The sequence below is a fragment of the Rummeliibacillus sp. TYF005 genome (genome assembly GCF_003844195.1).
Classification (GTDB): domain Bacteria; phylum Bacillota; class Bacilli; order Bacillales_A; family Planococcaceae; genus Rummeliibacillus.
In genome coordinates, this window is record NZ_ML122562.1 from 1 (window position 1) to 56789 (window position 56789).

A 56789-nucleotide genomic window follows, 5' to 3' on the forward strand; every position below is an offset into this window, starting at 1 on the left:
CATCCGCACTTTTTCCTTTAAAAGCATCTTCAAGGGCTAGTATTCCTTGCACCGCGGTTTCGATTGCGTCTATTTCCTTTTGTTTATTTTTTAAAGATTTGAGCGTTTTTTCAATTCCATTCTGTATACCGGCAACATCTAATACCTTAGTAATAATAACCACCTCACTATACATTCAGAAAGATTAGCTTCGTTTGACTTTTCAATCCTTATTTCAACACTTTATAATCTCCTAGTTGATCATCCAATTCGATCATACTTTGTACCACTTGTTGACTAGCTTCCTCATTTTGTATTAATAAAGTTTTATAGGACTCTAACATTTTTTCATATTCTTGATGGAGGACTTTCCACTTTTGTACAGCAGTTAGTACATTATCTTCCCCTACTGCAGAAGGAAGCGAAGTATGAAGCGCATTTGTAGAGGATTTCATCTTCGAAAGTGCTTGGTCAATTACATTTTGCTTGATTTTAATTTCTGTACTCATCAAATAGCGTCTCCTTTTAAGTAAAATTTGTTATTTAGATTTCGCCCTTTCTGCAGCACGAGCCGCTTCAAGACTTCTAATAATCTCTTTTATCGCACTAATTTCACTCTGTAGACTACTCATTTTTTCTGCTATCACCGTGTAAACAGAATTGAATTGTTGTCCATCCAATTCACGGTATTTAGTAAGCATCTGCTCATGACGAGTTTGATCAAACTTAGTAGCTAACACTCCTTGCCAAGTCTTACTAGATAGCGTAGGTTGTGTGATATTACTTTCATACTCGATAAATTCTTGTTGGTGTAAGTGTAGCTGGTTACTACAAGCCTGAAGCCTTCGAAGTTGTTCTTGCTTTTCACGCAAAAGTGCATAGTAATACGCTAAAGACATATGTTCATCACCCCTTTTATAAAAAACAGAAGTCACCCTAAATACAGCGACTTTTACGCATACAAATATGTTAACTTTTAGAAATTATACCATGTAAAAAATATACTATTGAGATTATTTATTCCTAATTATCTTGATGAATAATAGTAGATAAAACCCAAATTTCTTTACTCCAAAGGGACTATAAATGCACATAATTTTGTCGAGATACCTGATTGCTTCTCCTTTTACGCGGCCTAGTTGCTTAGTCAATCTAGTAATCTTGCCGCGGATAATAGGAGTATTTTTCGCTGCCTGAGTACGCTGAAGAGATGACTTAAATCGCTGAGAGAGCGAATACAATTTGTTTTGGAGCGAATAAACAGTCGCCAAGAGCGAATACATTGTTGCTGCACTTATTACTCCTCCTTTTACGTGGCCAGTTGCTTGGTCAATCTAGTAATCTTGCCGCGGATAATAGGAGTATTTTTCGCTGCCTGAGTACACTGGAGAGATGACTTAAATTGCTGAGAGAGCGAATACAATTTGTTTTGGAGCGAATAAATGGCCGGAGAGAGCGAATAAATCAATCGTGGGAGCGAATAAACAGTCGCCAAGAGCGAATACATTGTTGCTGCACCTATTACTCCTCCTTTTACGCGGCCCAGTTGCTTGGTCAATCTAGTAATCTTGCCGCGGATAAATAAGAGTATTTTTCGCTACCTGAGTACGCTGGATAAATGACTTAAATTGCCGAGAGAGCGAATACAATTTGTTTTGGAGCGAATAAACGGCCGGAGAGAGCGAATAAATCTCTCGTGGGAGCGAATAAACAGGGTCTAAGAGCGAATAATCAGCATTTCTTATGTTTCCTAGGGAAATAATTGTTATGAATCCAGGTACTCCATCTTTATCCTTGCAATTAAATACCATTGAACTACAATTATCTTTACAAACAACTAAGGAATTCCTGAGTTCGAGAGGAGTAAGAAATGAATGACTAAGCAAACAAATATACCTGATCATACTGCGGTGCGAGTTGCTTTATGGAGAGCTTTGCACCTACAAATAGATGAACAACCACATGTGCTTGAAGACGAGGTAGGACTCAAACTCATTGCACCTGAAGATGATTGGCGCAAGCGACCAGATATGGATCCGAAGTTTACAAGTGGCTTCCGAGCATCCATTGTTGCGCGGGCTCGGTTTATAGAGGATTTAGTTACAGATAAACTTGAACAAGGTATCAAGCAGTACGTTATACTAGGCGCTGGCCTTGACACCTTTGCAGAACGCAGTCCGGAAATCGCATCTCAGATGAATATCTTCGAGGTCGATCAGCCCGAAACACAGAATTGGAAAAGAAAACGTCTGATTGAGACCGGCTTTGGTATTCCTGAATGGTTAAAACTCGTGCCAGTTGATTTTGAAGCAGGTTCATCTTGGTGGCATCAACTGAAAAATACTGGATTCGATGCAAGTCGTCCTGCGGTAGTGGCATCAACCGGTGTCACTCAATACCTTACAAAAGAAGCGATTTTTGCTACACTCCGCCAAGTTGCAACACTTGCTCCTGGCACTACGTTAGCGATGACATTCTTATTACCATTTGATCAAACTGAACCCGACATTAAAAAAGATGCTGAAGAAGCAAAAAAAGGAGCCAAATCGAGTGGCACACCTTTCATTAGCTTTTTCACACCACAAGAAATGATTGATCTTGCTCTCAAAGCCGGTTTCCGAGAAGCAAAACACGTATCGTCTGCTGACCTGAACGAACGCTACTTCGCAGGACGAACAGATAGCCTTTCATTGCCAAGCGGCGAAGAATTCTTACTAGCAACTACTTAGAAAATAATTTATGTATACAAAAACATCAGTAGCATTTGAGCTACTGATGTTTTAATCTTCCGTGAGAAACAATCTCCCCTATTCAGGAAATAAATCCCTTCGTTTTAGAAATAAACATACCTTTTTCGGAAATAAACTGTCCTAATTTGGTAATAAACACCCTGATTTTAGAAATAAATCTCCCTCAGCTTTTACTAAACATACGTGAGAAATCAAATCCCCTATTACGTATAAACCCCTTCACATGTGTCAGGTGCTGGCTCATAGAAACAATGGTTTTTAAATTGCCCCGTAAATGGTTGGCCGTACCATGTATCTGGGCATGGCGCATATGGATTAAAATACCACAGGGCATACTTTGCTGGGTGTTGTCTCCAATAATTTAGCGTTTGTCGTGCTAAATTTTGCTCGTTTGGTCTCGCTCTTTGATAAAATGTATTCCCCTTTTGAACGGCTTCAAAAGAGTAATTTCCGCCTTGTACTTGAAAAATAACATCTTCAATTGTTCTTAAATCTTGAAAGTCTAAACAATTTGATACAAGACGATTCACAATAACATTTCCGACAAATAGCATACCTAAGTTTCCTTCACCTTCAGCTTCTGCCCTCATCATCCTTGCCATTAAATCAACATCTGCATCTCGGTATTTCACTCTCGGCATTTTTTCACCCCAATAGTATAGTATGAAAAAAGCCTAAAATGTTGTCATTGTTTGTATAACTATAATCTTTCGTTCTAATTATTACGTTTTGTTACCGTATTTCAAATATCATCCTTCCGATAACCTATAATATTTCCTTTCCTCTCCCTTATATTGAACGATCAACACGTCGTCTCTTTCATTCGTTGAATATATCTTCGTGCCAATAGGGAGTTTGGTGGCCATTTTATTTTTAAATGGCTCTTTTGCTTCAATTGAATAGTTACTTTTAATTTCACCGACTATATCTTTTTTGGTTAGCTTTAATTGATCTACCCATTCAATATTTGTTTCGTAAACGGAATCTTCTAACATAAAAAGATCCGAATCTGCATTTTGTTTTAGTACTTCTTCTGCTGTTGGTGCATGAGAGATATGCACAGTCGTTTGCTGCTTGTTTTCACGGCTGAATAAAAAGATACCTGCAACAATTAGAAAGATAGATACTAGAAGGCCAAAAATGGTGATTTTATTTATTTTCATCATTTACATTCCCCTCGTATAAAAGTGGACGTCCATTCAGTTAGTACCGGACAAAATCAAAATTCTTATTATTCTAAATATTCCTTTGACAACTTCTCACTTTGATAGATTGCCATTCCCGTTTTCAGCTTTTTAAACCCAAATTTTTTGTAAAACGTATCGTTTCCGGTTGTTGCAATTAATTGCACACATGAAATATGCTCTAATTGTCGAAGTAAATCTTTTAGTGCCATTCTTGCAACACCTTTATTTTGATACTCCTTATGTACAACCACATCATAAATCGTCGCGTTAAATACTCCATCTGATAAAGCTCGCGCAAAACCTATCACTTTATCGCCTTCCATCACAAACACCTTGTGAGTACTTGCTTCAAACACTTTTTGAATGATGGCTTCATCATGTTTCTTCCAACCGACTGATTGATAAATATTTTTTAATATAGGATAATCACTAGGTTCTAATTCATGCTTTAGTGTATACATTCAATCTACCGCCTTATCCCAATATTCCTCCATCAATGAAATAGACCAGTCAGGTTGTCTAACTTCTCCCTTTGGCAAAAATTCTTTCATCACTGGTTTTATATCAATAATCGGAGTTCCATCAATCGCATCCAGACCTTTTACAATTATTTTATCTTCCTTAACTTGTAAAAGCTCAACAATTGTAACACCTAATCGATTTGGTCTATTCTTTCCTCTTTGCGCAAAGATGCCTACTTCAGGGAATGCCTTATTGTTTCGTGGGTGCCTTGCTTCAAATTGGATTTGATCATCAGAAACTTTATCGAAATAAAATATAATCTCGAGATGAGAAAAATCATCTAATCCTTTAAGAGCTGCTGGACTTATACTTGAATCAAGTCTGATCGTTGAAATAACAGATCCCCAATCATCATCTTCTATAGCGATTCTAGAATTATGAACAACTGCTATAGGACGAATTGTAAATTGCATGATGTCCCTCTCCTTTGTAGTAGAATTTATTTCTATATTCCAATGAGCATATTTTAAAAATTTTCCACTCCCCTAACACAAATAGACAAGTAAGATTCATATGCTGTAATATAGTATATAATATTTAGTTAAAAATGACAAAAAAAGGATGAATACTATGGAAAATCATATCTGCCCAAAATGTAATAGCGCAGACATTAAAAAAGGATTGATGGGAGCTACTGTTGGACAAGTTTATCTATATCCTGAAAACAATTTAAGGAAGAAACCATCTTCTATTTCAGCTGAATATTGTAAAGACTGCGGGTACATTTTATCCTTTTATGTAGACACCCCTTAAGATAGTAACGTGAAAAGGCTTAGAGTGAAGGTTCTCTACTCTAAGCCTAATAAACTCGAATCTATCTATAATTTCCTCATTTTCTTACCTGATTTCATGATAATCTTCACACCCATAGCACTGCCACCAGATATGTGTTCCTTTAACTTTGAAACATCTATATTCGACTCAATTTTTTCTGCCTTTCTTTGATTTCCTTTTAACTTCACTTCATACGGACCATTGTTATTCATAATCGTTACAAATTGAAAATCATCATCATATTCTTCATAAAATTCAATACTGAACTTCACATCATTACTACTATAGTTTTTAAACGGAAGCATACACTCCCCGTGTAACGTTTTCTTATCAATCATATCAAAATTGCAACTACTCATATCTCTATCATAGGAAACTGCATAAATATCAGTTGCAAACGTTTTTTGATATAAACTAACAAAACTTGAAGGTCCAAAAATAGCAATCAAAACAGCTATTAAGATCGCTCGAATATTATATTTATCAATCGAATTGTTCAAGAGAAATAAGCTTGCAAACAATATAAAAAAGAAGCAAAGCCCTATGTATGAGAATCCACTCTCAGAACGCACTGGAATATTCAAATCTGTTGCAATTGTCTCACCTAAATAGCCATCGTTTGGAAAAGGCAAACTCAATATAAGCAATGTAACAAAAAGAATAATTGCTGTATAGAACATTTTTTTGTTTGTTATCATATGCAGCACATCCCTTATAACATACATATTCTCCTAGCACTACGTTTGTAATAAATGTAAAATTAACCAATATACATTACAATATTCATAAATACCTATAGTTATTACTATTAATAAAACAACAGTCTTCCTAAAGAATAGAGGTGATTTAGCTGCTAATTATAAAAATACTGTTTTCAGCATTGATATTGATTGCTGCAACATACAGTTTAATAACAAAAGACTATACCTATACGCCAATTTCATCCTTATTACTAGGGATTTATTTTGCCGTATTAGCTTTTGAAGAATATAAAACGAAAGGTAAAAATGGTTGGGGCCTATTTTATTTACTCGTTTCAGTACTTATTATTGTCATGGCACTATTTAGCTTCTTCTAAGTTGGGAGTAATCATAAAAAGATTACTCTTTTTTAGTTTTTATATAAAAACTAACATCTAAAATAAAACTAATCGTAAAAAACAACACGCCAATAAAGATTGAGTACTTAAAAAATAAGTTAGTAAAGATATCTGCTATATAAAATCCATACAAACCAAAAAATACTAATCCTATTAAATCTATGATTTTAGTTATAGACATATCTATTCTCCTATTTCATTTATAAATTAACAACGGATACATTTCTGGTCCCTTGCAAACACTACTGATAAGTTAGATGGAACAATCCATTTTCTCTTTAAAATATGGTATGCTGAAAAAAACATAAAAGAAGGTCTAAATATGTTAGAAAAAGTAAATCGTTTTCTGCAAAAATACATAGCGATCTTGACACCACTTAGTTTAGTTGTAGGTGTTTTGTTAGAAAATGTGGGGCATCATTTCGTATTTCTTGTTGCTTGGTTATTTGCGTTTATGACGTTTACAAGTAGTTTAAAAATGAAATTTAAAGATGTAAATGTCTTTCGGAAGCATCCTTTATTTATTTTATTTGCAATCATATTTTTACATGTTTTAATGCCTTTATGGGCGTTTTTCTTATCTACTGTCATATTCGATGACCATTTGTTAACAGTTGGATTTGTTATATCCGTTGCTGTGCCAACAGGTATCACGAGTGTCATTTGGATAAGTATATGTAAAGGAAATTTACCTCTAGGGTTATCGGTCATTTTAATCGATACGCTACTTTCACCATTCATCATGCCTTTATTGTTGTATGTGGTTTCAGGTGAAAAGATTCAATTAGATGTATCTGAACTTATATTAGATTTGGTCGTCATGATTGTGTTACCAACCATTTTAGGTATACTCGTCAATGAATTATCAAAAGGTGAAATCCCTAAAAAGATTGGCAAAAAATTAGCGCCGTTTTCAAAAATTGCATTGTTGAGCATTATCATGATTAACAGCAGTGCCATTGCGCCTTTTATAAAAGATTTGAATCTTCACTTAGTAGGCGTTATTCTCTTAGTATTCGCCATCTCTGTATCAGGATATAGCTTCGCTTTACTCATTGGTCGTTTTATTATAAAAAACCATCAACAAACCACAGCTTTGGTATTTACAGGTGGAATGCGTAACATTGCTATTGGAGTTATTGTAGCAACAACATATTTTCCAAGTAAAGTAGCCATGCCCGTCGTATTCGGAATGCTGTTCCAACAAGTGTTAGCATCGCTATTTAGTAAAATTGTTATGAGAAATGCTAGTGATAAAACAGAACAATTGCAATGATTTGCAATCATGAATGCTTCACATGAATATAACTTGTAAACATGTCAATCCCTACGTATACTAGAATTATAAAAAATACCGCCAATGTTGTCGCATCGAACGGTCAAATCGATAGTTGATTCCTTTAAGGGGATTGGCTCTGAAATGGTAAAATAACCCATTCGAGGTCCTAACTCAAGGATGGGTTATTTTTTGTGATTAATGATTCACTTACGTTACGTTCTGAGTTAAGCAAATCATTCCTAGAAACTATCTACCAACTCACAACTTTCTACTTTTCTCCCCCGACCTAATGATAATCGGTACGCTGCCTGTCATTGCTCCACCATCGCTGTGTTTTTTAATCTTTGATACATCAATATCCGCCTCAATTTGTACTACTTTACTCTCTTTTCCTTTGAGTCTTACTTTATATGGACCTTTTTTATTCATTAGTGAAACCTTTGGACCATACTTAGACGGGGATGATTCATAAAATTCAATAGAAAATTGGACATCATTTTTACTGTAATTTTTAAGCGGAAGATCACACTCTCCATGTAAGGTCTCTTCATTTATCATGTCAAAATTGCAACGACTTTCACTATCCTTATAAGAAATCGAATAGATTCCTGTTGCAAATGTTTTTTGATACAAATTTATAACGATTGAAGGGAGAAAACTTGCAACGATAATAGTAATTACTACAAATCGAACATAATATTTATTCAGTGATTTTACTAAAAAATATAGACTAGCAATTAGTAAAAGGAACGAAGTAATCCCCACATAATTTAATCCATTTAATGTTTTAATAGGTATGTTCAACAAAATAACTGTTTCACGATAAAGAGTTTTATTTGGAAAAGGGATATTTAGTGCAATAGATGCAAAGAAAAATATGATAAACAAATATAAGAACGTTTTATTTTTAAACAATATAAGCTGCCTCCTCCTTTCATAGCTTATTAAGATTTTATTAGCATATAAAATATTTGCACCAATTAATTTTAAAATTGGTATATTTACCTAATAAATTAAACTACTTCAAGTTAGCATACTTCTTCAAAAATTTCAATATTTCATTCCACAAACTATTCTTTTAATAAAATAACTTCCAAGCCACCAACACTTTAAATACTTTCAAATCTCAAACTCAATATCCTCACGATCCGTACCACGAAATTCCACATAAAAAGGATGTTTTCTTTCATCTAGACAATACTCAATCCTCTTTCTGAAATTTTTCCAGGTGACCATTTCTAATGCTTTTGGGATTGGGAAGAAACCGACTTCTAGACTTTCCGAGCTGGTAGTTGGCGTACCGCCTATTGCTTTCCCTCTAAATAATGTATTACAGATAGAGCGATCTACATTCTGAAAGACACCGCAAAATTTTGTAATCTCGATATCAATTCCTGATTCTTCTTTTGTTTCTCGTATTGCCGCATCTTTTAGCGACTCCCCTTCTTCCACTTGTCCACCAGGCATTTCCCATCCTCTACGTGGGCCTTTTATCAATAACATTTCACCTTGATCGTTCAATACAATTGTTGCTGCAGAAATAATATGCTTAGGTGTACTCATAAACATTGCCTCCGTTAGCTCAAACTTTTTACTTCTCATATTAACAATTTTCGACATGTTGTTTTATTATTCCTTCTTAAAGAAAATGTTCCAAATGTTGTTGCTCTTAAACATACAAAAACCTCAGTAGATTGGTAAAATTCCACTAAGGTTTTCTAATATCGAAATTCATATTTATATTTATATTTAGCACCGAAAGCATGCCCAAGAGACTTTACATTCTCCCCATACTTCACTTTTATTTTGTCACTTCAATTTTACCGTTATTCGATTCTAGATTAACTACATTTTCTCCCTTTCCAATAACTGTATTCCCCTCATATTTATCGAGGATATTAATCTTCCCATTGTGGGTAGATACTTTAAAGGTGGTATTAGTTGGTTCCTTATCTGTTTTAATGATGATTTTGCCATTGTTGCTCTCTAATTGAATGTTCCGATCTAAGTCCTTTGTAGCAAGCAATATTTTACCATTATTTGAGGAGCCCTTAAGATTTCCTTCCACATCATTAAACTCTAACTTGCCATTTGCACTTTTTACGTTTACGTTTTCTGCTACAATCTTATCTAATGCAATACGACCATTATCCGTTTGCACTTTTAGATTCTTTATATTCAGCTCTGACACTTTTACTTTCCCATTATCATTATCGACCACAAAGGAATCATACTGCTTTTGCGGGATATATACGTGTAAATGAGATGATCGAAAGTCAAAACCAATGAAGAAGGTATTCCCTTCTTTTAATCTAATGGTAAGTTTCTTTCCTTCCACTTCGGTAGTAAAATCCAACTTAGAAACATCTACACCTTTTGTGACAAGCTCTACTTTAGTCTTCGTATCCGATGTCAGAAGAACATCTACAGTTGTATTGTCCGTTAAAATCTGGACCTCCGTCACCTTATCAGAACTTACCGTTTTCTCTGTCGTGATTTCTTTCTGTTTCGTTTGGGAAAATGTAAAGAAACTGCCTATACCACCAATTAGTACTAGAAGCAACGCAACAATTGATAATTTTTTAACCATGCTTCAACCCACCCTTTACAAACGTAATGTTAAATTTCAAATAGCCAATAAATCCTTTAGTTAGATATTTTGTTACGTAAAACATCCCCATGGCTACGAATATGCCAATCCCACAAAGACCAAGTGACAAAAACAAATCAGTTATTCTAAATTGACCGATAAACAGATTAACAAGGATACCGAGTGGTGATAAAATGAACGCCACAGACGCTAACCATCCGGAAAATACAAAGCCAACCAATGCACAAAAAGGTGCAAGGACAATAAGGACATTAAAGAACCCCAACCCAATCACAGCCCAAACCGCACGTAAAATGTTACTGGCAGAAGTCGTTTGTTCAACCACATCAAGATGGTATGAAGCCAGCAGCTCCTTGGCAATTTGTTTTGGGTTTCCAAGGGATGCTGCGATTTCTTCCTCAGACTTTTCACTTTCTAATCCTATCGCGAAGTACTCTTCATAATCTTGCAGAATATCTTTTCTTTCCTCTATAGAAAGACTTTTTAGAGAACCTTCCAGCTGCTTCAAAAATTGCTCTTTATTCATTGGCGTACACCTTCCTTGATTAATTGATTGACTCCACTAGAAAATTCCGTCCACTCTGTCAGCAATTCGTGAAGGTATTCCCGTCCTTTATCCGTCAACTTATAATACTTACGTGGTGGACCTTCTGTTGATTCTTGTAAATATGTCGTAAAGTACTCTTCCTTTGTCAATCTTCGTAATAGTGGATAAACAGAACCTTCCGATATTTCGATTTGGTCTGAAATTTTCTGAACAAGCTCGTAGCCATATCGATCTTGTTTATCAAGTAACACAAGCACACATAGCTCCAAGACGCCTTTTTTAAATTGTACATTCAATGCACCATCACTCCTTTCTGATATTCTTCAGGTACTGTATATTGTACAGTACCGAACATCAATCAATACACCTTATTCAATAATTTACCATACACTATTATTTATTGCAAGGTACTACATTATATTCTATGTATGCATTTTTGTTAATGATTTACGGGTGCATTCTTGACAAATTCTATTTAATACATATTAATTAATTTTCAGATTGTAATCTGTGTCAGTCTATGTATTTAATTTGTAAGCGAAAAGGGATTCTTTACACACCTTATCTCTCTAAATATGTCTAACTTAGAAGCTAAATGCATATATTTTCGAATAGCCATCACATAAAGAAGAAAAAGGAGTAGATGACTTGACTACTTTTAAACCAGAGAAACTTTCTGTGGAATATATGCATGGTGTCACCTCTACAGAACCAGTAATTCCAAGGCGGTACACACTAACTCACTCTGATGAAACTGGCAATCTCTTTTTAAATATCGGCATTCGTTACGCCTGGGAAAAAACGAATCCTTCTATGAGAGACGAAGTTTTAGGAGAATGGATAACGCATGAAAATCTCTTTTACTATTTCGTTTATGTATACATAGACCTGGGGCCATCTAATAATTTTGTTCCATCAAAACGCGATGAAATCTTTAGACGTGAGTTACCATTAGCGTTAACCGCTATGAGATATGGCGATCGAGCGTTTTTCAATGCACATCCCCCTTTAAAAAATGCGCCCGTCATGGTTAACTTTATATCCGCTTATCCAGAGTATACAAAGCAGGAAAATTGGGGAACGTTCCAAAAGTTTTCTATCTAACAATAACAACCCAAATCGTTATCTCCAATCTGTTTAAAAACGTTCCATGAACCTAACAATCAAATTTTCTTAAGACAGGCGTGTATAGCATAATTATTGAATAGGTTTACCTATGTATTTTTCAAAGCCTTTATATGCATTCTTTTTGTGACCACGCTTCACAAGCCATGCGAATAGCTTGCGCTGCAACCAAAATGGAATACCCGCAACTAATGTATTTTGCATAGATAAAATTAACGCCGTATGTACCATATTTTTCGGATTACCTTTTGCATCTACAAGCCCATCATCAATTAAGCCATAGTGAATGCGCACTGATTGCTCAAATTGGCTTGGGGGTGTTAAACGCACTCGAAAAACAACCATCTCATCATGATTATTTGTAAATGTATGTGTCGTCTTTAATGTAACGAGTCGTTTATCTCCCGGTTGTAATACATGTTGTTCTTTCCCCAGAGTAACTGTTAGCTGACCTGAAATAACTTCAAATTCCTCTTCAAATTCATCATGACTATGTAATGGTGGTCCATCTCCTTGTGGTGGCAAAACAACTTCAATATAGAGATACTTTCCTTGCGTTTCCTCTGTTGTTTCTAAAAATGTAATTTGTTCACCAGTAATTTGGTGTTTAACAGTACGATTCATGTCATTTATCCCCTATTATAATTTTTATAAAAACGCCCCTTCGATAATAACATAAATATCCACCAAATCCACTTATTATAAAAATTAACCCCGTTTTTTTATAGCTATTTTTCACTTCACAATTTATAAATCCCTAGGGGTCAGAGAAGCACAAACTCTGTGAAAAAGTTTTGATAAATAAGATTAAATAATCAATAAAGTGAAAAGGCTACCGATTTGGTAGTCTTTTTTCTACTTTTATTGATCAAACGATTTATTTGGTACTATCGAAGAAGAATCTACAACAATAGTACCCAATATCATTGAATTGCTGGAATAAGTACTTCCCAAGCCTCTCCATTCAGTAATCCCTTGAAGCGGTAAACGGGCTGATAATATCCTTTTGAATCGTAAATATAATCTAGTTCATATTCGTTTATATCTAGTTGATCTCCATCCACTAGGTCATTATAAATAGCAAAGTTTCCTTTAAGAATATCTTTATAGGCTTGAGCCGGACTGATAATATCAACCTTGCGTACATATTTATTTTCATTCATATCGTAATCTAAATCTAGAGGGATTTGGTGTTTCTGAGATGGTATAAGCATGATAAAGCCCTCTGTAAAATCAGAATCTCCATGAATAATATCTGTCATGTTTTGTTCAATATCCCACCGAAGCGTATTCTCATCTTGTGTACTAAAAACGGCATCTGGAGGCAATACATCTGTTGAAACCAACTTTTTTCCATAATATTGTCCGTACTTTTCTAGCCTATCTGGTTTCATAGGGTCATTATTATCCCCTTCATGGTATAACCCCCATCCGCCTCTCTGCAACGAGTAGGTAAATGTAAATTCCTTTCCGTCCTTGTCAATATACGTCCAAATGCGATTAAAACCTTCAATTCGCATTCTACCCTTCTGCTGCAAATTAAAAGATTTTTCCATCCGTGCAGCTATTTCTTTCCCATATTTCAGATTATGAATTTGCTTGTTGCGATAAAGAGAAACCGACTCGGTATCTGTTGGCAAATCTATTTTAAGCTTGACGTCCACTTGCTTCATATTTTGAGGAACTGCCGGACGAATCGAAAGGTTGCCAAGCTCTTTCGTATGATAAACAATTAGTGCACAAGAAAAAAGTAGTACAAAGAACATTGGAATGTAAAGTGCCTTCAATACAGATTTAACAATGATTTTTCGACGTGTAACACAATCAAGGATTGCACTCATTAAGAGATATCCCGCAACACTTCCAAGTACGTTATGTAAAATATCATTCAATTCAAATATCCCTCTATGGGTAACCATTTGTATGAATTCAATTCCTAATGTAACAAAAATAGACACACCCAACACAATACCAAAGTGGCGTAATTTTTTGCTGAGAAGTGGTAGTAGGAATCCTAACGGTGCAAACATTAACATATTAAAAATGATCAGTTGCAATTCACTCAACGACCATTGATGCCATGTATTAACATAGTCACTGAAAAGTCGGAAATTGACCAAACCTTCAAACATTTCTCCCCTGCTAAAGGTTGTTAACACCATAACTACAACAAACCATCCTAGCAGTAGGAATATCGAGACAAACTGAGTAATAGTTACTTTTAGTTTTCCACCTCTTTTTTTATAAAAGACGTAAGATACGAAAGAAATTCCAATTATAAAGAATGCCGTAATAAGAGCAACCGGTAAAATTGGCAATAATTTATTGATAATGCTTATGATATCCATATATGAAGTCCTCCCAGTTTATTGATATCCATTTATTTAGATTTTTCAAATACAACGCTTTTTTCTCTAAATTGTTTCACTAATTCTCGAATAAGCACAAAGACAGCATCTCTCAAAAATTTCAGACACCTAAATTCCATTAAATCCTCTGTTCAACAAAAAGTAAAGTATGCTTTACTTTTCATTTCGTTTATTGTAACATGAAAGTAAAGCTAGCTTTACATTTTAGAAAGGAGTCAACTATGAAAAATAGAATCCCAGAGTTACGAAAACAATTGGGGTATACTCAGCAAACAATGGCTGAAAAGTTAAGCGTCTCACGTCAAACTATTATTTCTCTTGAAAACGAAAAGTATAATCCATCAATAATGTTGGCTTATCAAATTGCCAAGCTATTTGGGAAAACAATTGAAGACGTATTTATCTTTGAAGAAGAGTAAAGGAGTGAAAACTATGAAAAACATAGAAAGCAGAATGGTATGGTATTCAGCACTTTTATTTATAGGAGCTGCGCTATTTATATTAGCCGAATTCATGGAGGTATTGGATAATTTTTGGAGCGGAATGGGGTTAGGGTTTGTAGTTGTTTCTGGCCTTCGTTTAGTCCAAATTGCACGTTATAAAAACAATGATGCGTACGCCAAAAAAATAACAGTCGAAAACAATGATGAGCGTAATCAATTCCTTGCTACCAAAGCTCGATCTACCACTTTTTATTATTCAATTCTACTAGAAGGACTCGCTATTGTTATCTTTTATATATTGAAAAATTCTGATGTTGCCCAAGTAATCTCAATGGTTCTCTGTGGTCAATTAATTATATATTGGGTATCCTATGCTGTCTTAAAATCAAAATATTGAAAGACTATACAATTAAAAATATGTTTTAAAGTAACTAAAAAAGGATTAGCAGATGATTTTATTTGCTAATCCTTTTTTTATGCTATCTCAATTAAACTAAACTTAGTTAATTAGAAATCTTTATGCCATTCATCATCTAAAATGGCACCTTTTTCATCGATATAACTCATAGCAAACGAACCGTGTTTTAATTTACCTTCGCTTTTTAAAGAAGCAATTAATTCATTTAAGATTTTTTCGTCATTATCGCTCTTTTTACGAGGGACAGTAATATAGATGGATGGTGCAACATCAAACTCTTTATAACTTTTAGGTTTAAGAGGATCGATAGCTAATTCTCGACCGATATTATCATTGCTAAAGTAAACGATTAAATCCGTTGTTTCGCCAAAACTTTCTTCAACAAAAGGACGTATTTCACTTTTTAAGTCTTTTTCCCATTTATCCGCAATATAAGTATCCACCATTTGTTTTGTTTCATCATCATAATAAACAAAAAACTCTATATTCGACTTCTTATCCCTGACCTTAGCAGCATATTCAAATGAAAAGTTCCCCATATTATCATACAAAGTGTCATATATCTCGAAGTTATCATTAAAATGCTCTTTTAAATATTGTTCAGCTTGAATTCTGACTTTCTCTTCTTTATCCTTATCTGGTTTCATTTCTAAAAGAAAGAGAACTACAAGTATTCCAATTCCTATTAATATGACACCTAAAATGCTAAGCATGATTTTAAGAAAAATTTTCAAAACATCACTCCTTCATTCAATATCACAATTGCATGACGAAACTGGCATTAAATTAATCGATCATCTATATCTGATGTATCTACATCACCAAACCAATCTTGGATCTTATCTTTTGCTTGCTTTTTAATATCTGCATCAATATACATAGATACTCGAACTAGAGCTGCAATAAGAGCACCCAGATCATCAACATACCCTACTCCCGGAGCAATATCTGGAATCAAGTCGAGTGGTAAGATGAAGTAGCCTAAAGCACCAAGGATTAATGTCTTTTCTTTCTTAGGGACTTCCGCTTTTTTCATCACATAATAAAGAAGTAACACGGCATAGATCACAGAAGAACCAGCCTTTTTAGAGTATTTCTTTATCTTATTCCAAAGACCTTCCTCTGAATAATGCTTTTCGTGTTGTTGAAATGCTTCTTCATCAACCATTTCAGCTTCATTAACTAATTCCTCTATCTTTTCATTACTGAGGTTATTCTTTCTAAATTTCTCAAACATTATTTTGTCCTCCTAAATTTATATCTTCACATATTTTTAGTAGTGCTACCCGTAGAAATTATAGATGATATATGCGCAATGGTATCACGTTTTAACTTTATTGTATCGTTAGTTCCATAACTTAAAAAAAGAAATCCTTCATCCATTTTAGAAAAAGAGCGAATTCCACTTATTCGGAATCCGCTTTTTTCATTACTTATAGAAGGAAATTAATATATATTTTACTGCTCCCAATTAAATATCTTGTTAATAGTAAGTGTACAAATCAGCAAAATGACAGAAACCAAAGATATATTTAACCACGCATCTAAATTATCCAACACAATATTAAAGAAGTATAGAATAATAAAATATATCACTAGTAACACAACAAATTTTTTGAACATATACTTATAGCCTCTATTCTTTGAATAATTTTTTGGAAGACCTGATAAATCAATTCTAAATTTTACACAAGAACTATCCTCTTTTTTAAATACATTATACCGAATTAGTGAATTTATAACTAAATTTGTAAGTATATTTTAAAATTTTAGTTGAATTGAACAGTAAATATCTTTCTAACATTTATGTTTTCATATAATAGAAGAGAGTCCTGAACTTCTATTGTAATTTTAAAACTACTTCATCCAACGTGGCATGGATCTAAGAGGAATTACCGCCTATTATGTTGAACAAAAATAAAGGAGAGTTTTTTGGATAAAGAAGGATTTTTTACATATCATATTTTAGGAGGATTTTATGAAAAACTCATTTCTCATGTTTTTAGATACTTTTTTAGGTGCTTGGAGGACTTCATCTTTAGTAGAATTGAAAAAATTAATATCCATAGATTATGAAGCAAGAGAAATAAGAAACGGAGATATCATTGACTTTGATTATAAAGAAGCCATAAATGGATGGGAACAGGGTTTTAATTTTACTAAAGATAATAATGCTCAATGGAATATAAAAGTAGTTTCAATTTTCCCTTTACGACCAAATGAAACAATGGCTGTTATATCGGCTACTTTGGTTATTCAAGGTGAGAATTTAGATACAGCAAATTTATTCTTTCAAACATTTAAAAGATATAACAAAAATGATTGGAAATTAATTAGAAGTTACATAGAAGCAGGAGTTTCTGTTGTTCATACAAGCGATGTGCTGTCAACAAAAGGTGGCGTTAGTTAAAAAAGAGACAGAAATTCTGTCTCTTAAATTAATTCTATTTAAATTGTAAAACCATATCAATATGCGGGATATTATCTTCTAAATAGGTTTCTGATATTGCTTGAAAGCCAAAGGAACCGTAGAATTTTCTTAAATATTCTTGCGCTTGGATTTTAACCGTTGTTTCTTTTAATTCGTTTTGGATAAAATCTAGCCCTCTTTTTAAAAGTTCCTTTGCAATTCCTTGTCCCCGATATTCTTTCTTTACTATGACTCTACCAATAGAACTTTCTGTATACGAAACACCTGGAGGTAAGATTCTTAAATATGCAACGATTTCTCCATCCACTTCTTTAAAAAGATGATAAGAAAATGGATCCTTACCATCCACTTCGAGATACGGACAATTTTGTTCAACTACAAAAATTACGGTTCTTTCTTTTAAAATATTGTATAGTTCACTATTTGTTAACTCATCAAATTTTTTTAATTTCCAACTCATCAATTTCACCCTTTACTTTCTATCGCAAATGCAATACTTAAACATATGCATCAAATTTATCCTAGTCTTACTGCATTTGCAACAAAAAATGAAAAAAAGAGAGGCAGCAGCAAATCGCACTTCTTGTCATCTAATATTCTTTATAAACAAATTCTTGATATTTTACAAAATCATTCTTCTTGTAAAAGCTCTTTGCAATTTCGTTATTGAACCAATAATCTAATTCTATCTTGTTAATACCGTTTGCTTTTGCCATTTCAGCAATTTCGTCCATCAATTTTGAACCATATCCTTTTTTTCTTTGGCTTTCTGAGATGCTTATTTGATGCACATATATCGATTGATATGTTTTTTTAAAGGCGTTTTCAGGATAATTTCTAAATTCAATCCAAGCATATCCGATAGGTTTGTCATCATCCTCTAATAGAAGGAAAGTAAATTTCTCTTTATCTATTATTTTTTGAAAGAAATTCTTAATTTCCACGTAATTATATTCTTTAAAATATTGGGGATATAAATTTACGTGTAAATCGTGAACATATTTATTTAATGTTGCGACTAATTCAAAATTGTTTGTTCGACTAATTTTCATCATATTTCCCCTTTGGTTCAATGCTCAACGATCATTGAATCTTCCCATAACAACAGTGTTATAGTATTTGCCGTCGGATAGAACTTTGTCATTTTCTAAAATGCCTTCTTTTTTAAAACCAAATTTTTCATATAGTTGTATAGCTTTTTCATTGGTTTCTAGAACATTTAAGGTTATTTTTTTCACTTCGTTCGCGTCAGCCCATCTAATGGACTCTTTTAATAGATTTTTGCCGATGCCGTAGCCCCAATAATCCTTTAAGACACAGACTCCAAATTCTACTTTATGAGCAAATCGTTTCAATCGATTTCCTTCACATCTTGAAAATCCAACAATCTTATCATCAATAACAGCCACTAAAAATCGGTTTTTCTTACTCTCTGTATCTGTTTGGATCAATTGTTCAAAACCTTGTACATCTATGAATGCCTCTCCCTTTTCTCTGTCAAGGTTTTCAGTTTCTCCATCAATCTGCAATCTAATTTCCGACAAGTCATTCGCATCTTCATGGACTGCAGACCTAATCATATAGGTCTTCCCATTAACAATAAATTTCTGTTGGTCTATTTTCACCGAATAATCCCCTCATCATTTATAAGTCTATTATTAACTTGGCTCTGTTAAACAGATGTTGGAGGTTTTTTTGCCCATTCTCTCTTTAAAAGTGAAAAGATTAAAGCATCGTGAGACTGGTTATTTTGATATAGATATCCTCTTAATAATCCTTCTTTGGCAAAACCTAATCGTCTTAAAAGTTGTATGGATGGTTCATTTTGAGGATATGTTACAGCCCCTATTCTAAACAAATCTAAATCTGCAAATGAATAACGTAATACTTCTTTTACAGCTTCAGTCGTAATTCCTTTTCTCCAATGTGAAGGATGTATTTCATAACCAATCTCAGCCTTTTTACTCCAAGTGCTAAGGTTGTTTAATCCCAATGTGCCGACAAAATCACCTGTCTCTTTTAAAACAATGCCCCATCTTATACCTCTTTTGCTTTCATATGTATTCTGGAGGGACTTTACTATTTTTGAGGCATCATCAATACTTTTTAAACTATCCATCCCATAATATTTAGTTACTTCGTCCTTTGACATAATTTCAAAATAACTTTGAGTATGCTCCTCATTTATTTGAACTAATTCCAGACGATTTGTTTCTAATTCAGGAAAACTCATTAGATTCTCTCCCATCCATTTTTCATCCTTGTTATATTCAATTTCCTTATTGAACTATCCTGCTTCGTTAGGAAGAATCCATATTTAAACGATAAATTTAGTTAACAGAGCTATTAAGATAAATATCCAGATTTTTTTGAGTTGTTATGCAAAAAAATCCTCTATATTAAAAAGGACCGTATAATTACGGCCCCTTTCAACTATAATAGTCTATTTTTAATCCAAAAGAATTTCTACAATTTCATTATTCGTACCGACGCGCATTGGCATACCCCATGTACCCACACCTGATGTCACAATGACATGTGGACTTTTAGGATTTTTTTGATAATGTCCATAATCGACTACATATATTTGGTTTGTTATTAAGCTACCTGGAAAAATTTGACCTTTATGCGTATGACCAGATAAGATTAAATCCACATTATTACTATATTCCTCTAGATGACTCGGCTTATGATCTAAGACAATCAGTGGAAGTTTCGGATCAATTTTCGCTAACGAATCATGCATATCTTTTCTCTTTAAACCACCATACCCACGGATAGGTGACGAATCTAAACGGCCAGCTAATGCAAAGCGATCATCAATTATGACATACTCATCTTTTAGTAACATGATGTTACTATCTTTAAGCAACTTCACCATTTGATGAAATGTTTTACCACCATCATGGTTACCAAGCGTTGCGTATACACCATAAGGAGCTTCTAGTTGTTTGAATAATTCACTAACACGTTTAGGATTTTTTACCGCATCAAAATCATCATTAAAAATATCGCCTGGAATTGCAATTAAATCTGGTTTCATCGCATTTATTTTCTCAACTATTTCCTCTAGGCGATTTTCTGATTGTATCGCCCCTAAATGTAAATCACTAATTACAACAATTTTCATCTGTGGGGAAACAACCGAATCCTTCGTCGAAATTTTATACTTCACTTCTTTAATCTGCGTCGCATTATAGATGCCATATCCAACAAAACCAATCGTACATAAAATAGCGAGTCCCCAAGAGCACAAGCGGACAACTTTAGGAACGGGCGAAGGAATCAGCTTACATAACTTCCCGATAAATATTACAACATCAATCACTACAAACCATAATAATAAATAAACGAAAATCCCCAACCAGTAAGAAGAAGACGTTGTCACTAACTCATTGATAGCTCCTGGTAAAGGTAAAAATTGTAGTAAATAGATAAATGCAATAACACCATACACACACGCAAATACCCATTTATTGATCCTCGTAAAAATAAGCACAAGCCCCCTATAGAGACGATGACCAATATATAGATTGGCACCGCCATATATAAGTAGTGCGAGTGAAATTGCAAATACTATGGTCAATTTACTCATACATTCCTCCTATGCTACCAATTGCTTTGCTACGATTACTTCTTCTATATCTTTGGATTTCTTTCATACACTTTATACAATCACGACAAAGCTTTCCGACGATATTATTGCAATCCAGAAATTAAATATAACAATAAAATAGTTTGAAAATCTAAGTTTAATTTAACAATCACAGTCAAATATTTTGTAATGTTATCCGTTTTTTTATTAATTTGCCTTAAATTTTAGCTGCGTGCTTATTCCCCTACCACACCATCATTATCTCGATCGTCCATATATTTATATAACCAGTGATCCCTTGTTATCGGCATTTTAAAACCAGCTGCTTTAGCTTCTTTAATCGTTACTTGTCCATTACCATCTGTATCAACACTAGAAACATCTTTAGTGCCATTCGATGAATTGGACTTATTAGTACTAGTCGACTTATTTGAGCTGGTAGATTTACTTTCAGTTAATCCTAGAGATTTATTGATCTTATCAGGGTTACCATTATCAAACTCATCTACAATCTCATGCCCTCTTAAAGTGTACGTGTACTTATAATGAGAAGGAATCTGTGTTTTCGTATTAGGATATGTGATAATTGCTTCAAAATTAGTAGCCCCACCAGCTTTACGAATGGCATCTTCCATATACGCTTGATTACCATGTCGGTTTAGCGTACTATCTTGCGGCGTAATATTGTAAGCATTTGATACCCCTCCGAGAGAATCTGCAATGATATGTCCTTCATCTAAATCTGCTCTTTCGACACCAGGAACTTTTGCTTCATCAGAATAGTATCTGCCAGACGATGTTACAGGTTCAGTACGGTCATTTTGTAGAACCACTTCGTCAGCAATAACACGTATTAGCTGCCCATATTCATTCGTGAAAGCCCAATACTTCCGGTTTCCATAACCAATGTCAACAACAACTTTGGGTTCACGATGTCCAGACAAATTACCACCATCAACTTTAATCAGTTTGTATCCTTTGAACAGTTCATCTTTTGATGGAGTTGATGTTTTTTCTGAATCTGATTTTTCACTTACAGTTGTTTGCTCTTTTTCGGTATTATTTGTTGTTACTTCTTGTGAATCTGTTTCACTTGTTGTGACTTCTTGTGAATCTGTTTCTTTACCTGTAACGGAAGCATCTTCTACGCTCGTACAACCAACGACAAAGATGGTAGTTAAAAGTAAGATTAAATAGTTTATTCTCTTTTTCATTTTAGGACTCCTTCTAATTTTTCACTGAATATTTAAGAGATCTTTGAATAAAACATATATTAACATTGTTAACCTATTTATAATAGTATATTACAATATTAATCTTATTACAGTAGGTCGAACTATGTACTGTTAAGTTTCAATAAAAATTAGTAGAGTCCATTGCATTATATTTTTCAAATATAAAATTTGGCTATTACTTGTTCATTTAACTGCTTTTATAAGCCTTCTTAAACATTTACATTTACATAAACATTGTTTCTAGTACTGAAAATGCACAATTCTGAATCACGAATTGCGCCCGATTGTGGAATAATTCATAAATTATTTATGGATGTGGAATGTTATGCTAAATAAAGAAGAGGAACAGCAAAAATCTTTGATATGATAACTACTGAGAAAACAGTTATTACTTTTAAATACTAAAGCTTTTTAATTAAGGAGAGGATATCTATGCTACTAACTGCTGAAATTACAGAGCCTCCTATCTCTGGAATGTATCCCGAAAAAATATACGATGCCACTTTTTCAACAGAAGATTGGACTTGGGTAAAATTCGAAGACGAAAACTATGATACTTTTTATGGCCAATTTCGCGGCAAACCAAGATCCGTTGCCATTTCTTCTGAAAACCAATATTGTTATGTACTTACAGATACTTTTTTATATGAACTCAATCGAGATAACCCGGACGATTTTCAAGTTAAAGATTTTATTGATGATGTATTTCGCACGATAAGAAATATTACATTATCTCCAATTGGAAAACTCATCTTATCAGACTACTATACAATTTTTATACTCAATACTCCTATTTGCCAAATATCCGGTCGATTAGAAAATGCGTTGATCGAAATCGAAAACCCTTTTAGCTTGGATGAAATTGAATTTAAAGAATGGAAAAACAATTCGCTACACATAAACGCTATAACCTTTATAATAGGTGAACCCATAAATCTCATCTACAATGCTACAACCAATCTATTTTTAGAAGATGAAAATAGTAATAACACTTATTTATGATAAATTTCACCGTGTCACTAAATGCGTTTTTATTAATAGATTATATTTTTTATCTACATTCATTATTTCAATTCCACGATCATCATAAACATGTACGATACACTTTGTACGTTGATTAATTATAAAAACATCAGGAGCGAACATACTATTTTTTCTATTTAATTGTGGACGAAGCTTTGGAAAGTCTTTATTAGCTAGTGCTTTCAATAGCAGTGATAATTTGATTTCTGAAACTTTACATGACCAAACAATTTGCTGGACTTTGATAACATCATCATCAAACAGCCACTCAAAGTTTGCTAGTTGTACCTCATGTTTTTTCTTAGGGCTTTTCATATATCTTTTAAAAATATTTGGGTAAGTCGTTTTATTTTTAAAACTGGGATAACTATTTGCTACTATAAACAGCTCATCTTCGCTTTCAAATAATAAAGACTGTACTTCCTTAATTATTTGATACGTAAGTGCATTCGTACTATCAAATGGTGATTCTATATGTAAAGCCTGATACCAATTATGATAAAAATCTGGTACTAATTTATGTCCCTCGTAATATGTATCTATAAATTGAAATTTCATTAAATATTAGAACCTCCTAAAACTTCCTTTATATATTATTAAATAATAAAAGGCATATGAACTCACTCATTTCATATGCCTAATTTAAACAGCACTTACTTATGATAAGGTTCACCGTAATGTCGCTAAATGCGGTTTTTTAAACTAAATTTAATCACGTTTCTTTGCTACATATTCTAAGAGCTGAATAAACTTTTGCTGTTCTTTTTTATTGTTTTTTAACCGTGAAACCAAAATGTTACTTTGAAGATATTTTCTCACTCTCACATTTATAAAGAAACTTTTATGATGTCGTTCATCTATGTATAAGTCATTAAACCATCTTAATTCTCTAAGCTTTTTAATATTTTTATCAATTTTCTTAGAATTTAAGTTGCTATTAGGGGAGCTAATTAAATCTGTAGATGAAAGTAAACTTAATATGACCCCTAATATTCCAATAATCGCTAAAACTATCCCTCGAAAAATTTTCCCCATTATGTTAGACTCCACTTCTTTTTTATTCCATTATAGTATAAAACCAACTAAAACATCGTTGGTTTAGTTGGTTTTATAGATACCGCACTTACTTATGATTAGGTTCACCTTGTATAATACTATAACAATAAATATTTACTCTCAACAGAAACGCCAGATTATTAAAGATTGCTATTGCTTTTGCTACATTAGATTGAAAAATACCTCTATGCTAAATTATGTACATACAATTCAAATCATCCAAAAAGTATCACTGTTAATGTGGAAACTAGAGTAACCGTAAAAGCATCGAAGACCCAACAATCTTTTAAAAACAGCCTTATTTAAGGATCCCAATATTAAACCAATACTAAAAATCAACATAGTGTTCAATTTTGTGCATTGCTTCAAACACCCATTCGCTTTATGATAATTACAGAAACAGAACAAGGTGTTCAATTTTGAGGAGGAACAATGATTGAGTAAATTATCGAAAATGTTAATTGCGATAGCGAGTGTCATAATTATTGGATTAGTAGGGAAAGCATTTGTATTAGATGAAGAAGTGAAAGGATATTTAGTAACGTTTTTCTTCGTTGGGTCAGGGTTAGCGCTGTTACGTTTATTTATTAACGCGATGATTGGGAAAATGAAGGGAAAACATATTGTAGTGAAAATAGGATTTTTTGCGGCGCTGTTAGGTGTAGGGATACCGTTCCAAAGCTGGTTCCGTACAGAAGTTATTTTCTCAATGAGTAAAACATTTATTGTGCCAAGTGTTTCGGTAATGGTTGCTAGTGTAGTGTTAATGACAATTGTATATGGCTTGATTGGGAAACGTGTTCAAGCAGCGCGCGCAGAAGAGCCACAACTAAATTAATTTGTAAAAATGGACATCACTTCACTGTGGTGTCCATTTTTATAAAACATACCCCATAATACATAAATACTGTTCGCCAGTTGAGGGTGATTTCATCATTTAGGAACCTTTTTTAACATCTTCATCTTGTAAACTACTGATTCCACATATAAATAATAAAAGTACGCCTACGCATGTTACGAGTGAAAAGTGGATACGCGTGTCGAATAGTTGGAATAGAAATGTAAATACCGGGATAAAGCTAAGTGACATCATGACTAAAAAAGTATTCGTATATTGAATGCCTTTTTGTAATAAGTAATTTGGAATAAGAACACCACTAATTGTGACTATTAGAATCCAAATAATATTTTCCATGAAGTAAGGAGTGATTAAATCATATGTAAAAATAAACGAAATCAAGATAATTCCGATATATCGCTTTGATAAAATCATAGAACTTGTCCAACCAATATCACTTAATTGTTTTGAATACTCAGAACAAAAAACTGCCCCTATTCCACAAAGGATACTAGCGAATATCCCTATAAACATTTTAGATGAAATTTGAGATGCTATTCCCGAAGCACCATTGATAACTGCCCATATAAGCATTAAACATGCTGCTAATGTGCCGATTGATATAATCCATTTTTTTGTTGATATTATTTTTCGTTGTAACATCATTAAAATTAAAATAAATAATGGAGCTATACCCATTTCTAATGAACTAACGATTGCTGGTTCAACATACTTTAATGCAAAATAGAAGCCCATGAATGTTATCGCGGAAGCTATATTTAGTTTTAATAATGGCTTTCTAGCTTCTACCCAATCGTTTTTTAGCCGTTGTTTAAATGTAAATACTTGAAAATAGAGAGCTGTTATAAAGAAACTAATACCCGTAAATAAAAAAGGATGTACTGATTGAACCTGATTTGCATAAAATACTTGGCTGATAGATGTTAATATTGCAGAACCAAGCAATGCATATACACCAATCTTGTAAGTTGAATTTTCAATTTTTAATTCTAGATGTTTCCCCTCCTAAAGAACAAAAATTCCTTCTCAACAGTATCAGCAAATATACCTGGACGAGTTTGGATATATATTGACTATTTCACACTAACCAACAGCTCACTTCACAATAGATTTTCTTTACTACGCTTAATGTATTTTCTAATATTTGGTTAAATTTTAAATTATTTCATTATGTTTGTAAATATTAAGTTACAAAACTTTTATTTAAGAACGTTATTTCTACTATGTATACTCATTCATGAAGGTCGTTTTTCTCAAGATTCTATCATTCCAACAATATATTTGCTTCTTTTTGAAAGATTGCTTTAATTACCTCAGAGGAGATTTCTGTATTAGTTAAGCATCTTGTTTGGTCATTTTCTCCACTTCCACTAGCTCTTTTCAATCGGTTAAACCCTCTTAATTATTTGCAAAAAAAAGAAAGCGAAGTAATCCTCCGCTCTTTAGATTCCGTTCGATTCGATGACTTTTTTGTACCAATAGAAGCTGTCCTTTTTGATACGACGCAGGTCATGAGTTCCTTCTTCATGCTGATTAACATAGATGAACCCATAGCGTTTTTGGAAACCGTTCAGCCAACTTAGTAAATCCGTGAATGACCAAACACAATAGCCAAGCATTTCGACACCGTCTGAGATGGCTTCTTGAATAGCCTCAATATGTGCTTGTAGATACTCAATCCTGTAGTCATCATGGACTTTGTCCTGATCTTCTAGCTTATCAAATTCACCGAGCCCATTTTCACTTATCAAAATCGGTAAATCATATCGGTTCGTGATTCGGCGAAGTGCAATCCTTAATCCTTGGGGATCTATAGTCCAATCCCAATTAGTGCGTTCTAGGTTGGGATTCACCTTAGTTTTAAACAACCCTGGAATACCCGAATCCTTTGATGTTCCCTTGATGCCTGTTGTATTCATCTCACCGGCACCCACTCCATATTCTAATGGGTTGACTTCAAATGTCGTGCTTTGATAGTAGTTTAAGCCCATAAAATCTGGCTTGCCTTCTCTTAATAAGGTAAAGTCCCTTTCTTCCACTTCTGGTGCAAGACCTTCTTCTACTAAGTAGTTCCAGGTAGCCTTCGGGTATTTCCCCCAAGTATAAATATCCATCCACCAATGGCTGTTTAGATCCTCAGCATTTTCAGCAGCCAATATATCTTGCGGCTTTGAAGAAGCAGGATAGGCTGGCGAGTACGCAAAGCTTGGGCCAATTTGACCATCCGGAACATAATGACGAAATGCTTTGATGACACTGGCATTGGCTAGATTTGCGTGGTGATTCACCTGATAAAACAGCTTTGTATCCTTTATACCCGGTGGATGTGAGCCCTCATTATACCCATGGCTTGTAAAAATATTTTGTTCATTTAAGCTGACCCAGTACTTTACACGGTCTCCAAAGCGTTTAAAACATTCCACACCATAATTGGTAAAGTCCTCAATGATTCTTCGAGATTCCCAGCCACCATATTCATCCTGAAGTGCTTGAGGTAAATCCCAATGATACAAGGTCAAGATGGGCTCAATTTGATTTTTAAGCAGTTCATTAATTAAATTATCATAAAAGGCAACGCCCTTCTCGTTAATCTCGCCTCTTCCATTCGGAAAAATACGGGGCCAAGATACGGAAAAACGGTAAGCCTTTAAGCCCATTTCCGCCATTAAATGGATATCATCCTTATAACGATGATAGTGGTCTACAGCGACATCTCCCGTCGTTCCTTTAAATGTCTTACCGGGGATACGAACAAATTTGTCCCAATTACTCATCCCTTTCCCGTCCTTATTCCATGCACCTTCAATTTGGTAGGCAGCTGAAGCAGCTCCCCATAAGAAGTTCGTCGGAAACGGTTTCAATGTTTTATGCATTATCGTACTCTCCCTTCCACCCAGTTGTTGCTTTTCCCTTTTATACCATTGTTCTTAGAGACTCTCGAAATCTTCAAATCTAAAGTATGTCCTTCTGCCGTTGTAAAAAATGATATAGAGCACCGATTAAATTAGAATCATTGCCAAACTGACATCTTTCTACTTTAACCGTTAAACCTTCTGGTTCATATTTCATTTGCTGTAATTTTTCATTAATCTTCTCGACAAATCCCTCTCGATGACTGATTGCCCCTCCAATCAAAATCTTCTCCGGATCGAGGATGAAATGTAGATTATATATGCCAACAGCAAGTCGTCTCATAAACTTATCAATTTCATCCGCTACTTCCGTGTCCCCATTTTCAGCTAGCTCAAATATCTTTTTACCTGTCAGAACATTGGGGTCTATTCCTTTTCGTTTAGCAACCTGTTGGATTAATCCGCCTACCGCTGCTAAAGAACTATAGGATTCTCCAGTATTCGGCCCCAGATAGTCCTCCATCAACATATACCCAAATTCTCCCGCAAAACCATTTTTCCCATGTCGAAGCTTTTTATCGAGAACCACTGCACCTCCAATACCGATACCAAGCACTATACAAAGATAATCCTTCACATCCTTTGCTGCACCAATCCAACCTTCTGCCAATCCAGCACAATTTGCATCATTTTCTAGCTCAACAGGTAACTCCGTTCTATCCTGAAGAAGGTCTTTTATATTGGGTCCATGAATATATGGAAGAGCGGATGATCCCTCAATAATCCCCGTTTCAACATTCACGGCACCTGGTATACTAATAGCCAGCCCTTTTACCAAATAGCTTTTCTTAAACTCACCCACAATATCACCAATTGTATCTATAAATTCGGCTAGACTCTTTTTAGGAGTCGGAAGGGAGGATTTTTCAATAAAAGAACCTGTTTCATCCATCAGAGCATATTTTATGGCAGAGCCTCCAACATCAAACACCGCGTAGTAATTCACCATATAACCTCCTGCAACCTTATTTTTTATAAAAGGCTATTTATCCAATTCTTTCTTTTGTCGCAATAGAATAGCATTTACGAAATATCTGAACTTTATTATTAAATTGAATATTTCCGGGAATCTAGCAATATAGCCGAATTTATTCAACACGATTCCCTGATTATCAATTCTGAGTCAATAAATACTGGTTTTAATTGTGACCGGTCATTAATCAAATCGTCGAGCATATAGGCGGATAATTTACCAAACTTCTCTTTATCCTGTTTCACTGTCGTTAATTTTGGATGACTATATCGACACGCTGCAATATCGTCACACCCAATTAACCGGATATCTTGAGGACAGTTCAAGCCTGCCTCTTTAATCGCTTGCAATGCTCCAAGTGCCATCATATCTGACGTAGAAAAAACAGCCTCTGGCAGCTTTTTACTTTGCAGTATTCGCTTCATTGCCACATAACCGCTTTCCTCATGAAAATCACCATATTGAATCCAATCCTCACAAATTTCCAGACCGAATTGATTCATTGCCTCTAAGAAACCTTGTTTACGATAGGTAGAAACAGGAGAATCGAACTTACCACCAATAAAACCAATTTTTTTTATGGCATGAAGATAGAGATACTCTACCACTTTTCTTGCCAAACCCACATTATCCGTCATGATGTAACTTGCCTTTGGTCCTTTTAACTCGATATCTATTCCGATGCAGGGTAAGCCCTCTACAGCTATATCGTAGGTAGCTTCCTCTACTTCTTCTCCTGCAATGATTAAACAACCATCAACATTGAAATGCCGGCATCTTGCTATATAACTGCCATTATCCGTATTAAATTTTTCGTTTGAAAACATTAAAATATCGTATCCTAGTAAACCTATATTTTTCTTAAAAGAAGATAGAATCTCATTAAAATAAGAATGGGTCATATCTACATTAATTCTACCGGCATATATTAAACCAATCAGATTTGATTTTTTTGTTGCCAATGATCTAGCAGAAAAGTTAGGCTCATACCCACTTTGGTTAATAATATCCATAACTTTTTTCTTTGTTTCTTCACTTATTCCTTTATAATTATTGATCACTTTTGAAACAGTTCCTTTTGAAACATTTGCCATTTGCGCAATATCTTTAATGGTTAAATTCATGTTAATCCCTTCTAAGTTTGAGTAATTTCTTTTATTTATTTCACAGATCCTTCAGTAATACTTGAAATAAATAACTTGTTGAATGATAAAAAGACCACTAGTAGCGGTACAGTTGCCCAAAATACACCCGACATAATCATCCCAAAGTCCACATTTCGGGTATTGCTTAATTGGGCTAATGCTACTTGAATTGTATAATTCTCCGGATCCCTCAAAACGGTAAACTGCCATAGGAACTCTCCCCATACTGCGGTAAAAACAATAATACCTACAGTTGCAATTGCTGGTAGAATAATCGGAAGGACAATGTTGCGGTAAATTCTAAAATTCGAGCAACCATCCAATTTAGCCGCCTCAATAAGTTCATCAGGGACTGATTTACTGATATATTGCCTCATGAGAAAGATTCCCAATGGATTTAAGAAGAACAAAACCATTACACCTGGTAAGGTATCAAGCAAACCTGCTTTTGATATTAAGAAATATTGAGGTATTAAACCTAATTGCGGAGGAATAATCATCGTTAACAAAATTGCAATGAAAAGAATATTTTTCCCTGGGAAAGTAAACTTCGCAAATGCAAAACCAGCCAATGAACTAATGATCAAAACAACGATTGTTACAATGGCACAAATGACAAATGAGTTCCATATTGAACCGAAGAAATCAATTTGATTTAATACCTTTTTAAAATTTTCAACCAACATATTCCCCGGTGTAATCGTAGGAGGAATCGAGTTAAAGGCTGAGCTAGGTCTAGTAGCCATTACAAACATCCAATAAAACGGGAATAAAGATAATATAGAGGTAATGACTAATAAAATATAGACAAGGAGTTTGCCACTAGAAAATTTTCTTGCCCTTTCTATTATTTTCATCATCCATTCCTCCTTTTTCTTCCTATACCAGATGATAAGTATACATTGATTGCTGCAAGCGCTGTGATCAATATTAATAATATGATTGCTGTTGCAGATGCGGTGCCAAAGGATTGTAATCTAAATGCATCACGATACAAGTACATCACGATTGTCATTGCCTCATCTCTCGTAAAGGCATCATTTCCCAAAAATACAGTTGGCTCAGAAAATAATTGAAGTGCTCCCACGGTGGACGTAAAGACAGTCAATATGATAAACGGCTTCAGCATAGGTATGGTTATATGTCGGAATTGCTGTATTTTGCTTGCACCATCAATTGAAGCAGCTTCATACAAATCATTTGGGATACTTTGAATTCCAGCAAGATAAATAATCGTGTTATAGCCAACCCATCGCCAAAATACCATAATTGAAATCGCAAGTTTCGTTCCCCATTCTGACCTAGTCCAACTCACCGGATCAAGTCCTGCTAAACTTAATACATAGTTGGCTAAGGAAGATTCATGGTCACTAAACAGCACACTAAAAATGAGGGCTACCGCTACCATTGAAGTAATATAAGGCATAAAAATGGTGACTCTGAAGAAATTTCTAAATCTTAGAAATGCCATATTTAACAAGTAGGCAAAAATGATTCCAAACAAGATTTGAGGAGCGGTTCCCATGATTCCCATAACGATTGTATTATAAACCGCCTTCCAGAAAAGAGAATCAGTTAAGACAATTTTAAAGTTCTCCAATCCGGCAGGGATCATAGGGCTAAGACCGTTCCATTTTTGAAATGCTAAATAAATACTAAATATAGCCGGATACAAACCAATAATCGCAAAAATAATAAAGAAAGGAGCAATGTATAAATAGGCAGAATACATATCTTTTCTCGATTCAGACCTAACCCGCTTCTTTCTTCCCTTGACCTCATTTGTTACTGTATTCGCTTTCAGTTGAATACACCTCTTTTCCATCAAAGATGGGAGTGGCGTTCCCTACAAGACACACCTACTCTCCACCTTTTTCTAGTAAACTATTAAATTATCGATTTAATAAGCCCTTAGAACGCTTAATAGCTTCTTTCCATTCTTTTTCAGGGTCTGCTCCTTTACTTTGCACGTTCTTCAAAGCATTCAAAACTTCTGAATAAATTGGGAAATATTTTTCACCTTTATAAACAGCTCCATTAATATCTTGTGCAGCTTTTGCAAATACAGGTGCAGTTGATTGTCCTCCAAAGAATTCATCTTTATTTGTTTTGAAATCATCCATTTCATAGACCGATTGTGCAGAAGGGAATAGTCCCTTGTCTTTGAAGGATTTCAGTTGATTTTCTGGAGAAACTAACCACGCTGTAAATTTATATGCTTCTTCTGCATTTTTTGTTTCGCTTGGTATGGATATGAAAGATCCTCCCCAGTTCGCTGCAAATTCAGATGGCAGTGTTGCCACTCTCCATTTACCGATTGCTTCTTGTGCATTACCTTCCATCCAGCCCTTTAACCAGCCAGCTCCTAACTCAGCAGCGAATTCTCCTTTATTTACGGCATTCGCCCACTCCGGTGACCACATCTCAAATTTACCAACAATCCCCAGTTTGTTTAACTTTACGGCATAATCATAGGCATTTTTAACGGCATTTCCATCCTTTTCTAATAACAACTCGCCTTTATTATTAAGAAATGTTGTTTCTGCACCGTCCAAGTAAGCTCTGAATGCCATTTCAATACTATCTATAAATACCTTACCTGTTTTTTCTTTCACTTTAAGCCCTGCTTCTTCAAAAGCAGTCGGAGAATTAATGGATGCTGCCACTTCTTCCGGATCAGTTGGCAACCCTGCTTTCTCAAATAGATCTACCCGATAGTACAAGGCTTTCGGTCCAATGTCCGTCGGCAAACCAATCAAGAAATCACCACTATCGTTCTCACCTGTTTTCCATTTCCAATCTAGGTACTGATCTTTAATATCATTTGCCCCAAGGTCATATAAGTTTTCAAAACGGTCTTGTGCCGTTTTAAAACGGTCTAATTGGTCAATTTCCAACATGGCAATATCGGGTGCTCCGCTTCCAGCAGATAAAGCGGTAAATAATGCATCATGATGTTCTGCGGTTTCAGCAGCCCTTACTTTAACTTTGACACCAGGATTTTCTTTTTCATACTCTTTTGCCAAATCTTCATAATTAGTAGCACCAAATGTCCAAAAATTCAGAGTAACTGTATCTTTGCTTTTACCATTTTCTGAAGAAGTCTTTTCATTACATGCTGCTAATGACAATGCCAGAGCCGTAGATAGTCCAATAGCAATCAGTTTTTTAAGGCTTTTCAATTGTGATACCCCCATTATTGTTTTATTAAACATTCCCCGAATACATACTTTGAGCGATTCTTATATGTACCGACCCCCTTTTACTACGCTAATCTTGAAAAATATGAAATAGCAATAGCACTCCCCATAGAAATCGGTTTCTATAAAAGTTCATATAAATGTAAACGCCCAAAGATGAAACCGTTTTCGATTTCGATTATATATGTAACACCTTCTAAAATCAACCAATTATTTTAAATTATCAGAATATTTTTAGAAACCGCTTTCTCTATTACCTTTCGAAACTATAAAAATTAACCCTGCACAATTGAGAGACAGTTAAACAATTATTTTAATAAATAACAAAAGTTCTCCCTTATTAATCCTAAGTCTACGATAAATCTGCTCCACTAATACCAGTTCTGATACGGTAGTGGTTAAGCTTTTACTTTTATGTATGACCATTTAAGAAGGTCGTTGTTTCTAAGGTTCTGTCATTCCAACAATATATTTAGCTTCTTTTTGAGAGATTGCTTTAATTACCCCGGAGGAGATTTCTGTATTGGTTAACCATCTCGTTTGGTCATTTTCTCTCACAAAACCCAATTGCACTTGAGAATAGGTACAATTTTCAGGTACACTTATATTCTTTTTGATCGTTTCTAAATTTGAACGACTACCTAAAATATGAACCAAATGCCAATTATTTTTCTGTTTAGAAACCCCATTCATAATTGTAGAAAGAGCATCAGGAGCAGTAGAATGCACCCATGCAACGACTAAATCAATATCACCGATTTCTCTTATTTGTTCTTCTATTGCCAATTTCAAATCATTCGTATCATGATAGTCTAAATATAAAGGATTTATGTTCCTACATTGATCAATAAGGAAATCCATTTTCTTCTTACTTCTCCCAATGACAGTTACATCATCATATTGACTAGCCAACCAAACAGCTGCTTCCTTCAACATTCCACTACCCCCGATAATAAGTGCATGGCTCATAGAATTACCTCCTTTGTCTTTACCCTATTCAAGTAAAATTACTATTGTTCGCCAACTTACAATTCATGTAGCATTATACCGACAAACTACATCTTCAACCTTTCCGAAAACCAACTGAGCGCTTTTTGCTCCATTTCACTTACAAACTTCTTTTTTGCTGGACTATAATCACTAGTAGTTTCGTAGCGTTGCGCCAACTCTTCTTTAAAACGACTGTACTCGGCTACTTCTTGAGGATGATTTCTTAAATAATCTCGAAAGATCAAATGTCGTTCAATTTCAGGATTGTCAAATTGGTAAAAATGGATATGGTGAGTTCTGTTCTCGCCACCTTTTCTAAATAACCTCCTCCCTGTAATCCCCCATTCCCCAGCAACATCATAACCAAGGTACTCCATTCGCTTATTGAATAAATCTACCTTCTCTATGGATTTAACAATACACATCATGTCGATTACGGGTTTTGCTTTCATTCCATAAACTGATGTACTTCCAAAATGCTCACATTTGATGATCTCGTCGCCAAAGATTGTTTTCAGAAACTCCGCCTCAATTTGAAACATTTGAGGCCAATCTACACTATAGTCTGTAAGACGAACTTTCATAGTCATATCCTCTCCTTATCATTGTTAGGGACATGGCGTAGATGATATGTTCATCTTCCTGTCCTGTTAGAGATAAAATCAAACAACACTTTTAAAAAAGCCCATTCATTTAAATTTTGAATAGGCTTAAATTTATTATTTTGTTGTCTTATGTTTAATAATTAGCAACATACATTTTTCAATTAAATCAAAATGCTTTTGCATATCTGCATTACTGATAAAAATAATCCTTTTTAGCTTGTTGCTTTTCAACATCTGTTAAAACTCGGTTGTTCTTTTCACCATTTTTCATAATAACTAAATTATTTCCTGATAGTGTCACCGTACCATCTTCCGTACATTTTGTTAATAATGCGCGCTTGTTGAACATAGATTCTTCACTTTGCTCAATAATTTGCTGCGAAATCCGTAGCTGATCCCAAGTGATGCTTTCTCGTTTAAAACGATATGCTAACTTAAATTGTTTGTCACGATAACTACGTTTCATATACAGTTCATCATCAATAATTTTATAGTCACCATTCGTTGAAGATACGACTTGACCATCTAATGGTACAGGTATTAATGGTATATTATTTCCAAAACCTGCATCTATTAAATAGACATGTCCTTGTTCCTCTAATAATATGACAGTGTGTGTGTGGCCTGTTTTTGAGAATGCTTGGCGTGTTTCTTCATATATAATTGCAGAGATCAATTTCACATTTAAATGATTTTCACGGAGTACCTCAAATAATAACGTATTTATTTCATAGCAAAGTCCACCACGATGATTCGTTAAAAGTTTCTCTGCAATTCTTTCTAGCGAAAGTGGCTTAGTCGTTCTATCCATCACATCTAAATTTTCAAAAGGAATGTACTTCGCAATATGGCGTAATATTATGGGCATATGTTTCAAATCTATCGTTGTATTTTCTAAATGAATTCTTTCTAAAAAACTGTTTGTTAACATGCTTTCACCTACTCTATGTTTCTATATGTCAGGACTTAGTGCAAAACTTACGGGACTCTGACTTTTTTAGCTAAACTAATCCTCCATTTATTTTACACTTTTTAAAAAGCATTCACTTCCAATTTGAGAAAGTTTGTTAATTTCATCACTTTAATCGTGCATGAACAACCATTGAAATGCTATTTGCATCAAACGCTTCTTTTTTCCATGAGCCATGTATATTGATTAACTCAAAGCCATGTTGTTGTAAAAGTCGTTTTAATTCTAATGGATATGTATATCTTAGTTTGATACTATCTTTATACTCATTTTTTGAAGATATGTATGTTGAAGTACAATCTAAAATTTGAGTCAAAGGATTATATACTTCCTGATGAATAACTTTTGTTATGTCTCCATTTTGCTCAATCGATTCTTCAGAAAGATCAACGTTTGATAGTTCATGTAAAATAGGATTTCTGGTGTCAAAAATAAATTCACCTTTTACGTTCAAATGCCTTTTGACCGACATCAATAGAGCATCTTGACTTTCATTAGTTAAGAAATGTTGGAAGGAGTTACCCGTCATATATATAAAGTTTGATTTGATAGGCAAGTTTAATTGCGTACAATCCTGAATGCTTAAATGAATGTTAAGACCTTCTTCATCAGCTTTTTCTTGTGCATACTTCAGCATTCCTGCATGAATATCAACACCATAAACTAAGTGTCCTTGTCTTGCTAAAGGTATTGCTAGGCGACCTGTTCCACAAGCAAGTTCAATAATTGTTTGTTTACGCTCACCTAAATGAGCTTCGATAAAATCTAAATCTGCCGTATAACTTTTATAGGACTCATCGTATTCTCTTGGATTCGCATATTTGGATAAATTATTACTAAATTCATTGATAGACATAGAACAAGCTCCTTTTTCGAAGACTGATTTCGTAACCGAAGTTTTAATTTGGGAATTAATTTAACCAAATATATTAAAAAATCACTTTAAATTTCCAATTAAATATGTTGAGGGCTTGCAGCATCCCCTCTAGGTTTGTCATCGTCCTCCAAAAGAACGAAAGTGAAATCCTCTCTATCAACAAGTTATACTATTCGTAATATTCAGTGTTTAAAATATAAATTAATCTGAAACGGTTCCAATAAACTATGGAATTTAAATGTTAAGCCAAATATAAGGCTATAATCTTTTTACAACCAAACTCCCTAATCCCACCAAACTAAATAGAACTGTTAGTATAAAAATTAAAAGCCCTGTTTCAATTGTTTTTATCCCCATTGCAAAAGCAATGATTAAAGCTAACCCTGAACCAGTCAAAGTGAAGTACAATACAACCATAAAATATTTTTGTAAATTTTTTATAGTTCTTTCATCATAACTTGGAATATTACCGTTTCTCTTTTCTCTCCACATAGAAATAGCAAGAAAGATAACCATTCCACCAACAGCCCCTACTATAGCTGGAATCATTAAGTCCCATGGATATTCATTTGTTGTGTTGCCAATTATATAGATACCTATTGCCCCACCAATTAACATTAAAGCAACTACTACAACACCAATTATTGAATTTAAATATATAGTTTTCATAATTACTCCCTTTCATCTTCTTAATATGATTAATCACATTATTTTCTATCAATACAAATATCATTTTTTTCAGCAAAAACGATTAAATCAGCATGCATTTTTTTATATTTATAATTATTTATTTTCACATTAAATCCTTTTTCCAATTTAATATAAGTCCAATTTTTTGACTTAGAAAATTTAATGTTAACAATATTCCTTTTGAACATTTCCTTTTTATATATTGAAAATCCTAAAAACTTTATCGTGCACACTAATTTGGCATCACAAATATCAAACTCAAAATTTATAAACAAAATAATTGCTGTTATAAAAATAATGAATAAAAAAATATAATTTAATATCACCGAATCATTTAATTTGGAAAATGAAGAAAAATATAAGTTCAATTGCAAAACTAAACAAATAAAAACTAGTAGCTTAGATGGTCTGATTAAGTAAATCATTTTTCATATATTCCTCCAATATATGTTATAATTCATCTCGTTAATCAATTTTAACATTTTTACCCAAAAGTAAAAATGTTTTGTATACAAGGAGTAAATATGTCAAAACTCAATAAATATGTTAGCTTAATAACAATAATAACAATAATCTCATTAACCTTGTTTTTGCTTAATGAAATCACTAAAATATTATTTTTAATAATTTTCATTCCATCATCTATTTTCATGTTATTATTTGGAATTTTAGAGTTAAAAGAAAACATTAAAAAGTAATGATGGAATACAATTAGTATCAAAACTTGTTAAAATATAGTTATGAAAAATCGATAAATAGGAAGTTTAGATTCAAGAAAGGGTGGGTTGATGATTCGAGTATTTTTGGAAATCATTCGAATTACAGCAATTTTTTTAATTCTTGGAAGTATAATGGGCGCTTTAATAAAATTAGTTTATGGGAATTTTGGAATAGATGTTGATAATACCAATGGAGGTTGGATGGTGGGAATATCTATTCTTATAATAATTTTTGTATTGTATAGAAATAGGCTCCAATTTTCAGGGGTTTATAAAGGTGAACACAGAGTAAAACTTTCAAAAACACTTAGTGCTTTTCTTATTACTAGTTCAGTTTTAATGTTGATCTTTGCCCCTTTAGTTCATTAACAGGAGTTTTAACAAAACAACTGAGAAACTACCCCAAGTATTTTTCAATTATCAACCGCACGATTATGAAGCATTCTAGGAACTTTTTTATAAAATCGATACTTAAATTTACTACATAACAATCCTTGTTTCATAAAAACCCTGTTTTTAAAAACAGGGTTTTTTCTAATTCAACAATTGATCAACGATCCATTCAGAACATAAATTTCTAATTAAAATATGGGCTTGTATTTTTCCATGTTCTTCTAAAAATTTTCAATATACTATCTTGCACTAAACTATAGTGTAATGTAAGATAGATGTAACAAGAGTATGGAGGTGAACAACCTTGTCCACGACTAGTCAAATGTTAAAGGGTTTATTAGAAGGCAGTTTACTGGCGTTAATAGCAAAGGGAGAGACTTATGGATATGAAATTACTGAAAAATTGAATGAGCATCATTTTGCAGTTGTAAGCGAAGGAAGTATTTATCCTGTATTAATGCGATTGCAAAAAAACAATTTTGTAACATCTGTCCAAAGAAAATCGCCAAGTGGACCCAAAAGGAAATATTATTCGATTACGAAAGAAGGACAAGAAGAACTAGAAAGGTTTAAAAAACATTGGGATAAGGTTTCATCGGGAGTAACTTCACTATTAGAAGAGGAGGATTAATGAGATGTTATCAAAACAAGCAAATCAATTTATCATTGAACTGAAAATGTACTTGATGTCAAAAGGAAAAAACGATCAAGAGATTAAAGAAGTGATAGATGAACTAAGTGACCATCTACTTCAAGCAGAGGCAGCAGGGAAAAATATTAAAGACATTATTGGATCTTCTCCACGTGCATATATGAAAAGTATTGGTCAGGAAATGGGATTTGATATAAAACAGTTTCTAATTTTAACGCCAATGACTGCTTTATTAATAATTGCATACGTTTGTTTTTCTCCCGCAATTTCTGGTGAGTTCTCACTATCTAAAATAGGTGTGTACGGAGCCATTGGTGGGAGTGTTCTTTCGCTAATTCTATATGGATTTTTATTGGTCAGAGTGTTGCCAAAAATGATCTATTCAAAATGGTTTTACTTTACTATTGCAATAGCTTATCTGTTTTTAACGGGCTTTTTCGTTCTTGTATACTTATTTGATAAAGAGCCATTTTTTATAGCCACTCCATTACAAAATAATTTAATCTTATTAGGATGCATCCTTACTTTTATTATTTGGTCGGTGTACTCAAAAACTTGGATATCAATTCTTATTCCATTTTTCATGTCATTTGGACCAATAGCTGAGCGATTCATTCCCGAAGATATAAACAAAGATCCATTTTATATTACGCTAGCCATTATATTTAGTGTTCTTTTTCTAATAGTGCTATTTTATTTTATGTTCAGAAATGGAAAAAAGAGTTCTGCTTCATAAGACAGTCATTATGATGAAACCTCCATCCTTGAAATGGAGGTTTTGTATTGATTCGTAAATAAGAATCCCTAGCATATGATTATCGAACTTTAATACTGTAATATCGCATTGCCTTTGTAACACCTTCTATGTCAAATATGCCATCGGCGACTAAACGTTTGATGCGATATTCTATAAATTCATCGCCAACATATTGATCTAAATGACCGATTACTTCACCGATTATTCTAGCTGATTTTATAAATTCGTTTTGTTTATTCTTCTTATGGAACTTCTTAACTGTATTGATGATATACTCGTCGTAAAACGTTTCAGGAACACTAATGATTTTATTATTTTCCCAAATTCTTAAAACTTCTTTATCCTGACATAGCTGTTCCCATTGCTGTTCAAATACTTTACGTTCGGTTTGCGTTAGTGCATGATCATTTTTTTCATTTTCATAGATTTGTTTTAACTGTTCAAATGAGAGTTCCCCCATATGTTGTGGCGTAAAGTCACTTTCAGTTGTATCAAGTTTAGTTTTATTTGCTTCGTTTGTATTAATGATCAAGATATCGTTCGTTTTTTCTTTTAATAAATATAGAACTAGTCTTAAACCTGTTTGCTCGTGTGCATTTTCTCCAGCCCAAATAATAATAGGTTGGTGACTTGAAATTTGTTCAATTTCTAAAATAGTCTGCATAAACTTAGCTAGATAGTTGGTGAGCACATCACCTTCACTATTTAAATGTGTTCGTAACCATTCATGCCTATTAACAATACCTTGTAATTCATGTACTTTCCAAACAGGACCTATTGAAAATAAATCTGAAAAAGTGATGATTTTTTCTTTTTGATTGATTCCTAACTCTTTTAAAACCAATTTCAAGCTACCAGTTGGTGCATCGCCAAATACGATATGAGTAGTATCAAATTGTGTGTGTTTTTCGCCCATTGCATGATTTTCCCGGTCTTCTAACAGGTCGTTATATGTATTTTTTATATCTAAGAAGAATTGCTGTTCTGAATAATCTTTTCGATTTTCAACAGCTTGCATACGGAAAAAGAATTGAAATAATAAGGATTTCAATTCTTTTTCATCTAAATTATTTATCGTGTCTTTCATCTCATTAAACAATTTGCCAACCCCTTTTCAGGAAATCCTACCATGAAGTACACTAACATCTAGTGGATAAACAGTTATCTTAACTTTTTTCCTATCTTAGATTTCCCATAACCTCCACAACCCTTATATGTATTACATTTATCTTTATTCATTCGTATTAGCTGTTTTATTTTGGAAGAAAATATTCCATATAAATATCATTTTCTTTAAAGCCAATTTTCTTATATAAAGGCTTACCCATTTCCGAAGAAATTAAAAATATGTGTTGAACCTCTCTACTTTGAGCTTCTTTTAATGTTTCATTTACTAATTGCTTAGCGATTCCTTTACCTCTATAATCCGGATGTGTATACATATTCAAAATATAGCCTCTAATACCTGTTGGGTTAAAATAGCTTGGTGGAAATGAAATAAATTGAATAGCTCCTGTTGCAATAACTTTATTATCCTCTTCTACTAGCCATTGTACATATTGATGTGATGTAAGCTGGTTTTCAAAAAAGGTATTTAATTCTTCATCAATGTTAGAAGAAACTATTTGTCCTTCCTCAATCAATAATTGCTTACGTAAATCGATGATCCATTCTAAATCATCTAATGTCGCCAATCGAAAATTCATCTTATTCACCTTCCCTGGTATACGATAGATTCTTTTATTATATAACAATATTTACTTTAATTGTAAGTAAAATAAAGCTAAACAGTTGAAAAGGTTCCCAAACCATGGTTTAGAAACCTTTAACTTAGACTGTTTAATCTATAAACCTACCCATTCTCTTTGAACTAATTACACTTCTTCGCTATACTCCGTTTTCTCATCATATTCAAGTATGTCACCAGGTTGGCAATGTAATGTCCGACAGATTTTTTCTAATGTGTCAAAGCGTATACCACGTGCTTTACCTGTTTTGAGTATCGATAAATTTGCTTGGGTAATTCCGATTTTTTCTGCTAATACTTTTGAGGAAACTTTTCTTTCTAACATGACTCGATCTAGATTAACTTTTATCATAGCAACTCCCACTTATATCACGTTGTTCGAATCGTCTTGCAAAGATATACCGTATTTAAATACGACATAAAGCGTATACACAATGGCTAATAAAAGAATGTTCCCAACTAGGTCTGAAGCAGAATTAGAAAAAACATTACTGACATTGTACGCGTGTAGTTTTGCAAAGAACACCTGGCTTATAAACTGTAAAATGGTAATGCTAGTAATTGAGATTAGAATTAGTTTGAGGTACGTAAGGTTTTGGGGTACAAAGAAGTTTTGTTTATAAATATTACCAATCATTTTGCGTAGCGCGTGCATAATGATAAACAAACAAGCAATGATTAAAAATGCAACTAAGCTAGAAAGTACTAAAACCATTGTTATGTTTACATTTGTGTTTAAATCTAGATACTGTAATAATTGATTTTTGACATCGTTCGGTACAAACAACAAAGCTACAGTTGCAAATAGTAGCACTATTCCAGCAAATGCAAAGACAGCTTGAAGAAACACAGTTACAATTGACAAACATTTTAAAACAATCTTAGTAAAAAGATTCACCAGTTATCGCCTCCTTCACTTGCTTACAATAATTTACTTTATTATTATAAAACAACAGACTGTTATTGTAAAACGATAAATGATTATTGTGAAACAATAATAAGAACGCGTAAATATGGTTAAGATCACGCATAGTACTCATTTGAATAAAAAATTTTCAAAGGCTAAAGAAACTTTGAGCCATTTCTTATCTCAAAAATCTTTTTAGCGCATTAAAATGATTACCTCTTTCATATTCAATTTAAAAATTAAGTAAAACATAGTAATTTGCAAATATATAAGCAATATTTAACCCTATGGCAGTGATTGATTTGATGAAAGATTCTTTTAACACAATTGCGCCTATTCCTAAAAGAACTCCACAAAATGTAACCATTGGCGGTAAAAAGAAGATACCAATACTTAAAGTTTGAAAAATAATACCATCAAAATAGGCAGCTAAAAAGCTAATTATACTAAATGTTACATTGAAGACTACACATAAAAATGACAATTTATATACTGGCAATGGAGTTCCCCCTTGTAACTAAAATGTTATAAGAAGCACTTTCAAAAGTTACAAGCCTATTAAATAGTTGAACAGCTATAGAAAGCACTACTTTTTCCATCCTTTTATTTGAGATTTCAATAATTCTCAGAGCATAATTGTATATACTCAACTATCGTTTATTGGCGTAAAAAATCTGGAACAGCCTACTTGGAGACCTCTTATATACTATGCTTTCTAGTAGTCCCTTTTACAAAGTCCTTAAATTTTTCTTCTTCTTCAACAAATGGATGGTGATTGGATTGTTCAAAGACAGTTAACTTAGATGTGGGAATTCGATTTGCAATTTCGTAACTAAATTCAATCGGACATTGCGCGTCATATTTTCCGCCAAATACATATGTATCAATATTTATAGATGGGAGCTGATTTCGAATATCAAATGATTTTACTGCGACTTTTCTAAAATAGTCTAAAGCGCGACCTATTGTACGACCGCTATTTGGGAGTGTTTGGGCATATTTTAATTTTTCTTCATTTTTAAACGACATCATCCCCCACTCAAATGACAATTTCCTTCGTTCTTCTTGTACTGTATTTGAATTATTTAGTGCCTCCATAATTTCAATTATTCGATTGAAGTTTTTGTTTTCCTTACAGTAAATACTCTTAGCATGACTCGCGTATGCTTTACTTGCTGCACTGCAACCACATATCAATTTCGTTAAAGACTGTTTTTTTGAAGCAGCGTATTGTAAAGCAAGCATGCCACCTGTTGAATGTCCAGCAAAAGCCCATTTAGGAATATGTAAAGCTTCACGAATCGCTTCCAAATCTAAAATAATTTCTTCTAATTTCATTTGATCATCTACTTCAATAGTTGGAGAATTGCCTGCTCCTCTGACATTGATTAAAAATACTTGGTAATGCTCTGTAAATGGATTAGCAAACCAATTGCCTTTCTCATTAAAAGCCATATAAAAATGTGTAATAGCAAGTGGCTCTCCGTTTCCCTTCACAAAATATTCGAAAGCCCCTCTTGGTGTTTCTATTATCTTTTGTTTCCACATAGAAGACACATCCTTTTTATTGTAAATATAGTGTTGCTATATCCGCATTCTTATTTAAAAATTCGACAATCGTATATGAATACCTTTAAATAATGCGATTAAGGCTAAATGGTTAGATGCTACCCAAAAAAGGCTCGCCAATCACTTAATCGGTCAAGCCTTTTCTGATTAACTGTTTAAAGAAGAAGCAGCTTTTTTAAAGAATTCCCTCCGTTTTACACCGGATACAACTTTCAATGCCAATAACCCTAATAAAAAGAAAGCAAATGATCCGACTAACCCCACTGGACGGATTGAAGTTAGTTCAGCTGCTAAACCGATTAAAACTGTTACAGCCACGATAAAACCTGCTTCCATGACACTAAAGAGACTTTCGAATCTTCCCATCATCCTTACAGGAACATGATTTTGGTAGAAAGTCAAATACCCTGTATTCGCAAACGTTACAGCAAACCCTATTAAAAATATGCCAGGCGCTGCACTATAAAAGCCGCTCGAACTATAAAATACTAGATAATCGATGGAGGTGAAAATGGTCCCAACGCCTATTAAAAAATGAACCGCAAGTTGCTTTGAAAATATGGAATTAATCATTGACCCAATAATTATGCCAGCTCCAAAAACACTTAGTAAAAACCCATAATTAGTATCTGATATTGATAGAACACCTTTCGCAAATGCTGCCTCGACAGAATCTATTGCAGTCATGAATATCGTAATTCCACTAAACAATAAATAGATCTTTGTCACAAAGGCATTGCCCTTACTAAAATTAACAACAACCCGAAAATCGCTTTTTATCAAATCCCATGTAAACCTTTCCCCCTCTATCTCTTTAACACTCTCATCAACATTAGGCAGCAGCCTTATAATCAGTGCCGAAAAAAACAAAGCCACTGCATTCACATAGATGGCAGTATAAGGAGTCCCCATCCAAAATAACATCCCAGCAATTGCCGGACCTAGTAGTGAACCACAAGAATTGATAAAACTACGTAGTGCATTAAACCGTTGCCGATCTGCTTCAGGTATTAGTTTCGTCATATACACCATAGATGTAGGTTGAAAAATCGCACTTGCTATATTAATGACAAACGCTAGTATATAAACATAAATAAGCGAAGGCAAAAATGGAATAATGGCAATACATATTGCTCGAAATACGTCTATTCCCATCATCAGTCGCCGTGTATTTAACCGATCGATGAAACTACCTGCCCAAGCATTCGAACATATAGTTGCAATTGGACCAAGTATATATAACAAAGCAATCGCAAGTGGAGACGCTGTTTTATTTAATATGATTAAATTGAGGGCGATTAGGTAAACCCAAGCACCCACATTTGAAATGCCTATTCCCCCTAATAAGATTAAAGGATACTTCCATCTGAACATAACACCACTCCCTTTTTATTTTTTTAAAACAAAATAAAAAACTCACCCCCAAGATCGTAATCTTGAGGGCGAGTCATGTCGCGGTGCCACCCCAGTTCGTTTCTACATTGCTACAGAAACCTTATCGAGTACGGCTATGCATTTAAATTGCATGCGATACTCTATCTCTTTAACGTGAGAACACGTTGCATCATCATTGTTCCAACAAACAAATCCTATGCACAGCTCCAAGACTTGTTTCAACACACTTCCCATCCCTCTTTTTCAGCTACCAGAGGTCTCTGTAGATAATCCGCATGTTTACTCTTCTTTTCATCGCTTTTTATATAGTTTTTTTGTAATATTATCCTATTTCGAACAAACATTCAATACTAAAATTTTAAAATCTCATTCCTTAATCCATAATCATTTTTGATTTAAAAATATATAGAATTGAAATCATCAAAATTAAAATTCCACAGAATAACATTAGAACCGAAATTGAAAGGTTTATGAATAGTGATAATGAAACGAATGCATAAGATAATGGAACAAGACCGTTGGATGAAGCATTGACAATACTCATCACACGTCCTATTTTATCTTCGTGGCTTTTCTCTTGAATTGATGATATTAATAACACATTAATTACTGAGGAAAAAATCCCCATTAACAACAATAGAATTACGCCTTGCCATACAGTGTTTATCTGACCTAAGGTAGCTAGTGCTACTCCAATAAGGCTAATCAGAATAAGTATGATTAACCCTTTTCTTTTCGTGAGGTTTAATAATCCAATTACTAAAGCACCCAACAACATTCCAATTTCATAGGATCCTTGAAGAATACTAAGATCTATTGCTTCTCCTAGGAGAACATTATTTACTAAAAGAGGTATGCCAATCGTCAAAGGACCAAAAAAGAAAAAGTTAATAATTATTAAAATAATAATCATATTTTTCAAAAATGGCATGTTCCAAACATATTTAAAGCCTTCTTTTAACTCTAATTTAGTCGAATTTTTTTGATTATTATGTATTTCTTGTTGTTCTTCTCTAATAAACGATGAAAATATAAATGTGATAACTAGGAAAATGGCTACTATCAAAAATAGAATGTTGAAAGAAGCACCAAAAGTTAAAATAAGCCCGCCTATCATAGGACCAGAAAACATTGCGATTTGGTTAGAACTTTGAATGAACGAATTAGCTCTTGTAAGTAAATTCTTTGATACTACTATTGGTAACAAAGAAGAATTAGCTGGAGAAAAGAAAGCATCAACACACCCAAAGAATACAGCAAAACAAATTAAAGGCCATATTTGTAGCCAGTTTAATTGCAAAAACAATATCATCATAAGAACTAAAACACATCTTGCTAAACTTGAAAATAACATAATCCTCGAACGTTTTATTCGATCTGCCCATACTCCACCAATTGTCATTAATAATATTCTAGGAATCATTGTAACCATCAACACAATTCCTAATACAGCCTCTTGCTTTAGAACCCTTATGATGTACCATTGTTCTGCAAAAAGATAAGTTGAAAGAGCAAGAAATGAGAAAGTACTTGAAAGCCACAAAAACAGAAAAGACCTATTAAGAAGAATACATTCTTTAGGAATTACAGTTTCTTTAGGATTTATTAAAGTTTTTTTGCATGATGATACCCCTTTATTTTCCATACTCCCCCCTACGTTCTTCCATAAAACTTAGACTCATCAATTTTAAAAGCAGTAACCATGACATAATAATTATTTTTTTCCTTTTCTTCTGCCTTCTCGTTTGTTACAAGTTCATCGATCAATTCTCTATATTTCTTTGTGAATTCTAAGAACTTTTCCTTACTCACTAATACTTCACTTTGTAACGATAAACTATCCCATTCTTCAACTGCTGAAGAATTGAATTCAAATGATGAATCAGGTGCTGTTAAAACCCTGGTTTTAGCTCGATTTAATACTTCTAAATAGGATTGTCTAGTAGCTTCTTGAGATTCCACAAAGTTTAATAGATGATCTGCTGGGATGAAGCCTCTTGCAACTGCTTGGTAATATTTTAGAAGGTTACCGCCTTGTTCAACTTTATCCACCAATTTTATAAACTCATATTTTTCAAGTTCACGTAAATGATACAGAACCTTAGCACGCGTTAAGTTTAATTCTTCGGCTAATTGGTGACATGTATAAGGTTTTTCTACTAAATACATGAGGATTTTTGTGCGTAAGGGATCGCTTATTGCTTTTAATTGATCGTATGTTTGGATAATTTTAATAGATTCCATTCAAATCTCCTTTTAATATCAATTATTTTAACCGGTTAATTTTATTTAACCATATACCAAAAAATGTATCAACAACAAATTTATGGACAAGCAAAAGTATTTACTCTGAGGAAATCATGGAAGTTACACCCCGAAATTGGGAAGGATTTAAGCAGTCTCCATATAATATCGAGTTGAGTGTAAATAATTCGATGGTAGTTAAGAAAACAAGTCCGAATCCTCTTGAACTATATCTTTTCCAACCTTAGATAGACAATGTAAATAAACCTCCATTCATCCCCCTTCTCTAACTCTTTTACTTCCATTTTTTTTAGCGTTTATTTTGCTAAAAAGGCGATATGTTTTCATAATAAAAAAACCTTGATATGGATGGATTAGACGTTATATAATCATATTTTCATATGACACTTTGCCTTTGAAACTACCTTTTGCACTATTTATAACTAGGTGTTAATATAACTTATATACCCTATAAATGTAAGATGTCTAGCATTTTTTAAGGAATCCATTTAAAAAAGTGAGGAGTTATATAAAGATCAGAAATTAATTCTAGTAAACAGTATTGAAAGGTAGTTCATATTATTGAAGCTGAAATAGAGTTTCAATGAAAAAGATTCGTAAAAATAAATTTACAATATTAAACGAAGGGACGTATATACCATGGAAGGTACTTACACAATGTCATTAAATCAATTAAAAAAAGAAATGAATATTAAAATCATCGGAAATTTTACTCCTGAACAAGCTAAACGATTCATGGATGATTACAATAAAAATGTAAATTCTATCAACGCAGCAGATTTCAATCTAGTACTTGATTGCTTAGAATTAGCTATTGTTACACCAGAATTAGTGCCAGCGTTAGAAGATTGTTATAAACTTTATAAATCCTCTAATTTTAATAAAGTGATTTTTGAAATTTCAAATAAACCTATTGTTAAAATGCAATTAAATCGCATTGCTAAAAAAGTAGGACTAGATAATGCTGAAATTGTAATTCGTTAAACAAATTTATCGAATTAAACGAGACATAGTAACTATGTCTCGTTTTTTAAAAAGGAGTTTTTGAAAATGACAAATATTAAAATTAGAGAAATTGAAATGTATCATCCAAAAAACAAGGTGGGAAATGAATACTATATCGAACATTTCAAAAAAGAACAAGGAGATGATTTAACACATTTCTTAGAAGATATTTGTGGTAGAAATACAAGATATATTATTGATAATGAAGAAGAAAACTCTGTAACAATGGGGATTGAAGCTGCTAAAAAAGTATTGAAAAAGGCAAATTTATCAGCAAAAGAATTAGATATGATTATTTTTGCTTCGCAAGTTCCAGAATTTGTTTTCCCTACAAATGCAGTTGCTTTACATCATGCGCTTAATGCAGGAAATCATACAGGAATCCTGGACATCAATGCGAATTGCTCAGGATTGACTACAGGATTAGACCAAGCATCTAGAAACTTATTGGCCAATCCAAATATGAAAAGAGTATTACTAGTAGGTTCTGATGCTGCTTCATTAGTTATGAACCCTCAAGATACTATTACATATCCAAACTTCGGAGATGTAGCTGTAGCTCTAATTTTGGAAAAAACAGAAGAAGAAACAGGCTTTATCGATTCTATGTATTACACAGAATCCTCCGACTTTGATAAAGTAACCTTCCCGAAAAATGGCTTATCCAAGAACCTACACGGTAGAGGAGTAGTAGATTATGTCCAATGGTTACCGTTTCCAGGAGATGTCTCTATTGAAAAAGCTACAATAATGATTGAAGAATTGATTCATCGCAATAATTTATCAACTCAAGATATTAAAGCATATTGTCTATCTCAATTCTCTATTCAAAACATTGAGTTGTTGCGTGATAATTTAGGGCTAAAAGATGAACAAATGGTCTATGTAGGAGATAAATACGGTTATACGGGTACTACAAGTCCATTGCTTGCCATGTATGAAGGAATTCAAGATGGTCGAATTAAACGTGGAGATACTGTTTTATTCTGGACAGTTGGAATCGGTTGGCAATTAATTGCTGTATTATTTAAATACTGATTTATTCAAAGACAGAGAAGCTGATTCTCTGTCTTTTTTGCATAATTGCCCCCCTATTTCTAAGCTATAATTCTATTTCACTTTATCGTAGGACTTGTTTTTGCGTCATTTGGTGACGTTTTTACCGTGTGATATGTATAAAATATTCCCATCTAATAAGTAAGTTCTAAATTCCTTGATTATTACGTAGTTCAATAATCGTTCCTTCTGGCGCTATTAATTTACACAGGTAACCATTTTCAACATGGTAAATAATTTTTTCATTTTTTCTTATAAAATTGCATTTCATTCTTTGTAAACGTTCAACTTCAAATTCTAGGTCTTCTACCCAAATACAAAAATGAACAAGACCTTCACTGTTTGAATTGACTTGTGTTAATATTTCATGTTGTTTGCCTGTCTGAAGTTCTATATAAAAAGCACCAAGCTTTAACCAAGTATTAAAATCACGCCCATTAAAATTAGGAGATTCTTGAACAATCTCAAACCCCAGACCTTTTGTATAAAATTCAATTGTTTCTAAATATGAATTTGTCTGTATACATAGATGATGTACGTAACTATTTTTCATTACCTTACTCCCCCTATTCTTCTTTCTCTCCAATTATATTTGTAAACTCATAGCAACTGTTCGGATGTTAAATCCTAATTTTTCATAAAGTTTAATCGCTTGATTTTCTGCGTACGCACTAAGACGAACTTCATTGTAACCATCTTGTTTTAAATGGTCTATTGCCGTTTTCATTAATTTCTTAGATACTCCATTCCCTCTAAATTCTTTTATAACAAATAGTTCATAAATAAAACCATATGCTTTATCAGTAAATTGGTCTTTACTTGCACCTATAAGAATCCAGCCTATTAATTTATCATTCTCTGTTGCAATTAAATAATAGCTACCTTTTTCTAATAATGGTTCGATTAGACTTTTGATTTTTTCAATCGTAGGTGTTACTTCTCCCAATGTCCCATCAAATAAAGCTTGTGGAGAAAGTGAAATAACTTCTTGTAATTCAGCGTTATTTGGTTTTCTAATATCCACCACTAGAATCATTCCTTCCTAAATGTCTTTGGCATTAAAACAACTACGACTTCCCCAGTAACAACAAGGTCGTCTCCTGCAAATACTTCCGTGTAGACTTTATATTTTTTTGGATGGATTTCTTCTACTGTTCCAATCGCTTTTAGTGGTTCTCCAATAGGTGTTGGATGTTCGAAATCGACTTTTAGAGATTTTGTCACAAATCTTGGTGGGTTAACCCCATCTCCGACTTTATGTCCATTCTTTCGGTGTAGATATAAAGAGGCTGATCCAGCTCCATGACAGTCAATAAATGACGCTAATAATCCCCCGTATACAAAGCCAGGTATTCCTCCTGTATGCTCTGGGCGTGGTGTATAAATCGTTATCGTTTTTTCACCAAACCAACCTGTTCGAAGATGGTATCCATCCTGATTTAACCTACCGCACCCATAACACCAAGAAAACTCATCAGGGTAATCATCTTGAATCGCTCTCATCACTTTTTCCTCCATCTAAACCCCCCTATCTTTACTATTAGTTAAAAGCATTCTGTTACACGAAATTCATACTTATCTTTACTATATCCGCCTATAATTAAATACATATTATTCCACTTAATTAGAATTATTTATTTTACAATAGCAAGTAACTTAAAAGTTCTCTCATCAAATTCAAACCCTACTTTAAATTCCCCAACTTCAAAAGTAGCTTTTTCTTTTCCTGTAAATAATATTGACTCATTTACCGAATCTTCAATATTAGGATCTAATCCAATAATTAAGGCACGAGCAATAAGAAAAGCTTCTTCATTTGGACCATTTTCGTAATCAAAGTAGACCTCTTTTAGCTTTACTTCATCATTTACTTTAAGTGATATGCCATGATTAAAATGCCAAATTTGATCAGTTCCTTCTTCTTCAAATGAATCTGGTCGATTAAAAATGTACTGTTCAAATGATTTCATACTAGCTTCACTTGCTTTTTTAGCGTAATCATTTGCATTTAATGTTGAACTTTTATTTGTTTTATTTGGTAATTTACCTGATTTAGCATTTCCGATAGAGGTTGGTGCATTATTTCCATCTCTCTCCATACTTATAGAGTCCTCTTCTTTTCGACTTTCATCTTTCTCAGTTGGTTCATTGTACGGACTATATTTTGTAGAGACTAATTCCATTATATTTTCACCATATTTAGAACTTTTTGTTGTCATTTTGATGATTCCTATTTTAGGGGCATAGTAGATATAAGCTAGTAACCCCGATGACTTGTCTATTTTTTTTACAACAATACAGTCATTAAATTTTCCTGCTTTCGTGTATACTGTCTTATTAGTATCTTTTATTTCATATGTAGTTTCATGATCTTCCCAGAAAGATTGATTCTTGAGCTCTACCTCTACATCATTCGATATCTGATTTTCAGTAACATCATAATAATTAATTGTTGATGAACTTTTTCCATTACTATATGTGGTCTCTTCTAATATTCTTGTATTTTTGTTTTTGTTACCTACTAGATACTTTGCAACACTTATTATTGTTATCTTTGATCCATCCATATCAAAACTATTATATTGATTACGTGTTATTAAAGGAGGAAAGTATTCTGAGATATTTATATTTAATTTTTCTACTTTTGGATTGGCATTATTAGCATTTGTATTATTTTTATTCGTTTCATTGTGTTTTTCTTTACTACATACTGTTAATAGTAAAAGTAAAATACAAATAAAAATTCTCTTTTTCATTCAAAATCCCCCCATCTAATAAAAATAACAACTATGCTCTTAAAAAAAGATTTTCTAACACAACTTCTAGAAATGCACCAAAATAACCTCTTAATTTATATATCTAAATCCTATTTTCATTTTAAAAAGTATTTTTAATTAATATTTTCAATATACTTCCAATTAAAATAAATGTATAATCAAACTAAACTTTCAAACAAATCGGAGGTATTATATGTTAACCGCTGAGTTAAAAGGGAAAGTCCCATCAAAATTAGCGAATTCTGAGGATTTGTTGATGTCTTCAGTTTTTGGTAGCTTAAAGTATTTATCTTCTCCTTCTTACCTTCAAGCTATATTACAATCTAGTTTTAATACCAATGGGGCTAATTTGAAATTCAATACAGCGTTTACTGAATGTAATTTTGAATTTTGGCCTCGTTTAATAAATAGCGAGCCGGATCTTTTATTGCATTTGAAGGATGCTGAAGAGGAAGAATACATCATCTGTATAGAAGCAAAATACCTATCCGGTAAATCCAGTGAGGAGGATACTACTGTTGAAATCGATGAACGCCAAAATCATCAACGTGATCAGTTAGCTCGTGAAATTGAAGATATTCATACAGATTCTTGCTTAAATTTAATGCATGCTGATAAACGTAACATTAAGAGAACACTACTTATCTATCTAACAAATGATACAGCGTTTCCCTTTGATAGTATTAAGACAAGTACACAACATATTCAAATTAAAAATTACCCTATAACTGAGATTTTCTGGCTAACATGGAGAGGAATTTATACAATACTCAACGAAATTACTAATTATAAAACGTTTCAGGATAGGATTTTGTTAAACGATATAAAATTATTACTCGAGAAAAAAGGATTAAAAAGCTTTGATGGATTTTTGGGCAAATTTAAACAGGTCTCACCATTAAAACTTACATATTATACTTCCACAGAGAATATTTCTTGGGCAGCTTTATCAAAGGTCGAATCAATACAATGGAACTATGGAGGGACTAAAATTGGAAACAAATAAAACTTTAATTTATTCAATTAAAAATGTCATGCAACTTATAAATAATTCAATCCTGATGCTTCGAGATATGGATAAAGCATTATCCAAATACAGCTTTGAACCGATTAATGGTAATGCAATTGGTACAGAGACAAGTAAGAATATCCTTCAAACACCTAAACAAACAGCAACCTTTTTCCCTCAATATATGGCAAGGCCCTATGCATTAAAAAGCGATATAGATGAACAGCAAACAAATAAAATTTTATTCATTAACATTCAGTTTTTCCATCCAGATTACAATGAATTGACACCTACATTAATTAGTGGTGTGATTGTATCTCCAAGACCAATGACAGATATAAAAAACGAAGTAAAGAACTGGTGGCTAAAAAATATTGCTTTTGAAATTTCAAACTATGAAGACATAAAGAAAAACGGAGATATTAATGAAGTGACCGATGAAGGTAACTATAAAAATATCTTTTGGTGTAAAGATTTAACATTATTTGAAGGACAAGAGTCTATAAATGAAGAAGCTGAAAAGCTAGTCAAAGTCTTTAACAATACTTTAGTAAATGCTTAATCATTCCAAAAACTTTTAAAGAACATAGATTATCCCTAAAAGAATAACAAAATATAGTTTGCAATTAAAATAGAATCCCTCATAGCTTCATTCTACTGAGGGATTCTATTAACTACACTGCACACAGGACGGTAAGAACTCTCCCACCCTGTAGGTTTAAAACAAAACATCCCCTTATTGCATCATCCATTAATCCACCTATTATAATTAGGATCATCTTTACTAACATGGAATTTTCCCTTCTTATCAGGCTTCATTTTTAATTCATTTCTAGAAAATAACCTTAAATCAATTGAAGAAGCAATTTCTTTATTTTTTAATTGTTTAGTTAATTTAGATTTCATCTCTTTCCTCCTATAAATTTATACAATTAATACCCTTCTATTTAATTGTATAAATCCTGAATTAAATTCGTTGATAACAAATTCCTTTTTTTGTTTCAATCTTATACTACTTCTTCACAGTAAGCGTTATTTATTTCTTGTACTTCTTTTTCCATTCTACTAACGTCATCATCTTTTCGCTATCATCAAGTTCCATATCTAATGGAGTTATTAATTCTAATGAATTGCCATCCGGATCATAAAAATAAACAGCTGCATGATGTGGATTGTTTTTAAATACTAACGGCTGCATCTCCGGGGAGAAACCAAAGGAAGAACGTATTTCAATATTTACAGACTTTAGCCATTCCTTTACTCTTTCAATTTCACTCTTGTCTACTTTAAATGCTAAATGACGAATTGATGGGTGATATGGAAGGTTTACAGTTTCACTTTCCCAAAGGCCTAACCAACTTTCCCCTTTTACAATCCAAAAGAAAGCTAGTTTTTCTTCTTTTCTTGCTAATTCTAAACCAAGCTTTTCATAAAATTTAATCGATTCCTGTAAATTACTCACAGGCAAATGCGCTTCATATAATCCTCTAATCATATCAAAACTCCTTTGCTAGTTATATTTTCAATAGTAAGATAAAACTGGAAATAACAACATACAACTTTTGATTGAATAAGTTATCATTACTCTATCCCTTATACAAACAATGGATTATGGAGTGTGAGGATTGTATGCAATTGCATTACTCATCCTCCAAAAAATCATTCTAAAAAACACAAAACCCCAGTAGCTTAAATCTACTGAGGATTTGTTTAGAGTTGTATCTCGCAATCAAAATGCTGGTGTGGTTTAACTAATAGCTAGGTCCTTGTAAAAAGTGGAACCTAACTATTTTTTATTTACCTTCGCATACTATCTTTCTCGACTGACACGATTATTGATGTCTATTTTTTATTAAAGAACCCGTTAGTAAAACCAACAAATTCATTGATTCACTGCTTCTTCATTGTTAGCAATAAACCGTCTTCATCTCCATATTGGAATCGACCAATTTTCCCTTCTTCTTTTGTAGAGAAAATGACTTCACCTGTTACATTTGCCGTCTTTTCTTCCTCATCATTTTTCTGATAACCTACCGTTGCTACAAAGGTATAGAGATTGGACATTTTTTCGCCTTGCTTAATTGCGATGTCCTTAACCCTTAACTTGTATCCCGAGTGGTATGCAGTACTTTGATATGTCGTCCCAAATGCATTTAGAAAGGTGTCGAGGTAAGAATCTACAAAGTAAGGACCGTATACTTCCTTAACATATTTATCTAACTCTTTGTTCTCTTCTTTACCATTCACAACAGTCTTATATTTAGGGTTCCATACTAGATCCATAAATTCCTCATCTGGACCAGTGAACTGAAGCTCAAGAACTTTTTTAATTACCCCTAAGTTTGCGTCTTCTGCATCAGACTTAGAACAAGCAGTTATTAAAAACAATGACATGATCAACACCAAACCTAAAAACATAATCCTTTTTGTTTTGCTTAATTTTTTGAACATCACAGCACCCCTTTTTAATAGTACGCTTGTAATCAATCAATTAAAGATTCAGATTAATAGATTTTTTTATTGAACTAACCTGCTGCATTGTTTAATGTGTAAACCTTCATAATCTTATTCTTATTTTAACATATATATCCACATTAGTATAATTTAGTTTAACAGAATGCAGGGTATGGGTCACCATTCCATTTCACTATAAATTAACCTTTAAAAAAGCTATTTTTTAAACAAACTAGAGATATCCTGAAACAGGGATAAATGCTTGCTTAAAAATAACCCACTAATTGTTTTAGCATTTGGTACCGGGTATTTCATAGTTGTTTCCATGACTAGCACCATCACAATATCCACAAATATGTTTAACTTGAAAATATATCATCTCCCACGTATACTAAAACTATTAAAAGCATATATTAAAAA

71 protein-coding genes and 1 other annotated feature are annotated in these 56789 nt (G+C 33.3%); of the genes, 16 read left to right on the forward strand and 55 right to left on the reverse strand.

The genetic code is table 11. From position 1 onward, the window contains the following. The 3 genes from CW357_RS18890 to CW357_RS11165 form a co-directional block, all read right to left on the reverse strand. The coding region (locus CW357_RS18890; RefSeq protein WP_371684103.1) for a T7SS effector LXG polymorphic toxin at positions 1 to 175 on the reverse strand (175 nt) is incomplete at its 3' end. 34 nt (positions 176 to 209) lie between these two features. Then, complete coding sequence (locus tag CW357_RS11160; protein ID WP_124218080.1) at positions 210 to 488, reverse strand: YwqI/YxiC family protein; 279 nt, start codon at positions 486 to 488, stop codon at positions 210 to 212. Positions 489 to 518: 30 nt separating this feature from the next. Beyond that, positions 519 to 878 carry a DUF5082 domain-containing protein gene (locus CW357_RS11165; protein ID WP_124218081.1) on the reverse strand — a complete coding sequence of 120 codons (360 nt, stop codon included), beginning with the start codon at positions 876 to 878 and terminating at the stop codon, positions 519 to 521. Between the two features lie 975 nt (positions 879 to 1853). Between CW357_RS11165 and CW357_RS11175 the strand changes: the two genes are divergently transcribed. Next, the gene (locus CW357_RS11175) at positions 1854 to 2708 is read left to right on the forward strand and encodes a class I SAM-dependent methyltransferase (RefSeq protein ID WP_119415233.1); all 855 of its coding nucleotides are present in this window, start codon (positions 1854 to 1856) and stop codon (positions 2706 to 2708) included. 224 nt (positions 2709 to 2932) lie between these two features. On the opposite strand, the gene CW357_RS11180 is transcribed toward CW357_RS11175, so the two are convergent. The 4 genes from CW357_RS11180 to CW357_RS11195 form a co-directional block, all read right to left on the reverse strand. Next, the gene (locus tag CW357_RS11180; RefSeq protein WP_124218082.1) at positions 2933 to 3370 is read right to left on the reverse strand and encodes a cell wall hydrolase; all 438 of its coding nucleotides are present in this window, start codon (positions 3368 to 3370) and stop codon (positions 2933 to 2935) included. Between the two features lie 108 nt (positions 3371 to 3478). After that, positions 3479 to 3892, reverse strand: coding sequence for a hypothetical protein (locus CW357_RS11185; RefSeq protein WP_124218083.1), 414 nt, complete (start codon positions 3890 to 3892; stop codon positions 3479 to 3481). Positions 3893 to 3960: 68 nt separating this feature from the next. Next, on the reverse strand, positions 3961 to 4377 hold the full coding sequence (locus tag CW357_RS11190) for a GNAT family N-acetyltransferase (protein WP_119415236.1): 417 nt from the start codon (positions 4375 to 4377) through the stop codon (positions 3961 to 3963). After that, positions 4378 to 4851, reverse strand: coding sequence for an SAM-dependent methyltransferase (locus CW357_RS11195; RefSeq protein ID WP_119415237.1), 474 nt, complete (start codon positions 4849 to 4851; stop codon positions 4378 to 4380). 157 nt (positions 4852 to 5008) lie between these two features. On the opposite strand from CW357_RS11195, the gene CW357_RS11200 reads away from it, so the two are divergent. Beyond that, positions 5009 to 5191 carry an acetyltransferase gene (locus CW357_RS11200; RefSeq protein ID WP_119415238.1) on the forward strand — a complete coding sequence of 61 codons (183 nt, stop codon included), beginning with the start codon at positions 5009 to 5011 and terminating at the stop codon, positions 5189 to 5191. Positions 5192 to 5256: 65 nt separating this feature from the next. Here the strand turns inward: CW357_RS11200 and CW357_RS11205 are convergent, their stop codons facing one another. Both CW357_RS11205 and CW357_RS11215 read right to left on the reverse strand, forming a co-directional pair. After that, entirely contained in the window at positions 5257 to 5910 is a 654-nt protein-coding gene (locus CW357_RS11205; RefSeq protein WP_124218084.1) for a hypothetical protein, read from the reverse strand. 402 nt (positions 5911 to 6312) lie between these two features. Continuing rightward, positions 6313 to 6492: a hypothetical protein gene (locus CW357_RS11215; protein WP_119415241.1), complete on the reverse strand. Its 180-nt coding sequence runs from the start codon at positions 6490 to 6492 to the stop codon at positions 6313 to 6315. Positions 6493 to 6633: 141 nt separating this feature from the next. Here CW357_RS11215 and CW357_RS11220 point away from each other — a divergent pair, with 141 nt between their 5' ends. Continuing rightward, positions 6634 to 7587: a bile acid:sodium symporter family protein gene (locus tag CW357_RS11220; protein WP_124218085.1), complete on the forward strand. Its 954-nt coding sequence runs from the start codon at positions 6634 to 6636 to the stop codon at positions 7585 to 7587. Between the two features lie 261 nt (positions 7588 to 7848). On the opposite strand, the gene CW357_RS11225 is transcribed toward CW357_RS11220, so the two are convergent. The 5 genes from CW357_RS11225 to CW357_RS11245 all read right to left on the reverse strand — a co-directional run bounded on the left by CW357_RS11225 (position 7849) and on the right by CW357_RS11245 (position 11044). Beyond that, positions 7849 to 8505: a hypothetical protein gene (locus tag CW357_RS11225; protein WP_119415243.1), complete on the reverse strand. Its 657-nt coding sequence runs from the start codon at positions 8503 to 8505 to the stop codon at positions 7849 to 7851. Between the two features lie 204 nt (positions 8506 to 8709). Continuing rightward, positions 8710 to 9153, reverse strand: coding sequence for an NUDIX hydrolase (locus CW357_RS11230; RefSeq protein ID WP_119415244.1), 444 nt, complete (start codon positions 9151 to 9153; stop codon positions 8710 to 8712). A gap of 238 nt (positions 9154 to 9391) precedes the next feature. Then, positions 9392 to 10180 (reverse strand): DUF4097 family beta strand repeat-containing protein, encoded by a 789-nt coding sequence (locus CW357_RS11235; RefSeq protein WP_124218086.1) that lies wholly within the window; start codon positions 10178 to 10180, stop codon positions 9392 to 9394. Beyond that, positions 10173 to 10727, reverse strand: coding sequence for a DUF1700 domain-containing protein (locus tag CW357_RS11240; protein WP_124218087.1), 555 nt, complete (start codon positions 10725 to 10727; stop codon positions 10173 to 10175). Before CW357_RS11240 ends, CW357_RS11235 begins: the two co-directional genes overlap by 8 nt. After that, positions 10724 to 11044 (reverse strand): PadR family transcriptional regulator, encoded by a 321-nt coding sequence (locus tag CW357_RS11245; protein WP_119415247.1) that lies wholly within the window; start codon positions 11042 to 11044, stop codon positions 10724 to 10726. The genes CW357_RS11240 and CW357_RS11245 overlap by 4 nt, the downstream gene beginning before the upstream one ends. Before the next feature lie 352 nt (positions 11045 to 11396). Between CW357_RS11245 and CW357_RS11250 the strand changes: the two genes are divergently transcribed. Further along, a complete protein-coding gene (locus tag CW357_RS11250; RefSeq protein WP_124218088.1) occupies positions 11397 to 11852 on the forward strand; it encodes a staygreen family protein in 456 nt (151 codons plus the stop codon). A 93-nt stretch (positions 11853 to 11945) separates the two neighbouring features. On the opposite strand, the gene CW357_RS11255 is transcribed toward CW357_RS11250, so the two are convergent. Together CW357_RS11255 and CW357_RS11260 are read right to left on the reverse strand one after the other, a co-directional pair. Continuing rightward, positions 11946 to 12497 carry a cupin domain-containing protein gene (locus tag CW357_RS11255; RefSeq protein WP_124218089.1) on the reverse strand — a complete coding sequence of 184 codons (552 nt, stop codon included), beginning with the start codon at positions 12495 to 12497 and terminating at the stop codon, positions 11946 to 11948. 299 nt (positions 12498 to 12796) lie between these two features. Next, a complete protein-coding gene (locus CW357_RS11260) occupies positions 12797 to 14221 on the reverse strand; it encodes a VanZ family protein (RefSeq protein ID WP_124218090.1) in 1425 nt (474 codons plus the stop codon). A gap of 242 nt (positions 14222 to 14463) precedes the next feature. Between CW357_RS11260 and CW357_RS11265 the strand changes: the two genes are divergently transcribed. Both CW357_RS11265 and CW357_RS11270 read left to right on the forward strand, forming a co-directional pair. After that, complete coding sequence (locus CW357_RS11265; RefSeq protein WP_119415251.1) at positions 14464 to 14661, forward strand: helix-turn-helix transcriptional regulator; 198 nt, start codon at positions 14464 to 14466, stop codon at positions 14659 to 14661. Positions 14662 to 14674: 13 nt separating this feature from the next. Next, the gene (locus CW357_RS11270; RefSeq protein WP_119415252.1) at positions 14675 to 15082 is read left to right on the forward strand and encodes a hypothetical protein; all 408 of its coding nucleotides are present in this window, start codon (positions 14675 to 14677) and stop codon (positions 15080 to 15082) included. A 110-nt stretch (positions 15083 to 15192) separates the two neighbouring features. Here CW357_RS11270 and CW357_RS11275 read toward each other — a convergent pair whose 3' ends face one another. Together CW357_RS11275 and CW357_RS11280 are read right to left on the reverse strand one after the other, a co-directional pair. Then, complete coding sequence (locus tag CW357_RS11275; RefSeq protein WP_119415253.1) at positions 15193 to 15837, reverse strand: hypothetical protein; 645 nt, start codon at positions 15835 to 15837, stop codon at positions 15193 to 15195. 47 nt (positions 15838 to 15884) lie between these two features. Continuing rightward, complete coding sequence (locus CW357_RS11280; RefSeq protein ID WP_241155082.1) at positions 15885 to 16271, reverse strand: YkvA family protein; 387 nt, start codon at positions 16269 to 16271, stop codon at positions 15885 to 15887. 810 nt (positions 16272 to 17081) lie between these two features. On the opposite strand from CW357_RS11280, the gene CW357_RS11285 reads away from it, so the two are divergent. Then, a complete protein-coding gene (locus CW357_RS11285; protein WP_124218092.1) occupies positions 17082 to 17513 on the forward strand; it encodes a flavoprotein in 432 nt (143 codons plus the stop codon). Positions 17514 to 17547: 34 nt separating this feature from the next. Here the strand turns inward: CW357_RS11285 and CW357_RS11290 are convergent, their stop codons facing one another. The 6 genes from CW357_RS11290 to CW357_RS11315 form a co-directional block, all read right to left on the reverse strand. After that, entirely contained in the window at positions 17548 to 17994 is a 447-nt protein-coding gene (locus CW357_RS11290) for a GNAT family N-acetyltransferase (RefSeq protein ID WP_124218093.1), read from the reverse strand. 130 nt (positions 17995 to 18124) lie between these two features. Further along, positions 18125 to 18586 carry a GNAT family N-acetyltransferase gene (locus tag CW357_RS11295; RefSeq protein WP_124218094.1) on the reverse strand — a complete coding sequence of 154 codons (462 nt, stop codon included), beginning with the start codon at positions 18584 to 18586 and terminating at the stop codon, positions 18125 to 18127. A gap of 24 nt (positions 18587 to 18610) precedes the next feature. Next, entirely contained in the window at positions 18611 to 19114 is a 504-nt protein-coding gene (locus CW357_RS11300) for a GNAT family N-acetyltransferase (protein ID WP_371684092.1), read from the reverse strand. 92 nt (positions 19115 to 19206) lie between these two features. Further along, on the reverse strand, positions 19207 to 19767 hold the full coding sequence (locus CW357_RS11305) for a GNAT family N-acetyltransferase (RefSeq protein ID WP_124218096.1): 561 nt from the start codon (positions 19765 to 19767) through the stop codon (positions 19207 to 19209). A 216-nt stretch (positions 19768 to 19983) separates the two neighbouring features. Then, complete coding sequence (locus CW357_RS11310; protein WP_124218097.1) at positions 19984 to 21129, reverse strand: metallophosphoesterase; 1146 nt, start codon at positions 21127 to 21129, stop codon at positions 19984 to 19986. Positions 21130 to 21365: 236 nt separating this feature from the next. After that, entirely contained in the window at positions 21366 to 22343 is a 978-nt protein-coding gene (locus tag CW357_RS11315; protein ID WP_124218098.1) for a DNA/RNA non-specific endonuclease, read from the reverse strand. A 453-nt stretch (positions 22344 to 22796) separates the two neighbouring features. Here CW357_RS11315 and CW357_RS11320 point away from each other — a divergent pair, with 453 nt between their 5' ends. After that, complete coding sequence (locus CW357_RS11320) at positions 22797 to 23366, forward strand: hypothetical protein (RefSeq protein WP_124218099.1); 570 nt, start codon at positions 22797 to 22799, stop codon at positions 23364 to 23366. Between the two features lie 6 nt (positions 23367 to 23372). Here CW357_RS11320 and CW357_RS11325 read toward each other — a convergent pair whose 3' ends face one another. Together CW357_RS11325 and CW357_RS11330 are read right to left on the reverse strand one after the other, a co-directional pair. Continuing rightward, positions 23373 to 23945, reverse strand: a complete 573-nt coding sequence (locus tag CW357_RS11325; protein WP_119415261.1) for a DUF3885 domain-containing protein — start codon at positions 23943 to 23945, stop codon at positions 23373 to 23375. 150 nt (positions 23946 to 24095) lie between these two features. Next, positions 24096 to 24422: a nitrite reductase gene (locus tag CW357_RS11330; RefSeq protein WP_119415262.1), complete on the reverse strand. Its 327-nt coding sequence runs from the start codon at positions 24420 to 24422 to the stop codon at positions 24096 to 24098. 457 nt (positions 24423 to 24879) lie between these two features. On the opposite strand from CW357_RS11330, the gene CW357_RS11335 reads away from it, so the two are divergent. Next, positions 24880 to 25281 (forward strand): MFS transporter permease, encoded by a 402-nt coding sequence (locus CW357_RS11335; protein WP_119415263.1) that lies wholly within the window; start codon positions 24880 to 24882, stop codon positions 25279 to 25281. Between the two features lie 99 nt (positions 25282 to 25380). Here CW357_RS11335 and CW357_RS11340 read toward each other — a convergent pair whose 3' ends face one another. From CW357_RS11340 to CW357_RS11400, 13 genes are all read right to left on the reverse strand, one after another. Beyond that, a complete protein-coding gene (locus tag CW357_RS11340) occupies positions 25381 to 26283 on the reverse strand; it encodes a DMT family transporter (RefSeq protein ID WP_124218100.1) in 903 nt (300 codons plus the stop codon). A gap of 461 nt (positions 26284 to 26744) precedes the next feature. After that, positions 26745 to 28178: a glycoside hydrolase family 1 protein gene (locus tag CW357_RS11345; RefSeq protein ID WP_124218101.1), complete on the reverse strand. Its 1434-nt coding sequence runs from the start codon at positions 28176 to 28178 to the stop codon at positions 26745 to 26747. Positions 28179 to 28254: 76 nt separating this feature from the next. Then, complete coding sequence (locus tag CW357_RS11350; RefSeq protein ID WP_124218102.1) at positions 28255 to 29160, reverse strand: ROK family protein; 906 nt, start codon at positions 29158 to 29160, stop codon at positions 28255 to 28257. Between the two features lie 146 nt (positions 29161 to 29306). Then, the gene (locus CW357_RS11355; protein WP_124218103.1) at positions 29307 to 30311 is read right to left on the reverse strand and encodes a LacI family DNA-binding transcriptional regulator; all 1005 of its coding nucleotides are present in this window, start codon (positions 30309 to 30311) and stop codon (positions 29307 to 29309) included. Positions 30312 to 30346: 35 nt separating this feature from the next. Continuing rightward, positions 30347 to 31189 carry a carbohydrate ABC transporter permease gene (locus CW357_RS11360; protein ID WP_369973763.1) on the reverse strand — a complete coding sequence of 281 codons (843 nt, stop codon included), beginning with the start codon at positions 31187 to 31189 and terminating at the stop codon, positions 30347 to 30349. Continuing rightward, positions 31189 to 32064, reverse strand: a complete 876-nt coding sequence (locus CW357_RS11365; protein ID WP_241155079.1) for a carbohydrate ABC transporter permease — start codon at positions 32062 to 32064, stop codon at positions 31189 to 31191. The genes CW357_RS11360 and CW357_RS11365 overlap by 1 nt, the downstream gene beginning before the upstream one ends. A 160-nt stretch (positions 32065 to 32224) precedes the next feature. Further along, entirely contained in the window at positions 32225 to 33514 is a 1290-nt protein-coding gene (locus CW357_RS11370) for an ABC transporter substrate-binding protein (RefSeq protein WP_241155080.1), read from the reverse strand. Positions 33515 to 33976: 462 nt separating this feature from the next. After that, the gene (locus CW357_RS11375) at positions 33977 to 34501 is read right to left on the reverse strand and encodes a short-chain dehydrogenase (protein ID WP_124218105.1); all 525 of its coding nucleotides are present in this window, start codon (positions 34499 to 34501) and stop codon (positions 33977 to 33979) included. 86 nt (positions 34502 to 34587) lie between these two features. Then, positions 34588 to 35106, reverse strand: coding sequence for a GrpB family protein (locus CW357_RS11380; protein ID WP_124218106.1), 519 nt, complete (start codon positions 35104 to 35106; stop codon positions 34588 to 34590). Positions 35107 to 35317: 211 nt separating this feature from the next. Further along, entirely contained in the window at positions 35318 to 36058 is a 741-nt protein-coding gene (locus CW357_RS11385) for an arylamine N-acetyltransferase family protein (protein WP_124218107.1), read from the reverse strand. Positions 36059 to 36203: 145 nt separating this feature from the next. Beyond that, a complete protein-coding gene (locus CW357_RS11390) occupies positions 36204 to 36953 on the reverse strand; it encodes a class I SAM-dependent methyltransferase (RefSeq protein ID WP_124218108.1) in 750 nt (249 codons plus the stop codon). 279 nt (positions 36954 to 37232) lie between these two features. Beyond that, positions 37233 to 37643, reverse strand: a complete 411-nt coding sequence (locus CW357_RS11395) for a hypothetical protein (protein ID WP_124218109.1) — start codon at positions 37641 to 37643, stop codon at positions 37233 to 37235. A gap of 38 nt (positions 37644 to 37681) precedes the next feature. Beyond that, on the reverse strand, positions 37682 to 38089 hold the full coding sequence (locus tag CW357_RS11400; protein ID WP_124218110.1) for a hypothetical protein: 408 nt from the start codon (positions 38087 to 38089) through the stop codon (positions 37682 to 37684). 363 nt (positions 38090 to 38452) lie between these two features. On the opposite strand from CW357_RS11400, the gene CW357_RS11405 reads away from it, so the two are divergent. From CW357_RS11405 to CW357_RS11415, 3 genes are all read left to right on the forward strand, one after another. After that, positions 38453 to 38752: a hypothetical protein gene (locus tag CW357_RS11405; RefSeq protein WP_241155081.1), complete on the forward strand. Its 300-nt coding sequence runs from the start codon at positions 38453 to 38455 to the stop codon at positions 38750 to 38752. A gap of 346 nt (positions 38753 to 39098) precedes the next feature. Beyond that, positions 39099 to 39407 (forward strand): PadR family transcriptional regulator, encoded by a 309-nt coding sequence (locus tag CW357_RS11410; protein ID WP_206426821.1) that lies wholly within the window; start codon positions 39099 to 39101, stop codon positions 39405 to 39407. 4 nt (positions 39408 to 39411) lie between these two features. Beyond that, positions 39412 to 40164 (forward strand): DUF1129 family protein, encoded by a 753-nt coding sequence (locus CW357_RS11415; RefSeq protein ID WP_124218113.1) that lies wholly within the window; start codon positions 39412 to 39414, stop codon positions 40162 to 40164. A gap of 79 nt (positions 40165 to 40243) precedes the next feature. Here the strand turns inward: CW357_RS11415 and CW357_RS11420 are convergent, their stop codons facing one another. The 9 genes from CW357_RS11420 to CW357_RS11460 all read right to left on the reverse strand — a co-directional run bounded on the left by CW357_RS11420 (position 40244) and on the right by CW357_RS11460 (position 48047). Next, positions 40244 to 41284, reverse strand: a complete 1041-nt coding sequence (locus CW357_RS11420) for a DUF1835 domain-containing protein (protein ID WP_164489591.1) — start codon at positions 41282 to 41284, stop codon at positions 40244 to 40246. A gap of 154 nt (positions 41285 to 41438) precedes the next feature. Continuing rightward, the gene (locus CW357_RS11425; protein ID WP_124218115.1) at positions 41439 to 41891 is read right to left on the reverse strand and encodes a GNAT family N-acetyltransferase; all 453 of its coding nucleotides are present in this window, start codon (positions 41889 to 41891) and stop codon (positions 41439 to 41441) included. Between the two features lie 168 nt (positions 41892 to 42059). After that, positions 42060 to 42284 (reverse strand): helix-turn-helix domain-containing protein, encoded by a 225-nt coding sequence (locus tag CW357_RS11430; protein ID WP_119416539.1) that lies wholly within the window; start codon positions 42282 to 42284, stop codon positions 42060 to 42062. Positions 42285 to 42296: 12 nt separating this feature from the next. Beyond that, complete coding sequence (locus tag CW357_RS11435) at positions 42297 to 42830, reverse strand: DUF2975 domain-containing protein (protein WP_124218116.1); 534 nt, start codon at positions 42828 to 42830, stop codon at positions 42297 to 42299. Positions 42831 to 43071: 241 nt separating this feature from the next. Then, the gene (locus CW357_RS11440) at positions 43072 to 43338 is read right to left on the reverse strand and encodes a hypothetical protein (protein WP_124218117.1); all 267 of its coding nucleotides are present in this window, start codon (positions 43336 to 43338) and stop codon (positions 43072 to 43074) included. Between the two features lie 200 nt (positions 43339 to 43538). Continuing rightward, positions 43539 to 44387, reverse strand: coding sequence for an alpha/beta fold hydrolase (locus tag CW357_RS11445; RefSeq protein WP_119416542.1), 849 nt, complete (start codon positions 44385 to 44387; stop codon positions 43539 to 43541). 168 nt (positions 44388 to 44555) lie between these two features. Beyond that, positions 44556 to 45782: an MFS transporter gene (locus tag CW357_RS11450; protein WP_124218118.1), complete on the reverse strand. Its 1227-nt coding sequence runs from the start codon at positions 45780 to 45782 to the stop codon at positions 44556 to 44558. 61 nt (positions 45783 to 45843) lie between these two features. Further along, positions 45844 to 46107, reverse strand: a binding site (T-box leader). A gap of 69 nt (positions 46108 to 46176) precedes the next feature. Continuing rightward, a complete protein-coding gene (locus tag CW357_RS11455) occupies positions 46177 to 47448 on the reverse strand; it encodes an MFS transporter (RefSeq protein ID WP_124218119.1) in 1272 nt (423 codons plus the stop codon). 8 nt (positions 47449 to 47456) lie between these two features. Then, positions 47457 to 48047 carry a winged helix-turn-helix domain-containing protein gene (locus CW357_RS11460; RefSeq protein ID WP_124218120.1) on the reverse strand — a complete coding sequence of 197 codons (591 nt, stop codon included), beginning with the start codon at positions 48045 to 48047 and terminating at the stop codon, positions 47457 to 47459. 660 nt (positions 48048 to 48707) lie between these two features. On the opposite strand from CW357_RS11460, the gene CW357_RS11465 reads away from it, so the two are divergent. Further along, positions 48708 to 49052 carry a hypothetical protein gene (locus CW357_RS11465; RefSeq protein WP_124218121.1) on the forward strand — a complete coding sequence of 115 codons (345 nt, stop codon included), beginning with the start codon at positions 48708 to 48710 and terminating at the stop codon, positions 49050 to 49052. Positions 49053 to 49118: 66 nt separating this feature from the next. Next, positions 49119 to 50111 carry a ketoacyl-ACP synthase III gene (locus tag CW357_RS11470; protein WP_164489592.1) on the forward strand — a complete coding sequence of 331 codons (993 nt, stop codon included), beginning with the start codon at positions 49119 to 49121 and terminating at the stop codon, positions 50109 to 50111. Between the two features lie 166 nt (positions 50112 to 50277). Here CW357_RS11470 and CW357_RS11475 read toward each other — a convergent pair whose 3' ends face one another. The 4 genes from CW357_RS11475 to CW357_RS11490 all read right to left on the reverse strand — a co-directional run bounded on the left by CW357_RS11475 (position 50278) and on the right by CW357_RS11490 (position 52885). Further along, positions 50278 to 50682: a VOC family protein gene (locus CW357_RS11475; protein WP_124218122.1), complete on the reverse strand. Its 405-nt coding sequence runs from the start codon at positions 50680 to 50682 to the stop codon at positions 50278 to 50280. A 33-nt stretch (positions 50683 to 50715) separates the two neighbouring features. Further along, positions 50716 to 51153: a GNAT family N-acetyltransferase gene (locus CW357_RS11480; protein WP_124218123.1), complete on the reverse strand. Its 438-nt coding sequence runs from the start codon at positions 51151 to 51153 to the stop codon at positions 50716 to 50718. An 8-nt stretch (positions 51154 to 51161) separates the two neighbouring features. Then, complete coding sequence (locus tag CW357_RS11485) at positions 51162 to 51647, reverse strand: PaaI family thioesterase (RefSeq protein ID WP_124218124.1); 486 nt, start codon at positions 51645 to 51647, stop codon at positions 51162 to 51164. A 116-nt stretch (positions 51648 to 51763) separates the two neighbouring features. Next, positions 51764 to 52885 (reverse strand): hypothetical protein, encoded by a 1122-nt coding sequence (locus CW357_RS11490; protein WP_124218125.1) that lies wholly within the window; start codon positions 52883 to 52885, stop codon positions 51764 to 51766. Positions 52886 to 53099: 214 nt separating this feature from the next. Between CW357_RS11490 and CW357_RS11495 the strand changes: the two genes are divergently transcribed. Both CW357_RS11495 and CW357_RS11500 read left to right on the forward strand, forming a co-directional pair. Next, positions 53100 to 53912, forward strand: a complete 813-nt coding sequence (locus tag CW357_RS11495) for a nuclease domain-containing protein (protein ID WP_124218126.1) — start codon at positions 53100 to 53102, stop codon at positions 53910 to 53912. Continuing rightward, positions 53899 to 54477, forward strand: a complete 579-nt coding sequence (locus CW357_RS11500; RefSeq protein WP_124218127.1) for a hypothetical protein — start codon at positions 53899 to 53901, stop codon at positions 54475 to 54477. Before CW357_RS11495 ends, CW357_RS11500 begins: the two co-directional genes overlap by 14 nt. Before the next feature lie 182 nt (positions 54478 to 54659). Here the strand turns inward: CW357_RS11500 and CW357_RS18280 are convergent, their stop codons facing one another. The 3 genes from CW357_RS18280 to CW357_RS11510 all read right to left on the reverse strand — a co-directional run bounded on the left by CW357_RS18280 (position 54660) and on the right by CW357_RS11510 (position 56366). After that, positions 54660 to 54821, reverse strand: coding sequence for a hypothetical protein (locus CW357_RS18280; protein ID WP_164489593.1), 162 nt, complete (start codon positions 54819 to 54821; stop codon positions 54660 to 54662). Positions 54822 to 54951: 130 nt separating this feature from the next. Beyond that, complete coding sequence (locus CW357_RS11505; protein ID WP_124218128.1) at positions 54952 to 55410, reverse strand: VOC family protein; 459 nt, start codon at positions 55408 to 55410, stop codon at positions 54952 to 54954. A gap of 395 nt (positions 55411 to 55805) precedes the next feature. Continuing rightward, positions 55806 to 56366, reverse strand: coding sequence for a hypothetical protein (locus CW357_RS11510; RefSeq protein WP_124218129.1), 561 nt, complete (start codon positions 56364 to 56366; stop codon positions 55806 to 55808). Positions 56367 to 56789: the final 423 nt, after the last annotated feature.

What these genes read in the sequence shown, in the direction of transcription:
- CW357_RS11160 (WP_124218080.1), bottom strand. Translation starts at nt 488, where the DNA reads ATGAGTACAGAAATTAAAATCAAGCAAAATGTAATTGACCAAGCACTT.
- CW357_RS11165 (WP_124218081.1), bottom strand. Translation starts at nt 878, where the DNA reads ATGTCTTTAGCGTATTACTATGCACTTTTGCGTGAAAAGCAAGAACAA.
- CW357_RS11175 (WP_119415233.1), top strand. Translation starts at nt 1,854, where the DNA reads ATGACTAAGCAAACAAATATACCTGATCATACTGCGGTGCGAGTTGCT.
- CW357_RS11180 (WP_124218082.1), bottom strand. Translation starts at nt 3,370, where the DNA reads ATGCCGAGAGTGAAATACCGAGATGCAGATGTTGATTTAATGGCAAGG.
- CW357_RS11185 (WP_124218083.1), bottom strand. Translation starts at nt 3,892, where the DNA reads ATGAAAATAAATAAAATCACCATTTTTGGCCTTCTAGTATCTATCTTT.
- CW357_RS11190 (WP_119415236.1), bottom strand. Translation starts at nt 4,377, where the DNA reads ATGTATACACTAAAGCATGAATTAGAACCTAGTGATTATCCTATATTA.
- CW357_RS11195 (WP_119415237.1), bottom strand. Translation starts at nt 4,851, where the DNA reads ATGCAATTTACAATTCGTCCTATAGCAGTTGTTCATAATTCTAGAATC.
- CW357_RS11200 (WP_119415238.1), top strand. Translation starts at nt 5,009, where the DNA reads ATGGAAAATCATATCTGCCCAAAATGTAATAGCGCAGACATTAAAAAA.
- CW357_RS11205 (WP_124218084.1), bottom strand. Translation starts at nt 5,910, where the DNA reads ATGATAACAAACAAAAAAATGTTCTATACAGCAATTATTCTTTTTGTT.
- CW357_RS11215 (WP_119415241.1), bottom strand. Translation starts at nt 6,492, where the DNA reads ATGTCTATAACTAAAATCATAGATTTAATAGGATTAGTATTTTTTGGT.
- CW357_RS11220 (WP_124218085.1), top strand. Translation starts at nt 6,634, where the DNA reads ATGTTAGAAAAAGTAAATCGTTTTCTGCAAAAATACATAGCGATCTTG.
- CW357_RS11230 (WP_119415244.1), bottom strand. Translation starts at nt 9,153, where the DNA reads ATGAGTACACCTAAGCATATTATTTCTGCAGCAACAATTGTATTGAAC.
- CW357_RS11235 (WP_124218086.1), bottom strand. Translation starts at nt 10,180, where the DNA reads ATGGTTAAAAAATTATCAATTGTTGCGTTGCTTCTAGTACTAATTGGT.
- CW357_RS11240 (WP_124218087.1), bottom strand. Translation starts at nt 10,727, where the DNA reads ATGAATAAAGAGCAATTTTTGAAGCAGCTGGAAGGTTCTCTAAAAAGT.
- CW357_RS11255 (WP_124218089.1), bottom strand. Translation starts at nt 12,497, where the DNA reads ATGAATCGTACTGTTAAACACCAAATTACTGGTGAACAAATTACATTT.
- CW357_RS11260 (WP_124218090.1), bottom strand. Translation starts at nt 14,221, where the DNA reads ATGGATATCATAAGCATTATCAATAAATTATTGCCAATTTTACCGGTT.
- CW357_RS11265 (WP_119415251.1), top strand. Translation starts at nt 14,464, where the DNA reads ATGAAAAATAGAATCCCAGAGTTACGAAAACAATTGGGGTATACTCAG.
- CW357_RS11270 (WP_119415252.1), top strand. Translation starts at nt 14,675, where the DNA reads ATGAAAAACATAGAAAGCAGAATGGTATGGTATTCAGCACTTTTATTT.
- CW357_RS11280 (WP_241155082.1), bottom strand. Translation starts at nt 16,271, where the DNA reads ATGGTTGATGAAGAAGCATTTCAACAACACGAAAAGCATTATTCAGAG.
- CW357_RS11285 (WP_124218092.1), top strand. Translation starts at nt 17,082, where the DNA reads ATGAAAAACTCATTTCTCATGTTTTTAGATACTTTTTTAGGTGCTTGG.
- CW357_RS11290 (WP_124218093.1), bottom strand. Translation starts at nt 17,994, where the DNA reads ATGAGTTGGAAATTAAAAAAATTTGATGAGTTAACAAATAGTGAACTA.
- CW357_RS11295 (WP_124218094.1), bottom strand. Translation starts at nt 18,586, where the DNA reads ATGAAAATTAGTCGAACAAACAATTTTGAATTAGTCGCAACATTAAAT.
- CW357_RS11300 (WP_371684092.1), bottom strand. Translation starts at nt 19,114, where the DNA reads ATGATTAGGTCTGCAGTCCATGAAGATGCGAATGACTTGTCGGAAATT.
- CW357_RS11305 (WP_124218096.1), bottom strand. Translation starts at nt 19,767, where the DNA reads ATGAGTTTTCCTGAATTAGAAACAAATCGTCTGGAATTAGTTCAAATA.
- CW357_RS11310 (WP_124218097.1), bottom strand. Translation starts at nt 21,129, where the DNA reads ATGAGTAAATTGACCATAGTATTTGCAATTTCACTCGCACTACTTATA.
- CW357_RS11315 (WP_124218098.1), bottom strand. Translation starts at nt 22,343, where the DNA reads ATGAAAAAGAGAATAAACTATTTAATCTTACTTTTAACTACCATCTTT.
- CW357_RS11320 (WP_124218099.1), top strand. Translation starts at nt 22,797, where the DNA reads ATGCTACTAACTGCTGAAATTACAGAGCCTCCTATCTCTGGAATGTAT.
- CW357_RS11325 (WP_119415261.1), bottom strand. Translation starts at nt 23,945, where the DNA reads ATGAAATTTCAATTTATAGATACATATTACGAGGGACATAAATTAGTA.
- CW357_RS11330 (WP_119415262.1), bottom strand. Translation starts at nt 24,422, where the DNA reads ATGGGGAAAATTTTTCGAGGGATAGTTTTAGCGATTATTGGAATATTA.
- CW357_RS11355 (WP_124218103.1), bottom strand. Translation starts at nt 30,311, where the DNA reads ATGAATTTAACCATTAAAGATATTGCGCAAATGGCAAATGTTTCAAAA.
- CW357_RS11360 (WP_369973763.1), bottom strand. Translation starts at nt 31,189, where the DNA reads ATGAAAATAATAGAAAGGGCAAGAAAATTTTCTAGTGGCAAACTCCTT.
- CW357_RS11365 (WP_241155079.1), bottom strand. Translation starts at nt 32,064, where the DNA reads ATGTATTCTGCCTATTTATACATTGCTCCTTTCTTTATTATTTTTGCG.
- CW357_RS11375 (WP_124218105.1), bottom strand. Translation starts at nt 34,501, where the DNA reads ATGAGCCATGCACTTATTATCGGGGGTAGTGGAATGTTGAAGGAAGCA.
- CW357_RS11380 (WP_124218106.1), bottom strand. Translation starts at nt 35,106, where the DNA reads ATGAAAGTTCGTCTTACAGACTATAGTGTAGATTGGCCTCAAATGTTT.
- CW357_RS11385 (WP_124218107.1), bottom strand. Translation starts at nt 36,058, where the DNA reads ATGTTAACAAACAGTTTTTTAGAAAGAATTCATTTAGAAAATACAACG.
- CW357_RS11390 (WP_124218108.1), bottom strand. Translation starts at nt 36,953, where the DNA reads ATGTCTATCAATGAATTTAGTAATAATTTATCCAAATATGCGAATCCA.
- CW357_RS11395 (WP_124218109.1), bottom strand. Translation starts at nt 37,643, where the DNA reads ATGAAAACTATATATTTAAATTCAATAATTGGTGTTGTAGTAGTTGCT.
- CW357_RS11400 (WP_124218110.1), bottom strand. Translation starts at nt 38,089, where the DNA reads ATGATTTACTTAATCAGACCATCTAAGCTACTAGTTTTTATTTGTTTA.
- CW357_RS11405 (WP_241155081.1), top strand. Translation starts at nt 38,453, where the DNA reads ATGATTCGAGTATTTTTGGAAATCATTCGAATTACAGCAATTTTTTTA.
- CW357_RS11410 (WP_206426821.1), top strand. Translation starts at nt 39,099, where the DNA reads ATGTTAAAGGGTTTATTAGAAGGCAGTTTACTGGCGTTAATAGCAAAG.
- CW357_RS11415 (WP_124218113.1), top strand. Translation starts at nt 39,412, where the DNA reads ATGTTATCAAAACAAGCAAATCAATTTATCATTGAACTGAAAATGTAC.
- CW357_RS11425 (WP_124218115.1), bottom strand. Translation starts at nt 41,891, where the DNA reads ATGAATTTTCGATTGGCGACATTAGATGATTTAGAATGGATCATCGAT.
- CW357_RS11430 (WP_119416539.1), bottom strand. Translation starts at nt 42,284, where the DNA reads ATGATAAAAGTTAATCTAGATCGAGTCATGTTAGAAAGAAAAGTTTCC.
- CW357_RS11445 (WP_119416542.1), bottom strand. Translation starts at nt 44,387, where the DNA reads ATGTGGAAACAAAAGATAATAGAAACACCAAGAGGGGCTTTCGAATAT.
- CW357_RS11450 (WP_124218118.1), bottom strand. Translation starts at nt 45,782, where the DNA reads ATGTTCAGATGGAAGTATCCTTTAATCTTATTAGGGGGAATAGGCATT.
- CW357_RS11455 (WP_124218119.1), bottom strand. Translation starts at nt 47,448, where the DNA reads ATGGAAAATAAAGGGGTATCATCATGCAAAAAAACTTTAATAAATCCT.
- CW357_RS11460 (WP_124218120.1), bottom strand. Translation starts at nt 48,047, where the DNA reads ATGGAATCTATTAAAATTATCCAAACATACGATCAATTAAAAGCAATA.
- CW357_RS11465 (WP_124218121.1), top strand. Translation starts at nt 48,708, where the DNA reads ATGGAAGGTACTTACACAATGTCATTAAATCAATTAAAAAAAGAAATG.
- CW357_RS11470 (WP_164489592.1), top strand. Translation starts at nt 49,119, where the DNA reads ATGACAAATATTAAAATTAGAGAAATTGAAATGTATCATCCAAAAAAC.
- CW357_RS11475 (WP_124218122.1), bottom strand. Translation starts at nt 50,682, where the DNA reads ATGAAAAATAGTTACGTACATCATCTATGTATACAGACAAATTCATAT.
- CW357_RS11485 (WP_124218124.1), bottom strand. Translation starts at nt 51,647, where the DNA reads ATGGAGGAAAAAGTGATGAGAGCGATTCAAGATGATTACCCTGATGAG.
- CW357_RS11490 (WP_124218125.1), bottom strand. Translation starts at nt 52,885, where the DNA reads ATGAAAAAGAGAATTTTTATTTGTATTTTACTTTTACTATTAACAGTA.
- CW357_RS11495 (WP_124218126.1), top strand. Translation starts at nt 53,100, where the DNA reads ATGTTAACCGCTGAGTTAAAAGGGAAAGTCCCATCAAAATTAGCGAAT.
- CW357_RS18280 (WP_164489593.1), bottom strand. Translation starts at nt 54,821, where the DNA reads ATGAAATCTAAATTAACTAAACAATTAAAAAATAAAGAAATTGCTTCT.
- CW357_RS11505 (WP_124218128.1), bottom strand. Translation starts at nt 55,410, where the DNA reads ATGATTAGAGGATTATATGAAGCGCATTTGCCTGTGAGTAATTTACAG.
- CW357_RS11510 (WP_124218129.1), bottom strand. Translation starts at nt 56,366, where the DNA reads ATGTTCAAAAAATTAAGCAAAACAAAAAGGATTATGTTTTTAGGTTTG.